This is a genomic window from Domibacillus sp. 8LH (genome assembly GCF_038806185.1).
Classification (GTDB): domain Bacteria; phylum Bacillota; class Bacilli; order Bacillales; family Domibacillaceae; genus Domibacillus; species Domibacillus indicus_A.
Genome location: NZ_JAVJNG010000021.1, coordinates 1,465 through 59,135, shown reverse-complemented (window position 1 = coordinate 59,135; position 57,671 = coordinate 1,465). Strand labels below are relative to the sequence as shown.

The following is a 57,671-nucleotide window of genomic DNA, read 5'->3' as shown; positions in this document are numbered from 1 at the left end:
CGGCGTTCTGTCACGATTCTTGATAAATACAAACGTGTTCCTGTGCCGGATACCCCCTTGTTCCAAGCGGCCAAAAAAGATAAAAACCTGGATGCTTTTCTTCACTTTTCACCTGTTTACCGGTGGGAAATGGCTGAATACGATGACTGCTACGAAGTAAAGTTTATTGACCTCCGCTACCGCAGCAAAGAGTACTATCCATTTGTGGCGGTTGTAAAGCTCGATATGGATTACAACATTATCGGCTCTTATACAGGCTGGATTTTCAGCGAAGAAAAGCTGCGAAAAAAACTTACCTTTGTCCCTGGCGATCAATGAGTCAGATCATTAGAGTCATCTAATAAGTGCTTGTATTTCGGATTGCGAGCAGCAAATTCATGCAGGTTCGCCCCATAGCTGTCAATGAGCTGGGTGACCATTTTCTCTGTCCGCTCTTTTCCCTGATACTCATAGCCTGCTTTGGCGTATGTAGCTTCAAAGTCTTCCCATAAAAGCTCTACCCATGTTCTCGCGCGGGCAACAGACAAGCGGCTGTTTTTTTGAAGCAGCCGCTTTGTTAATGCTTGAAATGTTTCTTCCATGCTGATTACACTCCTTTATTTAATAGTGAGATCGGGATACCTTCTTCTTTCCCATTCCCGTTTAATCGATACCCCCAGGCAAAAACACCATTCATATACTCTACTTTAAAGTATTGACCTGGATCAGTCGTTAATTCATATATCTTGCCCGGCTTAAAATCATCCGGATTCATCAAATAAGCCTGCGCCATCGTCACTTTCCGGTCATATACCGCAAACTCATTTACAATACCGAGCTGCTCGGCTTTTCGTGCTTTTTCCCGAAGCCGGGCAATTTCCTGCTTTAGTTCTATTTCACTCATATCACTGTATCGCTTTTCCTGCTCCATGTTCACTCGTCCCCTCTTTGTTCTTCTAACAGGCGGTCAATCACCCGGTCAATATCTGATAAATCAAACCCTTTTCGATAAAGAGCCGCTTTCATTTTCTGCCGGTATTCCCGTTCCTCGAAGGACCGGTAGCGCCGATGCGCTCTCTCCGCCTGATGCATAAGAGCTTCCAATTCCGCTTCCTCATCCGGTTCAGCGGCAGTGGCTGCTTTTTTTACAATATCAGCAGAATAGCCTTTTGTCATAATGTACTGCTCGGCTTTTTTTTGCTGTAAAAATGCAGAATCACGTTTGAATTTTTTAAGCTGTTTTTCAAATAGCGCGGCTGCTTTTTCAACCTGGTCTTCTTCTGTGAACTGCTCGATCAAGAGAGAAGCCGCATGATCATCAATTCCTTTTTCTTTTAGCTCGCGCAAAATCAGCTTTGGCCCTTTTTCTGTTGTTTGGATTTGTGTTTTTATATATGCATCTGCAAACTGTTCATCATTCAAATAACCCATCGTTTCCAGCCGCTCCATAATTTCATCCCATGCGCCTGGTTCGATTTCCTTCTTTTTTAAATAGTCGAGCACTTCTTTTTTTGAACGCATGCGAAGAGATAAAAACTGAATGGCTGTGTTGACACCGCGATAAACACCGTCCCGCACAGTAATCGCTTCAATGTCCGCTTCAGCCAGCACACGCCCTTTTTTCAATTCAAATTCTATTAAAACCGCTTCGTCGGCACTGAACGCATAGCTGCCATCCACCTCTATATTATAGCGGTCTATCCGCTTTTGCTGTACCGATATTTTCGTAATAACGCCCATCTACACCCCTCCTTGGCACATTCGTCTAGTTTGTTTTTCGAATGAAACAGGTAAAATACTATATAGTAAAAAGCGGGAGGTCTTAATGATGAAAGCAGTGATCGCAGGCGGAACCGGATTTGTCGGCAAAGAATTAACAAATGAGCTGATCCGTCATGGATACGATGTTACTATTTTAACGCGAAATCCCGAAAATAAGAAAGAAGAAGACCGCCTTCATTACGTAAAGTGGCTCGCAGATGGAGCAGAACCGGAAGCAATGTTAGAAGGAACAGACGTTTTTATTAACCTGGCTGGCGAATCCATTAACAGTGGACGATGGACAGAAGAAAGAAAACAAAGAATTTTAAACAGCCGTATCACCGCTACCCGTGAAATGGTCCGCATCGTGAAGGCACTCAAGCAAAAGCCAAAAGTGTTTATTAATGCAAGTGCTGTAGGGATTTACCCCTCTTCTGATATGGATACGTTTACCGAATCATCTAACGCAGCTGGCAGTGGTTTTTTAAGCCAGGTCGTCAATATTTGGGAACGCGAAGCGATTGAAGCGGACAAGGCGGGAATTCGGACCGTTCTTGCCCGGTTTGGCGTTGTGCTGGGTACAGAAGAAGGTGCACTTCCAAGAATGGCTCTTCCCTATAAAATCGGCGCAGGCGGCAAACTCGGCTCTGGCCGGCAGTGGGTATCGTGGATTCATGTATGGGACGTCGCCCGCGCTATTCGGTTTGCGGCTGAACATGAAGCGATAGAAGGACCTATGAACGTTACAGCCCCAAACCCAGTCAGAATGAATGACCTTGGGAAAACACTTGCCAAAGTGCTTGGCCGACCGCACTGGCTGTTTGTTCCCGAGCCGGCGTTAAAATTGACACTTGGTGAAATGAGCACCGTTGTCCTTGACGGCCAGCGCGTACTCCCGGACAAACTCACCCAGGCCGGATTTGTTTTTCAATTTCCTCTTCTCCGTGGAGCGCTGAACGACTTATATTCAAGTTAAAGAAAAAGCACGAAACAATATTGTTTCGTGCTTTTTGCTCTTCTTTAAACTGCCCATTACAATTCATTTTCAGGATAACTCGAAAAATGAATCATTTTACCATCATGATTTCGATTTTACTGTAAGCTTTACGACCGTCTCTACTTGCGCTGTCTGCGGAAACATGTCAACTGGCTGAATGCTGTCGATTTTGTATACAGGGGCCAGTGCCACTAAGTCTTTTGCCAGCGTAGATGGGTTGCAGGATACGTAAACAAATACAGATGGTTGAATCTGCTTAATCGTTTCAATCAGTTTCGGGTCCAGTCCGGTACGCGGCGGGTCGGTCACGAGCACATCCGGTACCCAGCCCTTTTCCTTCCAAATCGGCAGCCACTTTTCGGCAGGGCCGACTTCGTATGTTGCTTTCACACCGTACTTTTCCGCATTGGCACGGGCATCTTTGATGGATGCCGCAATCGTATCCATTCCGCGCACTTCCGCTGCATTCTTTCCAATCCAAAGACCAATGGTTCCGGAACCGCAGTAAGCATCAGTCACTTTATCGGATGGCTGCACGTTTGCGGCTTTTTTAACTTCATCATACAGTTTTTTTGTCTGTACCGGATTTAATTGAAAAAATGCGCGGGCAGACAATTCGTATTCAAACTCGCCCAGCTCTTCGGAAATCGTATCACTGCCAGCGATGGTTTTTGAAACATCACCCATTACAAGGTGTGTTTTGCCTGGATTTATATTATGAACAACTGACTTCACACGCGGCTTTAACTTCATCAACTGCTTGGCAAACTCTTCTGCTTTCGGAAACGTTTTATCTCCGGTTACGACCACAGCTTGTACGTCTCCCGTCTCAAACCCGTACCGGACAACGATCGTTTTAACGCCTTGTTTGTTTTTAGCACTGTACACCGGAATGGACAACTTATTCATTAATTTCTTGGCAAGGCGTATTGTTTCATCAACCGCCTTATGCTGAACAATACATTCCTCTATATTCACAAGCTGGTTTGAATTGGTGCTGTATAAGCCCATGATCATTTTACCTTTGTACACACCTGTTTGGAACTGTGCCTTGTTTCGGTAACGCCAAGGATCATCCATTCCAATGGTGTCGTGGATCGTCAGTTTGTCAATATTAAAAGAAGTATAGCGATCAAGCGCCTGGACAACCAGTTCTTTTTTTTCCCTTAGCTGCCCTTCATAGCTAAGGTGCTGAAGCTGGCAGCCGCCGCATTTTTCGTAAATGTCGCATGGCGGCGTTACCCGTTCTGGCGAAGGTTTGCGCAGCTTTTTCACTACCGCTTCTGTAAACTTCGGCATGACCTTTACCGCTTCTGCGGTAATTTCTTCTCCTGGCAGGGCACCCGGTACAAAAACAGCTTTTCGTTTAAAATAGCCAACGCCTTCCCCATTAATTCCTAATCGTTTTATCGTAAGCGGGAACGTTTGTCCCGGTTTCATATCAATCCCGTTTTTCATTTCTTCACCTCATATTTAACTGTATCACAGAACCACGCCAATCAAAAGAAGCCGGGCATTAAGCGCCGGCAAGATGATCGAGAGATTTAAACGTATAGCCTTTCTTTTTTAAATCACGGATGACATCCGGCAGCGCCTCGGCATTATCTTTTGATACGCTGTGCAGCATGATGACGGCACCCGGATGGATCTGCTTCATGATTTCATCATAGGCATATTGTTTTCCTTTCGGCTGATCAGCATACCAATCCACATAAGCCAATGACCACATCACGTGTGTATAGCCGGCTTTTTGAGCAGTTTTCAACACGTTTTCAGAAAAAATTCCGCGCGGTGGGCGGACATATTTTGTTTTTTTCTGTCCGGTTACTTTAGCTACTTCTTTTTCAACCGATTTAAACTCTTCGATGACTGTGCTGCTTGGTACTGTTGTTAAATCATAATGATGCCAGGAATGGTTGCCGATAATATGTCCGTCTTTTACCATCCGTTTCAGCAAATCAGGTGCACTATCCACATAATGACCCGTTACAAAAAAAGCGGCAGGCACTTTTTCTTTTTTTAGCGTATTTAAAATGCTTTTCGTGTAGCCATTTTCATATCCATTGTCGAAGGTTAAATAAACGACTTTTTTCTTTGTATCCCCTTTATAAAAGGAGTCATATTTCGCCAGCATTTCGTCAAGCTGGGCGCCTGCTTCGGCAGGGCGTCCGTCTGACGCTTTTTTAAATCCCCAATGAACGGCTTCTGACGACACGGCAATAACCGGCAGCATAAAAAGAAAAACGACAAACATAATAAATTGTCTCATCTCAGCACCATCCTTTTATGAATAAGATGTGCTGTATAAGAATTCTTCATCCGTGGAAAGATATTTCAAACAAAAAACCGGCACAAGGCCGGCTTTTCTTAAGCAAAAACAGGTTCTTTAAATTTCGCTAATTTTTCGAGTGATGTTTTATCCACTTCTTCATGCAGGCTGTTTCCATGTGAATCCATCGTTACAACAGCGGTAAATCCTTCTACACGCAAATGCCACATCGCTTCTGGAATACCAAACTGCATAAGGTCAACACCTTCTACTCCTTTGATGCAGTCTGCATAATACTGTGCGGCACCGCCAATTGCATTCAAATATACGCCGCCATGCTCACGCAGCGCCTGCAGCGTTTTTGGACCCATACCGCCTTTTCCGATTACAGCCCGAATGCCGAAACGCTTCATAATATCACCCTGGTACGGCTCTTCACGAATAGATGTTGTCGGACCAGCTGCTTTTACGTGCCACTGTCCATCTTCATCTTTAAGCATTACCGGACCGCAATGATAAATCACCTGTCCGTTCAAATCAACCGGCGCACTATCGGCAGTGCTTAAATGTTTGTGGATTGCATCACGGCCTGTATACATCATGCCGTTAATTTGAACCACATCGCCGACTTTCAGCTCACGAATTTGTTCTTCTGTAATCGGAGCTTCCAGCGTTACAACACGGCTTTCTGATTTTACTTCCTGTTCCTCAGGCCGGGCTGACTCAAATGATACCTCGTCTCCATCCTGGTAAAACCATTCGTTAATTCCGCCTGTTTCTGCATTTACCGCTACTCCTAAACGGCGATACGCCCAGCAGTTGTAAGCAACAGAAACGAAGAAGCTCGCCGGCAGCCGGTTCATCACGCCGATTTTACAGCCAAGCAGTGTCGTTTCGCCGCCAAAGCCCATTGTACCGATGCCAAGCTCGTTTGCATGCTCAAGTACATATTCTTCAAGCTTGCGCAGCTCTTCATTTTCATTTACATCATCTACGCCGCGGAAAAGCTGTGCTTTCGCTAAATCATACCCGGATGAACGGTCGCCGCCAATACCGACACCGATAAAGCCGGCTGAACAGCCCTGACCCTGCGCCTGATAAACAGAATGCATAATGCATTTACGAATGCCGTCCAAGTCGCGGCCGGCTTTTCCAAGCCCTTCAAGCTCGCACGGAAGGCTATACTGAATATTTTTATTTTCACAGCCGCCTCCCTTTAAAATAAGGCGGGCATCGATATAATCTTCTTCCCACTGTTCAAATTTAATCACCGGTGTTCCCGGACCAAGATTGTTTCCGCTGTTTGACCCATCGAGCGAATCAACAGAGTTTGGACGAAGCTTTCCGTCCTTTGTCGCCTGCTCAATAGCAGCATATATCGCTTTTTGAATATGTATTTGGTTGACACCAACAGGCGTTTTGATTTTAAACGTTGGCATTCCCGTATCCTGGCAGATCGGTGAAATATTATCGTCTGCCATTTTAATGTTCGTTGTGATCGTATCCAAGCTCATTGCTGCCCGTGTGCCGGCGTTTTCACGCTCTTTTGCCCGTTTCACAGCACGACGCACATCTTTCGGAAGATTCGTTGATGTTTCGACAATTAACGTATACATGCTTTGCTGAAATGTTTCCAAATTCATTGTGCAGTTCCCCCTCAGGATTTTACTTATGTACAAAACAGCTGCCATCTTCCTTATTATACGCCTGTGGCAAAACGTTTAAAAGAAAAATTCGCAAACGGTTTCAGTATTATGTTTTGTTCGCTTTCGAAAAATAGAATTCTATTATAAATGAAGCACAATGAATGATTTGTTGTTTCGGGTGCAGTTCAACGGATGTTCCTCGCAAAAAAAGACGATCCAATCAGGATCGTCTTTTTTTATCCGCGGCTGCGAAACTGTTCACATTTTAACTCAATATCATCGATCATTTCAATTAAACGATCAATATCCTCTACTTCTGTTTCTTCTGGATCAATGGAATCCAGCACTTCCATAAAGATATTGAGGCGTTCTTTTAAGTAAACGACCTGCTTTTCTTTTTCATGAATTGGTTTCAAGTCTTTTCTTCCTTTCTTCCTTACAGCAAGTAAAAGCCAATGCCCATGATGAAGTATGCGGCCAGAAGTGTCAACCCTTCAAACCAGTTCGTTTCACCATCATTGGAAATACTAATCGCCAAAAATACGGCAGTAATCATTGAAACAAGCTCCGGTACGGTGAATACAAGCGGCATTGGTGTTGGGAAAAGAAGCGATACGAGCACAAGTACCGGTGCCACGAACATGGCAACCTGGAGTGTCGAACCAATAGCAATTTCAACCGCAATGTCCATTTTGTTTTTCATTGCCATTAAAATTGCGGATGCATGCTCAGCGGCATTTCCGACAATCGCTACAATGATAACCCCAATAAAAAGTTCAGACCATCCAAATTGTTCACCGACCGCTTCAAATGTATGAACCAAACTTTCAGCCACATAGGCAACTGCTGCCGTTGCGGCAAGCAAAATAATAATTGCTTTTTTCTTGTCCCATTCCGGTACTTCTTCATGGTGAGCTGCCCCTTCTTCAGTGGCATACACACCACGATGAGTCACAAGCTTAAAAAACAGCCCCGCTAAATAAATGGCGATCATGACAATCGAAATGCCTATACTTAAGTTCAATGTTTTTTCTTCATTCATGTTAAGAGAAAAAATTTCCGGAATCACAAATGCTACTACAACCGCAAAGATAAGCAATGCTGAATTGTGACGCGCATCATGGACGCTAAACGTCTGGCGCTTATATTTTAGTCCACCCATGAAAAAGGAAAGACCCGCTACCAGGAGCAGATTTCCGAGTACCGAACCTGTCAAAGAAGCAAGAACGACACCGATCAGTCCTGCTTTTAAAGCAAAGATCGAAATAATAAGTTCAACGGCGTTTCCAAAAGTCGCATTCAGCAGTCCGCCTATACGCGGCCCGACGACGATCGCCAAGCTCTCAGTAGCCCTTCCCATGTAACTTGACAGGGCAATCACGGTTGCACTGCAAATAACGAACATGACCACACTCGGCCAGTGTAAAAGTGAACCTGCAACCGCCAATGGCAGACCTGCTGCAATGATAATTGCAAACACTTTTCCCATAATCCCACACTCCAATGCGTCAAAGTAAACAGCTTAATACTTAGTCATCATACCCGCTCTTTACCCGATTTAACACCATCGCCTGAATTATTTTTCCTTTTTTCCGATTAAACATTTGCTTTCCTTTTCTCTATCTCCAAATTCTCCTTTCCCTGTTCACAGCCTGTAATATACCCCTTGCATCTTTTTTTAATTATGGTATGATACTTAGTACATTATAATTATTATAAAATAAAAATTAATTTATTCTAATTGAAATCCCTTATCAATAAAGGTTGTGGTAATGATAATCATCATCAATAAGGCGATCTTCATTCTCAATTAGAAAAGGAGGATACATAAATGATTACACATATTGAGAATCAACCAGCATCGAAAAAGTGGTTTGATGAAATCACTTCGCATATCGAATTGATTGCCGCTTTGTTCAGTGGCCTGCTTATTGTGGCTGGCTGGCTGCTGGATCGGAATGGCAGTGATACGGCATCGGTTGTTTTGTATTTATCTGCTTTTTTAATTGGCGGCTACGCAAAAGCCAAAGAAGGCATTGAAGCAACAATTGAAGAAAAAGAACTGAATGTAGAAATGCTGATGATTTTAGCTGCAGCCGGATCAGCAGCGATTGGCTACTGGACAGAAGGAGCCATATTAATTTTTATTTTTGCAGTGAGCGGTGCTCTTGAGACGTATACGATGAATAAAAGCCAGCGGGAAATTTCTGCCCTTATGGAGATTCAGCCTGATACAGCACTTGTGGTTCGTAATGGAACCGAAGAGTCTGTTCATGTTTCCGAATTAAAGCGCGGCGATGTGATTGTCGTAAAGCCTGGTGAGCGTGTACCGGCGGATGGCCGGATTTCAAAAGGCTATACAACGATTGATGAGGCCGCTATTACCGGTGAATCGATCCCTGTTTCCAAAGAAGCCGGAGCGGATGTTTTTGCCGGAACTGTCAATATGACCGGATCGGTTTATATTGATGTTACAAAAAGAGCGGATGAAACTCTGTTTCAAAAAATCATCAATCTCGTACAGTCGGCACAAAGTGAGAAATCACCATCACAACAATTTATTGAACGGTTTGAAGGAATCTATGTAAAAGCGGTACTGGCCGTTGTAGCGCTCATGATGTTTCTGCCGCACTACCTTCTCGGCTGGAGCTGGACTGAAACGTTTTACCGCGCTATGGTCCTGCTTGTTGTTGCATCACCGTGTGCACTGGTTGCTTCTATTATGCCGGCTACACTGTCGGCTATCTCTACGGGCGCCCGTAACGGCATTCTGTTTAAAGGCGGCGCCCACCTGGAAAATTTAAGTCATGTAAAAGCCATTGCTTTTGATAAAACCGGTACGTTAACACGCGGTAAACCAGAAGTAACCGATGTGATCATCCGCGATGATGTGGCTCGTATGGAATTGCTTGGGGCAGCTGCTTCCATTGAAAGCCGGTCCAATCATCCGCTTGCTCATGCCATCGTCCGTTATGTAAATGAACAGGGTATTGCCTTCTCTCCCCCGGAGCACGTTGAAGATGCAGCCGGCTGGGGTGTAATAGGAACCGTCGGCACGAAGATGTGGATAATTGGCAAAGCTGATTTTGTAGGAAACGAGCAAGCAGCCGCTTTTGCAGATGGAGCTGCCCTTCAATTTGCCCAGGCAGGCAAAACAACGGTTTATGTGGCCGATGAAAACGGCATTGCCGCGATTATCGCTCTGCAGGATATCATCCGCGAAGAAACAAAGCAGGCACTTAAAACATTGCAGGATGAAGGCATTTTCACCATTATGCTGACAGGTGACAGTGAAACAACGGCCCGCGCTATTGCTTCTGAAGCATCGCTTGATTCTTATATTGCCGACTGCCTGCCGGAGCATAAGGTAGATCAAGTAAAAAAACTGCTCGAAACATATGGAACAGTCGCGATGGTGGGCGACGGTATTAACGATGCACCTGCCCTTGCTTCTGCTTCTGTCGGCATCGCAATGGGCGAAGGCTCGGATGTAGCGCTTGAAACAGCGGATATCGTTTTAATGAAAAATGATCTTCCGAAAATTGCCGATGCCATTAAGCTGTCCCGCAGAATGCAGAAGATTGTAAAACAAAACATCGTCTTTTCCATTTCCGTGATTGTTCTTTTGATTATTTCTAACTTTTTTCAAATGCTGGATTTGCCGTTTGGCGTTATTGGCCATGAAGGAAGCACAATTCTCGTTATCTTAAATGGCCTTCGGTTATTGAAACACACTTAAAAAAAAGCCCCGCTTGAGAGAATCTCAAGCGGGGCTTTTCCTATGCTGCTCCACGTTTTTGATCATTGCGCAGGGCATTGATTTCGCCGCCAACGAGAATAATCATCGCCGACAGGTAAAGCCAGATCATTAAAATGATCACTCCCCCGATACTTCCGTATGTGGCCGAATAATTGCCGAAATTATTTACATAAAATGAAAAACCGATTGAAGTAATAATCCATCCAATTGTAGCGAAAATGGCGCCGGGTATAACGGTTATATATTTTACTTTTAAGTTTGGTGCCAGGTAGTACAGCCCGGCAAACACTAAAAATAAAACAACCGGCGGCAGCAGGAATCGAATCCATGTCCACAGGGCTAGGAATTCATCACCCATGCCTAAAAATTCAAACGCCAATTCGCCGATTTGCTGGCCAAATACTTGGAGAATCAGCATGACCGCAATTACAAAGATAAAAGCGAAGGTCAGCAAAATCGACAGTCCGCGCGCTATATAAAAAGGTCTTGTTTCTTTTACGTCATACGCATAGTTGAGCCCTTTAATAACTGCGTTCATCGCATTGGATGCCGACCAGATGGTCCCCAAAATCCCGACGGACAACAGGCCGCCATTTTGATTGGATGTAACTTCCTGAAGTGTGTCCTGTACAAGACTTAAGGAATCGGAAGGCGCAAAGTCCTTGATTACATTAAATACTTCATTCGGATCAATCGGCAAATACCCGAGCAGCGTGACCATAAAGATCAGCAGCGGAAACAGCGCTAATAGGAAAAAGTAAGCCATTTGCGCCGCAACACCTGGTACATCGGACGACTTTACGCGCCTGAGCAGGTGCTTAATAAAAATGCGAAGCGCTGATTTTTTATCTGTTTGATCTGCCAATAGAACTCTCCTCCGTTATAACGTCGGGTTAGTTGCACTTGGTGACGAAGCAGCTGGTCCCTGCTCTTGGGGCACAAAGGTAGATTTTGTTTCTTCGACAAGATCCTTCACCTCTGGTGTCAGCTCTTTTAAGTCATCCACCTTGCCTTTAATGAAAGAAACGTCTTCATTAATCTTTTGTGCTGTTTCTGTTGCGCGGTCAATCAGCTCACGTGATGATGTTGTCAGCTGTTCCGGATCTTTTGCGAGTGCAATAACATAACTTGTCCAAGAAGCCATTTCCTGGCGTGTTCTGCTGTCTAATAATGCGATTGCGCCTCCAATTGCAGCTCCTGCTGCTACACTGATGAAAAATTTACCTTTACCCATTGAATGATCATCCTTTCTTTTCTTTGTCTCAGCATTTTAAAGTATTCGGCTTGCCAAGCCAGTTTTCCTTTTCGATGTTCAAGCTTTTCCCTTAATAAAAAAGATTAAAACGCATATTCATAAAAAATAAATCCATTAGCCGGCCAGCTGATTTCCAAATGGGTCTCAAAAAAAAAGAAATGGAGGTCTGAAATGGGACAAGACAGCCTTTTAGAGATACTTAGCCGCATCAGCTCATTTATCTGGGGCCTGCCTCTGTTAATTTTAATCACTCTTACCGGTATTTATCTCACTTTGCGTATCGGCTTTTTGCAAATACGGCTGCTTCCTTATTCCCTTAAGCTGGCATTCAGTAAAAGCCAGGATTCTGACTCAGAGGGAGACATCTCTCATTTCGAGGCTTTAATGACAGCGCTGGCCGCTACAATCGGCACCGGAAATATTGTAGGTGTAGCCAGCGCTATATTAATAGGCGGGCCAGGCGCTCTTTTTTGGATGTGGATCAGCGCTTTTTTCGGAATGGCTACAAAGTATGCAGAAGCCGTTCTCGCGGTTAAATACCGGGTGCAGGACGAAAACGGTGAAATGTCCGGCGGTCCAATGTACTATCTTGAACACGGGCTTGGCCAAAGATGGCTCGGTGTTTTATTTGCTGCTTTTGGCGCCATTGCGGCTTTCGGTATCGGCAACCTTGTTCAGGCCAATTCCGTCTCCGGAGTCGTCCGGTCTGTTTTTCATATACCAAATTGGGGAACCGGTCTCGCACTGATGCTTTTCACAGGCCTGGTCCTCCTTGGCGGCATTCAAAGCATTGGACGGGTTACTTCCTTTTTTATTCCTGTTATGGCTGTTTTTTATGTACTTGCCGGCTTGATTGTTTTGTTTATAAATGCAGAACAAATTCCAGCAGCGCTTTCCTTGATTCTGGCGGATGCTTTTACGGGAGACGCAGCTGCGGGCGGTGCTCTTGGCACCGTGATACGCTATGGTGTGGCCCGGGGTGTTTTCTCCAATGAAGCGGGTCTTGGTTCTGCTTCGATTGCGGCGGCTGCAGCCAAAACCGATTTTCCGGCACGCCAGGCGCTTGTTTCCATGACGCAGGTATTTATTGATACGATTGTTATTTGTTCGATTACTGGACTGACGATTGTGTTAGCGGGCCAGTATAACAGCGGCCTGCATGGAAGTGAATTGACTACCGCTTCCTTTAATACTTTTCTTGGCTCTGCCGGTTCTTATGTGGTCGCCGTCGGCTTGCTGTTTTTCGCTTCCGCCACGATTATCGGCTGGTCTTATTACGGCGAGAAATGCTGCACCTATTTATTCAGCAAAAAAATCATTCCTTATTATCGGACTGCTTTTGTGTTCGCTGCCTTTGTTGGAGCGGTAGCAAGCCTTGATCTTGTTTGGACGTTTTCGGATATTATGAATGGCTTAATGGCATTGCCAAATTTAATCGGTGTTCTGACTCTTTCCGGTGTTGTCGTTTCAGAAACGCGAATTATTTTAAAGAAAATACGCGAAGAGAAGGATATAGTTTAAGCTTTTCTTTTCCTTTATTGACAACCTTCCTAAAACGTGGAATGATGGTTAAAAATGAAAAAGGTGACGATGTTTTGGATTTAAGCAAAAAATCAGCAGAAAATATTCAGTATATGGTTGATCAAATCACAACGAAATTACGAATGGTAAACACAGGTGCGATCAGCCCTGAGCATTTTAGCACTTCTTCCTATGACGATTTAAAGGATCTCTATGAATTAGTGGTCCGCAAGCAGTCTTTTAGCCCGAGTGAGATGCAGGCAATTGCCGAAGAACTTGGAAACTTGCGTAAATAATAAAAACACCCGCTTCCTTAGAGCGGGTGTTTTTATTATTTACTGGTCCCTGTTTTCGTCGGTTTGAAATTGCTTCATTGAATCACCAAGCTCATTAGCGTGTTCATCGAGCTGCACAGCAATAGAAGAAATGGCTTCTACCGACTGGTTTGTCTGCTGAACACTGGCTGCTGCTTCTTCAATGCCGGCTGCTGACTCTTGAGAAACAGCGGCAATACTCGAAATGGATTGATTCACTTTTGCAGTGTGATCCATAATCACATACAGCGAATCTGAGATTGAAGCCACATTGGTACTTAACTGACTGATGCGTTCTTTCATTTCAGTAAATTTATCGCCGGTGCCGGTAATCTGGTTCGTTCCTTCCGCGATAAGCTCGTAGCCGCCTTCAAGCGTTACCACCACTTCGGCAGATTCCTGCTGAACACTGGCAATAATCGAGTTGATACCGGTAATCGATTGGGCTACCTGTTCAGCCAGTTTTCTTACTTCATCCGCTACAATTGCAAACCCACGGCCATGCTCCCCTGCCCGTGCAGCTTCGATCGCTGCATTTAAGGCAAGCAGGTTGGTTTGTTCTGCTACCTGACGGATAATGCTGACAAGCTCTGTAATATCTTTCATCCGGGTATCAAGCCCTTTTACTTTTTGAAGGGCGTCTGTCATGTTTTGGTATATAGTGTTCATATGCTCAACTGACTGCTTCATTTCCTGCTCGCCTTCATCCGTTAAAGAAACCATTTCGGCTGCTCCCTGTCTGACATCCTCACCGCTCATTGCCGCGATAGAAATATCCTCTACAAACTTACCAAACATCTCTGTTAAGGCAGTAGCAGAGCGTGCCTGCTCTTCTGCTCCAGCAGACATTTGCTCCATCATTGCCGCAATCTGGCTTGTTTCCTGCTGGACGCGGCCTGATTGTTCATGCAGCACGGTGCTTTCTTCTTCTACTTTGCCAGACACGTTTTTAATCTGCGAAAAAATCGAGCTGATCTGTTCATTCATTTCATTAATGGCCAGTACAAGCTGGCCGACTTCATCGTCTGCATCAGAGTGAAGCGGCTCACGATGAATACGGCCAGCTGCCATGTCATTCATTCGCTGGGCCGCCTCTTTGAGGGGACGAATAATCGAACGTACACTTCCCCAAGCGAGAACGATGCCAATAAGCAGGGCAGCAGCGCCTAAAATCAAACTGATAGCCATAGAACGCTGTCCAAAATCGATAACGCTTTCACTTTCTTCTGCTATTTGCTTGATACTTTGTGATGAAACATCTCCGCCTTCAAGCAGCGGCGGCAGCGTCTCGGAAAGAAGATTTTCTGTATTCTGATTTAAGCTTGAGATGGCTATAAAGTTTACAGCTGAGATGATTAATGCTAAGGCTATTAATAAACCAAAACTGAAAAAAAGCTTTCCACGTAAGCTTTTCATTTTTCTCACTCCCTCAAAAATAAGCAAAATATAATAGTTCTTAAAACCTATTATACATTTTACTTTTAAAAAAAACGACCATTTTTTCCGAAAAAAAAAAGCCGCTTAAGCGGCTTTTCTTTTTACGAGGACAATAATTTTAAAGATTCACGGTTAAATGCCGGAATGTCGTCTGGCTGGCGGCTTGTGACAAGCTGGTTTTGACAGACCACTACTTCCTTGTCCTGAACCTTTGCCCCGGCGTATTCCATATCAACTTGAATGGATTTGTACCCTGTCGCATCGCGTCCTTCAAGTGATTTCGCTGTGATCAGCAGCTGCGGTCCATGGCAAATCGCAAAAACAGGTTTTTTTGCGTCCATAAACTCTTTTGTAAATTGTACAAAGCGGTCATCTGCACGCAGCTGATCAGGGGAAAAACCGCCTGGCAGCAACAGGGCGTCGAAGTCGGAGGAATTGACTTCATCGATCCCTTTATCGATCGAAACGGATGCTTCGCCCTGTTTTCCTTTAACTGTTTTTCCTGCTCCTTTTTCAATTGTTACCAGTTCATGACCGGCTTCCTGGAATGCTTTAGCAGGTTCTGTGTATTCTACATCCTCAAACATGTCTGTAATAAGTACGGCAATTTTTTTACTCATAACGTGCTCCTTTCCGATTACACTAGTTCAAATGATTTACGTTTTAGATTTACCCTGCCCGATTTTCTTTAAACAAAAAAAACAGAAAGAGCGAGGCTCTTTCTGTTATTCTGCCGAAGAACTTACGGATTGCTCCGTTTCACCCTGCGGCAAAATTAAAATTTCGACGCGGCGGTTTTGAGCCCGTCCTTCAGCCGTATCGTTCGACGCGATCGGCTGGTATTCACCATAGCCTTTCGCACTGAAAAGCCGCGGATCAAGCTGGTTATTTTTTAAGATTTCCTTCATAAAGTTCACAGCCCGCATCGCACTCAGCTCCCAGTTCGAATCAAACTGAGCGGTTTTGATCGGCATATTGTCTGTGTGACCGCTGATAATAATGCTGCGCGGCGTATCCATGACAAGCAATTTTGAAATATCGCGAGCGCTTGCAAGCTGATCTGGCTGGATTTCTGCGTCACCGGAACTAAATAAAACATTATCCCGAATACGAAGCAGAAGCCCTTCGCCGTTAAGTGTTGTTTCTACTTTGTCCTCAAGGTTATTTTCTTTTATATAATCGGTCATTTTTTTCTGCATTTCCTTGAGCTCTTCTTTATCGGCTGCCTTTAAGTTTTCCTCTTGTTCTTCCGTTTCTGTCATCGATGGATCAGAAACGGGGCTTGGAAAATCAAGAACACCGCTGCCTCCTTCAAGCTCATTATTAAAAGCGGAGGCAATGGCTTGAAACTTTTGCACGTCCATGGAGCTGCTTGCAAACAAAACGATAAAAAGAGCGAGGAGGAGCGTCAGCAAGTCCGCATACGGGATGAGCCACGATTCATCTACATGATCTTCATGCTTTTTATGACGTTTACGCTTGGCCATCTCCTAATCCCCCTCCATCGGCATTTAATAGTTTTTTCTTTTCATCCGCAGGCAGGTAGGAAGCAAGCTTTTGTTCCAGAACGCGCGGCGCTTCTCCCTCTAGAATCGAAAGAATGCCTTCAATCATCATTTCTTTTGTTTTCGCTTCAAGTGATGATTTTCGCTTTAGCTTATTTGCAAATGGATGCCATAATACGTACCCTGTAAAAATACCAAGCAGCGTTGCCACGAATGCAGCGGAAATGGCATGACCGAGCGCATCTGTGTCGCTCATGTTGCCAAGCGCGGCAATCAAGCCGACTACTGCCCCCAGCACCCCAAGTGTCGGTGCGTACGTGCCCGCCTGTGTAAAAATAGCGGCACCCGCTGTATGGCGGTCTTCCATCGCGGCGATTTCTTCACTTAATACATCGCGGATATAATCTGCGCTCTGTCCATCTACTGCAAGGTTCATACCATTTTTTAAAAAGTCATCTTCAATATCGTTCATTTTTGTTTCGAGAGATAACAATCCTTCCTTACGGGCAAGCTCCGCCCAGCTTGTGAACAAGCCGATCACTTCCTGCGGAGTCATTCTTTTTTGGTCCTTAAATAAAATACCGAACAGTTTTGGCACTTTTTTCAATTCTGAACCAGGAAAAGCAATTGTCACAGCTGCCACTGTTCCAAGAATAATAATTAAAAACGCGGCCGGGTTAATTAAAACAGCGGGGCTTACTCCTTTGGCGACCATGCCGACTCCAACGGCAATAATAGCTAGAAGAATACCAACAAGAGATGTTTTATCCACAATACATTAGCTCCTTACTTCTATATACTTTTACCTTTATATCGGCAGCTTCAGTCATAGTTTACACGTTTCGACAAAGAAAAAGAATGATAGAACTGTTATACCCGTGTTCTTTTTTAGGCTAAACTTAATAAAACTTTAGCACCAGCTTTACATCCTTTTGCTAAACTAATCTCAATCAACTTATTTATATGAGGTTTTCACTTATGAATCTATCATTCTTTCTTTTCTTTGCGTTTGTCGTTATTTCACTCATTTTGTTTAGATTCCAGCGTAAAAAATATGCTTTTCACCGAAAGCGGACAGACTTATTAACAAACCTTCCAAACCGCCGCAGCCTCGAACAGTTTATCGAAGCTCGGACTACACCGCTCAATCTCCCAATTGCCGTTGTGGTCATTGATCTTGATAATTTCAATTGGATCAATGAAAAATACGGCTATGAAAGCGGCGACAGTGTTTTGGTTGAGTTTTCAGAGCGACTTGCGTTTTCCGCTCCTGCCCATAGTCTCGCTGCCCGTATTGAAGGAAATAAATTCGCGCTCGCTATACCCGGCACATACAGCCGCGAGGAAATTCAGACGATGCTTACTGACCAGTTTCTTTCCCTGCAAAGTCCCTTTTATATTTCCGGCGCTCCGGTTCATCTTACTTTTTCAGCAGGTGTTTCCCTGGCTCCCGAGGATGGAAGGAACGGCCACACGCTTTTGCTTCATGCTGAGCGGGCTCTGCGCCATGTAAAGCACCATGGAAAAAACAATCTTGTGCTGTATAATACCTCTTTTCAACGGCAGGACCTTGAACTTCAGCTGGCTATGAGCTTCCGAAGCGCTCTTCAAAACGGCGAATTTTTCTTGTGTTATCAGCCTAAATTGAGCATTCACAGTGGAAAGGCCGATTCTGTTGAAGCACTTATTCGCTGGAACAGCCCGGTTCACGGTACAGTATCACCCGCTTTATTTATTCCGGTTGCTGAAAAAAACGGATTTATCTTCGATTTAACAAAATGGATCTTACAGGAAGCCTGCCGTCAGATGAAAAAATGGTCGGAAACGAATCATACGTTTCAACGAGTGGCTGTTAATATTTCTGCACCGTTGTTTTTATCAGACCGGCTGCCGGAAATGATTCGTGATATTCTTCATGACTGTAAGCTGGATGCCCGGTTTCTTGAACTGGAAATAACGGAAACAGCAGTGATGGAAGACTTTCAAAATGCCTGCCGTATTATCACTCTGCTGAAAAAAGAAGGTATCACCATTTCACTGGACGATTTTGGAACAGGTGTTTCATCACTGACGCATTTGAAAAACCTTCCGATTGATACACTTAAAATCGACAAGTCTTTTATTAACGAAGTTCATACTTCGTTTGAAGACAAAGCACTTGTTGAAATGATTATTCAACTGGCAAACTTATTCGGGCTGTCCGTTACGGCAGAAGGTGTGGAAAAACAAGAGCAGCTGAACGTGCTGCTCAAGCTGGGCTGCGACTCCATTCAAGGTTATTTGATCAGCCGGCCTGAGCTTCCTGATGTTTTGGATGCTTATTTTACGGAAAAAAAATATGGCTCCTAAAAAAAGCCGCAGCCTCCACGTTGGAAGCTGCGGCTTTTTCATTATGCCCGCAAGGCCATTGCCGGCCCGAAAAATTCATATTTGATATTTTGCTCGTTAAAGCCAAGCTCGGTTAAATGACGAACGACAGCTTGCATAAACGGCACCGGACCGCATACGTAGCAGATGCTTTGCGGATCAAGAACATCTTGTAAAAAGCTTTTACTAATATAGCCGGTTACGTCACATACATCCGACTCATTTTTTTTCTCTTCATAAGCTACGTACATCTTTCCATTGGAAAGACGATTTATTTGTTCCGCCGCTTCTTCTTCAAATGCACGCGCCTCTTTGTTTCGTGCCGCTTGAATCAGAACCGTTTTCCGGTCTGGTTCATTTTGTGCAATCGAGCCAAGCATTGCCATCATCGGTGTGATCCCTACTCCGCCCGCAATAAGCGCCACAGGCTGTGTGCCTTGTTCTAAATAAAAATCACCGGCTGGCGCACTGACTTCCAATGTATCGCCTTCTTGCAGCTGGTCATGAAGGTAAACAGATACTTTTCCTTCCGGACTGTGATCGGCTTCCCGTTTGACAGAAATGCGGAAAGAATGGGACCCAGGTGCTTGTGACAAGCTGTATTGGCGGTTCACTAAAAACTCTTCTCCAGGGATGGAGGTCCGAATCGTAACATACTGTCCTGGCAGATAAGCCGGCACAGGCTCGCCGTCTTTTGCTTTTAAATAGAAGGAAGTAATCAATGAGCTTTCTTTTACTTTTCTTTGAATCACAAACTCTTTAAAATCCTTCCAGCCATGCTGCTCTGCTTGTTCATACATTTCTTTTTCTACATCGATAAATACTTGAGCAATAACCCCGTATGCTTCTGCCCATGCATTGATGATGTCGTCTGTCGCTGCTTCACCGAGCACGCCTTTGATCGCCTTTAGTAAATATTCCCCTACAATCGGATAATGCTCGGCCTTGATGGCAAGACTGCGATGCTTGTGGGCAATTTGTTTAACAGCCGGAAGCAGTACTTCAAGCTGATCAATGTACTTAGCTGCTGCATAAACCGTATTGGCCAAAGCCGTTTGCTGACGTCCTTTTGACTGGTTGGCATGATTAAAAATATTGAGCAGCTCGGGGTGAGCTTCAAACATCGTTCTATAGAAATAAGTTGTGATTTCAACACCATGTGTTTCTAAAATAGGAGCAGTTGATTTAACGATATCGATTGTTTTTTGTGATAGCACAATAATTCCCCCTGGGTCTTTTTAAAAGATACATTTTTAATACATCTTATTTATACGCCAGCTGCCCCTGAAAAACAATATTTAAAAAGTATGTTTAAAAAAACGTTCACAATTGCACAAATTTCTTCTTACATGACATAATAGACCTATAGGACAGGTGAGAACGATGAAACTAACTCTTTATACAGACTACTCGCTTCGCATGCTTGTTTTTCTGGGAGCAAAAGAAGAAGGAGAACTATCTAATATAAAAGAAATTGCCGATGCGTATAATATTTCAAAAAACCATTTAATGAAAGTGACGCATGAATTAGGCAAGCTTGGCTATATCGAAACAATCCGGGGGCGAAATGGCGGTATCCGCCTGGCAAAAAAACCCTCTGATATTAATATTGGTGAAGTTGTCCGGAAAACCGAGGATGATTTTCACATTGTTGAATGCTTTGTTGATCCCGGCCGCTGCTCGATCACTCCAATTTGCGGATTGCGCCACGTATTTGCAGAAGCACTGCAGGCCTTTCTTGCCGTACTGGATCGTTATACGCTAAATGACTTTTTAGCAGACAAAGATATGCTCCGTATCTTTTTGGAATCCGACGCTTCTATTATGTAAATAATCACCTTTTTTGATAAACTGTCTATATTACATAGGCAAAGGAGAATATCGATGAAAACTTTCGAGGAACAGCTCCAAAATTACGCGCAGCTTGCAGTTACAACCGGCGTAAATATTCAGCCAGGACAAACACTCGTTGTGCGTGCGGCTATTGATTCAGCACAGCTTGTCCGCTTAATCGTAGAAAAAGCTTACCAGGCAGGCGCCAAGCACGTATATGTGGACTGGAGCGATGACACGGTATCCAGATTAAAATACACGCTTGCACCGGAAGAGGCTTTTCATGAGTTTCCAGCATGGAACAAACAAATGATGGAATCACTTGCGGAAGAAGGCGCTGCTTTTATGTCGATCGTCTCGTCCGGACCGGACTTGTTAAAAGGCGTCGATGGAAAACGGATTGCGGCTTATCAGAAAGCGGCTGGCACAGCGATGAAAAAGTACCGTGAATACATTCAGTCAGACAAAGTGAGCTGGACGGTCATCGCAGCTCCTTCACAGGATTGGGCCGATAAAGTATTTGAGGATCTTCCACAGGAAGAACGGATTCCAGCCCTATGGGACGCCATTTTCAAAGCGGTACGCGCGGATCATGAGGATGCTGTTCAGTCCTGGAAAGATCATGATGCCCGCCTTGTAGAAAAAGTTACAGAGTTAAACAAGCAGCATTTTAAAACGCTTCATTATACTGCGCCCGGCACGGATTTAACGATTGATCTGCCAGATACGCACCTATGGGTCGGTGCCGGCAGTACAAATGAGCAGGGCCATAGCTTCATGGCGAATATGCCAACCGAAGAAGTTTTTACAGTCCCGGTTAAAACCGGTGTGAACGGATACGTAAAAGCAACAAAGCCGCTCAGCTATGCGGGTAATATTATCGATGGCTTTACAGTTACGTTTAAGGATGGACGAATTGTGGATGTATCGGCCGAGCAGGGTGAAGAAGTATTAAAACAGCTGATCGATACAGATGAAGGTTCGCATTATCTTGGAGAGGTGGCACTTGTCCCTCATGACTCCCCTATTTCCAATGCAGGCATCCTGTTTTTCAACACGCTTTTCGATGAAAATGCATCCAACCACCTGGCTATCGGCAGTGCATATGCATTTTGTATTGAAGGCGGCAAGGAAATGTCGCAGGAGGAGCTCGAGAAAAACGGTTTAAACACAAGCATCACTCACGTTGATTTTATGATCGGTTCTGCTGAAATGAATATTGATGGTATTAAAGCAGACGGCACGCGTGAAGCGGTTTTCCGCAACGGCAACTGGGCATAACGGCTAAAAAAAAGATCCCGAGGTTCTCGGGATCTTTTTTAAAAGCTAAATTCGTTTAACCGGTTGTAGTATTTAATCAAAAATTCATAAAACAGCTTTTCAGACGGCGGCAGCATCCTTGATTTCGTCATGATGACTCCTACAGTCCGGGTCACACGCGGCACGCTGACCGGAATACTGACAGTGCCTACCGGTGTTTGGTCAATCAGCAGTGTTTCCGGCAGGAGACTCACACCAAGCCCTGCTTCCACTAACCCTTTAATCGTGTAAATATCCTCACTTTCAAAAGCCACAGACGGTTCAAAATTTACTTTTCTGCATGCATCAAGCACAAGTGCCCGCATATCATATCCTGTACGAAACAAGACAAATTGATCGTCCATCAAGTCACGAAGATTAATCGATGACTGCTTAGCTAAGCGATGGTGAGTCGGAATAAGGGCTCTCATGTGCTCAGAGAAAAAAACATGTGTGTTGATTTCAGCCGTCGGCTCCGGAACAGGTGATACAAAGGCAAGATCGATTTCCCCCTTTTCCACGCGTTCACGCAGTTCCCGGTTGGAGCCTTGTTTAAAATCAAAGCCAACATCCGAGTATTGATTTCGAAAAGCAGAAATGACACGGGGCAATGTTTTTGTGGCTAAGGAATTCGGAAAACCAAGGCGGATTTTGCCGGCTTCCGGGTTTAAATAATCTTCAATTGCTTTTACTGCTTTATCCATCGCTTCCATCGCTACAAGAGCATGGTCGTAAAAAATACGCCCTGCATGGGTCAGGCGGACGCTGCGTCCTTCGCGCAAAAAAAGCTCAACGCCAAGTTCATCTTCAAGCTTGGCAATTTGGCGGCTGACAGCAGACTGCGCAACATGCAGATGAAAAGCGGCTTCAGTCATATGTTCCTGGCGCGCCACTTCCATGAAGTATTTCACTTGTCTCATTTCCATTTTCATCCACACTCCTGACTCATATCATTTTGAGATCAATAACTTATTAATAATATATTGATTGTATCATTTCTGAACCCTACAATAAACATAACAGAGAAAGATGATTTGAACGCGGAGGTGCACAACATGAATCTATACGGTTACCCAGAAAAACAGGGCTTATATGATCCAAAAAATGAACATGATGCCTGCGGTATCGGTTTTATTGCAAATATAAAAGGTCGTCCATCCCACAAAATTGTGCAGGATGGTATTCATATGCTTTGCCGTTTGGAACACCGCGGTGGAAACTTAAACGGAACAACTGGCGATGGTGCAGGAATTATGCTGCAAATCTGCGATGATTTTTTCCGTAAAGAGTGCGAAAATTTAAATATTACGTTACCTGCTCCATATGATTATGCAGTCGGTATGTTCTTTTTACCACAAAACGAAAAAGAACGTGAGCAAATTCAAGTAGAAACAGAATTAATTCTTCACGAAGAAGGCTTAAAATTGCTTGGCTGGCGTGACGTTCCGGTTAACCCGGAAGCAGCTGGACCAGAAGCGCTTGTGATCGCTCCCTATGTGATGCAGCTATTTGTCGAAAAAAGCAAAAAGCACGAAACAGAAAAAGATTTTGAACGTGCACTTTATGTAATGAGAAAACGTGTCGAAAATGAGATCGGAAATAACCCGGATGTAAAAGGCTCATTCTACATCCCAAGCTTTTCAACACGGACCATTATTTATAAAGGAATGCTGACGCCTGAACAAATCGATCAGTATTATGTTGATCTGGCAAAAGAAGACTATCAATCTGCTTTTTCCCTTGTTCACTCGCGTTTTAGTACAAATACATTCCCAAGCTGGGAACGTGCGCATCCGTACCGCTATTTAATTCACAACGGTGAAATTAATACAAACCGCGGAAATGTAAGCTGGATGCAGTCGCGTGAGAAAGCTGGCTATTCTAAACTGTTTGGTGATCAATACAAAGACCTTCTGCCAATTATCGATACAAACGGCAGTGACTCGGCAATGCTTGATAACGCCATCGAATTTTTAACACTTTCAGGCCGCTCCCTTCCGCATGCAGCTATGATGCTGATTCCGGAACCATGGGACCGCGATCCGCATATGGCAGATCCGAAGCTTGCTTTTTATGAATACCACAGCTGCTTAATGGAGCCATGGGACGGACCAACCTCTATTTCTTTCACAGATGGACGCAAAATCGGTACAATCCTTGACCGTAATGGCTTGCGCCCGGCTCGTTACTACGTAACAGATGACGATCATATCATCTACTCATCTGAAGTAGGTACGATTGAAGTAGATGAAAAACGCATCGTGAAAAAAGAAACAGTCAGCGCTGGTGAAATGCTGCTTGTTGATTTAGAGGAAGGACGCATTGTTTCTGACGAAGAAATCAAGCAGGAAATTACAACAGCAGAGCCTTACCGTGAATGGCTTGATCAAAACCTAGTGCACATTACAGACCTTGAAGATGCGTCTGGTGCAAAGGAAGAAGCTTTTACTGAAAAAGAAATGCTGAACCTTCATAAAGCATTCGGCTACACGTTCGATGAGCTGACAAAACAAATTGCGCCAATGGCGACAGAAAAAACCGATCCAATCGGTTCAATGGGTTATGACGCACCGCTTGCTGTTTTGTCTGAGCGTCCACAGCTTTTATACAACTATTTTAAACAGCTGTTCGCACAAGTAACGAACCCGCCAATCGATGCGATTCGTGAAGATAACGTTGTATCTATGATGACGCTTCTTGGCAATGAAGGAAACATTTTGGCTCCTTCAGCCGAAAACAGCCGTCGTATTCGCTTAGAAACACCGATTCTTGGCGAAAAAGAATGGAATAAAATCGTACACAATCAAAATCCTGCATTCCAAACAGCTACTCTTTCTCTTCTATTTAATACGAAAGAAAAAGTAGATTTGGCCGATACAATGACAGCTTTGTATAAACAGGCAGATGCAGCAATTGAAAGTGGCGCATCTATTCTGATCTTGTCAGACCGAGGCGTAACAAGCAAACAAGCAGCGGTCCCTGCCCTTCTTGCTGTGAGCGGTATTCATCAGCATTTAATCAAAAACGGACGCCGTACAAATGTCAGCCTTGTGCTTGATACAGCAGAAGCACGTGACGTACACCAATTCTGCTGCTTGATTGGCTACGGCGCAGATTCGATTTACCCATACCTTGCGATTGCTTCCCTCCGCTCAATGGTAGCAGACGGAACAATTCCAGGCATGACAACAGAAGAAGCTGAGAAAAACTACAACTACGCAGCAACAAGCGGCATCATTAAAGTAATGGCGAAAATGGGAATTTCCACCGTTCAAAGTTACCGCGGTGCACAAATTTTCGAAGCAGTCGGTATTGGACGCGAAGTAATCGAAACATACTTTACAGGCACGACAACAGCGCTAAGCGGTATTACGCTTGATGTGGTACTTCAAGAAACGCTTGTCCGCCATCACGACGCATTCGGTAAAGGTGAATTCACAGATCCGACTCTTGATTCAAGCGGTGAATTCCAATGGAGACGCACAGGTGAAAAACACGCCTTCAATCCAAAAACGATCCACATGCTCCAGCATGCGGCACGAACAAATAACTACGAGCTTTATAAAGAATACTCAGAGCTTGTAAACGAAGAAAATATTATGTTCCTTCGTGGATTGCTAGATTTAGATTTCACTGCCCGTCCATCGGTTCCGCTCGATGAAGTTGAACCACTTGAAAGTATCTTTAAACGCTTTAAGTCCGGTGCCATGTCTTATGGTTCTATTAGTAAAGAAGCCCATGAATCACTGGCTATTGCCTTGAACCGCCTGGGTGGAAAAAGCAACAGCGGTGAAGGCGGCGAGGATTCAGACCGCTATACACCAGATGCAAACGGAGATATCCGTTCAAGTTCGATTAAGCAGGTTGCTTCCGGCCGTTTCGGTGTGACAAGCGAGTACTTAAATACAGCATCTGAGATTCAAATCAAAATGGCCCAAGGCGCGAAGCCGGGTGAAGGCGGCCATCTGCCTGGTAAAAAGGTATATCCATGGATCGCGGAAACACGTGGTTCTACACCAGGTGTCGGCTTGATTTCTCCTCCTCCTCACCATGATATTTATTCAATTGAGGACTTGGCGCAGCTTATTTATGACTTAAAAAATGCGAACCATAAAGCGCGTATCAACGTGAAGCTGGTAGCCAAAACAGGTGTCGGTACAATTGCAGCCGGGGTTGCAAAAGGCTTGGCAGATGTTATTCTTGTCAGCGGCTACGAAGGCGGTACAGGTGCTTCGCCGAAAACAAGTATTAAGCATACCGGCCTTCCGTGGGAAATCGGCTTGGCTGAAACACACCAGACTCTTCTTATGAACGGTTTGCGTGAAAAAGTAACACTTGAAACAGACGGAAAGCTTATGAACGGCCGTGATGTAGTGATTGCTGCCCTTCTTGGTGCCGAGGAATTCGGTTTTGCAACAGCTCCACTTGTTGTTCTTGGCTGCGTGATGATGCGCGTATGCCATATGGATACATGCCCAGTTGGCGTTGCGACACAAAACCCGGCACTGCGTGAAAAATTCATGGGTGATGCCGACCATGTAGTGAACTACTTGACGTTCGTGGGACGCGAAATCCGTGAATTGATGGCTGAGCTAGGCTTCCGTACAATTGATGAAATGATTGGTCAAAAACAGGTATTAAAGCCGCATGCAAGAAAAGATCAGCATCCGAAAGCGAAATACTTGGATCTGTTCCCTCTTCTTTACATGACGCCGCTTAAGCCGGGCCAAAAACAATATAAAACAACAGATCAAGATTACAAGCTGGACCGTACGATTGACCGCCGTCTTCTATTAGACGCTGTTCGCCCAGCGCTTGAAAATAAAGAAGCCGTTGCGGCTGAATTTGATATTATCAATACCGATCGTGCGGCTGGTACGATTACCGGTTCCGCTGTAACACTCGCACACGGTGCGGAAGGTCTTCCAGACAATACCGTTCAATTTACATTCAACGGCTCGGCTGGACAAAGCTTTGGGGCTTTCCTTCCAAAAGGTTTGACGTTTACAGTGAATGGAGACGCGAACGATTACTTCGGTAAAGGTCTTTCAGGCGGACGCCTTGTTGTTCGTCCACACAGCGATGCAAACCTTGTACCGCATGAACACGCTATTTGCGGAAACGTAAACTTATACGGTGCAACAAGCGGTGAAGCGTTTATTAACGGCCGTGCCGGAACACGTTTTGCTGTTCGTAACAGCGGTGCCGATATTGTCGTTGAAGGCGTAACGGATCATGGCTGTGAGTACATGACAGGCGGACGCGTTGTGATTCTTGGTCCAACTGGCCGCAACTTTGCAGCTGGTATGTCCGGTGGTATTGCTTACCTGTACGCGCCAGAGCGTGATCGTGTTGAAAGCCGCGTCAACCGTGAAATGGTTCTGACAGAATCATTGGACGGCTTACAAGAAGAAAACGAATTAAAAACATTGATTACACGTCACCTGCAATGGACAGGCAGTCCGATTGCCGGTTCTATTCTTGAAAATTGGGAAACGGAGAAACACCACTTTATCCGTGTTATCCCTTACGAATACAAAGAAATGATGAAATCTATTTCTTACTATGAACAGCAAGGAATGAAAACGGCTGATGCGAAGTACGCAGCATTTACAGAGAAAAAAATGCCAGTCGTTGAGAACGCGTAAGAAAGGAGAATGAATTGATGGGGAAAGCTACCGGTTTTATCGAATATGAACGCAAAACAGCTCCAGGGCGCAACCCGGCTGAACGGGTAAAAGACTGGAGAGAATATACGACAAAGCTTCCGGAAAAAGAACTGCAAATTCAAGGAGCCCGCTGCATGGATTGCGGGACTCCTTTCTGCCACACTGGCCAGATGATCGGAGGTACACCGTCCGGATGTCCGCTTTACAATTTGATTCCAGAGTGGAATGACCTTGTATACCGCGGCCGCTGGAAAGAAGCGCTGGATCGTTTGCTGAAAACAAATAACTTCCCAGAGTTCACGGGCCGTGTCTGCCCTGCTCCGTGTGAGGGATCTTGTACAGTCGCGATTACAGATCCTGCCGTTGCCATTAAATCGATTGAAAAAGCGATTATCGACAAAGGATTTGAAGAAGGCTGGATTACACCAAATCCACCTAAACGCCGCACTGGCAAACGTGTAGCTGTTGTTGGTTCTGGTCCTGCCGGCCTTGCCGCAGCAGACCAGCTGAACAAAGCCGGCCATCTTGTAACTGTATTTGAGCGCGACGATCGTATCGGCGGCTTGCTTATGTACGGTATCCCTTCTATGAAACTTGAAAAAGAAACGGTTGAACGCCGCGTTAACCTGCTCAAAAATGAAGGTATTGAATTTGTTGTGAACACAACAATCGGTAAAGATATTACAAAAGAACAGCTGAAAGAAGAATACGATGCAGTGATTCTTTGTGCGGGCGCGCAAACACACCGTGACATTGTGATCGAAGGCCGTGATTCAGAAGGTATTTACCTTGCGATGGATTATTTAACAAGAAGCATTAAAGGCTTGTTGAATGAGTCTGAGGAAGGGGTAATCTCTGCAGAAGGCAAAAACGTCATCGTAATTGGCGGTGGTGATACAGGTGCTGACTGTGTGGCAACAGCGATTCGCCAGGGCGCTAAAAGCGTTGTTCAATTCGGCAAGCACGAAGCTCAGCCTGTGAGACGCACTAAAAACAACCCGTGGCCACAGTATCCAAATGTATTTGAATTGGATTATGCGTATGCAGAAGCAGCTGCTGTTTACGGTGAAGACCCACGTGAATATTTGATTGCGACAACAAAGTTTGTAGCGGATGAACATGGTAAATTAAAAGAACTTCATACGGTTCGTATGGAAAAAACGTATCTTGAAGATGGCAGCTATACAATGGAAGAAATTCCTGGCAGTGAGCAAGTGTGGCCTGTTGAGCTTGTGCTTGTAGCAATTGGCTTCAGCGGAACAGACATGCCGCTTGCTTCCCACTTCGGTGTAGATACAACAGCACGCAATACTGTGCTTGCAAAATACGGCAAATACACAACAAACGAAGAAGGCATTTTTGCGGCCGGCGATATGCGCCGTGGACAAAGCCTTGTTGTTTGGGCGATTCATGAAGGGCGCGAAGCTGCACGTGAAACAGATCGCTTCCTTATGGGTGAAACAAAGCTTCCTTAATCAGCTCTCCAAGCTGCCTCTTACCGAGAGGCAGCTTTTTCATATATTTACAAGAATGGAGGGCCTTCTTTACGCTGTCGCAGCGATCATATGAGCCGTACATGTGCATAAAAAAAGAACCAGCTCCCGCTAGTCCCGTCTTAAATAGTGTAAAAAGGTTTCTGCTGTTTTCGTCATAAAAGGGGCGTCTGGAATAATCGCATAAAAATTCCGCTCATAATACAAATTCCCGCCGCCTACAATCTTCAGCTTCTCAAGCTCCAGCTCATTTCGAATCGTCCATTCCGACAAAAGAGCCACTCCCAGTCCTGCTTCAACTGCTTCTTTAATAATCTGCGTGCTGCCAAATTCCAGAATCTTAGCCGGCCGAATGCCGTTTTTCGCGGCGAACCAGTCAAATGCTTCTCTTGTGCCAGACCCCTGCTCCCTGACAATCCATGTTTCTTCATTTAAATGAACACGTTTTTCACTGTTTTCTTTTTTTCCCTTGATCACGTACATTTTATCGGAGGCAATTTTTTCAGCAATCAGCTTGTCTGAAGCCACTGTTCCTTCCACAACGCCAAGGTCAATTTCATTATGAATGACCTTTTCAGCAATTTCCTGCGTGTTCCCAATCGTAATATAGGGATCAACAGAAGGAAACTTATTGAGGAAATCCGCTACAATGTGCGGCAAAATATATTCCCCGAACGAATAGCTTGCGCCAACGGCGAGCTTTCCCTTTACTTCACCGGCTAAATCCTCCACTGCCTGCTTCATCTTATCATTTAGCGTAGAGATTTCACCGCCGTAATAAGCAACAAGGCTGCCTGCTTTCGTCAAACGGATTTTTTTGTTCGTTCGGTCAATTAGTTTAATGCCAAGCTCTTCTTCAAATGACTTAATATACTGGCTTACAGCCGGCTGGGTGATAAACAGCTCTTCTGCTGCTCTTGAAAAGTTCATATGCTTTACTACAGTTAAAAAAACCTTTAATTTTTGTTCCATATCCGCCCACCATCATACGTGATTGCTTTTCACTTTTTATTAGCTGTTTCTATTTTAGCATGATTGGGAAGGAAAAAGGGAATTGAAGGCAAACAAAAAGCATCCAGGTGTCCTCCAATGACATCTGAATGCTTTGTTTTGTTTTAAAGGGATCAGCTATTCTCCAATAACAGCTGAAAGTAAGTATCTCGTTGCGTCCAGCCGTTCTCCGATAACCGCTGAACAAGAGATGTGTTTATTTTTTCATTAAGCTGTACAAAACTGCTTTTTGAGCATGCATGCGGTTTTCAGCTTGCTGGAACACGACAGACGCTTCTCCGTCCATCACGCCGGCAGACACTTCTTCCCCGCGATGCGCTGGCAGGCAATGCATAAACTTGCATTCTGGGTTCGCTTGGGCAAGAAGTGCTTCGTTCACCTGATACGGCGCAAAAGCTTCCAATCGAAGAGCAGACTCTTCTTCCTGGCCCATACTGGTCCAGACATCTGTGTAAATAAAATCGGCTCCCTGCACAGCTTCAGCCGGATCTTCTGTAAAGGTAACGACTGCGCCTGTTTGAGCGGCAATTTCCTTTGTTTTTTGAATGACTGTACTGTCTGCTTCGTACCCTTTCGGTGCTGCTAAAGCAAAGTCCATGCCCATCATTACAGCGCCAATCATTAGAGAGTGAGCAACGTTATTGCCGTCGCCGATATACACCATTTTGCCGCCTTTAAAGCTTCCTTTAAGCTCATATACCGTCAATAAATCAGCCAGTGCCTGGCATGGGTGGTATAAATCAGTCAGCCCGTTAATAACCGGAACCGATGCTGCTTCTGCCAGCTTTTCGATTCGGTCATGGCCGTGCGTACGGATCATAATCCCATCCAGGTATCCTGATAACACTTTACCCGTGTCTTCAATGGTTTCACCGCGGCCAATTTGCAGCTGGTCTGAGCTTAAAAACATGCCGTTGCCGCCAAGCTGAAGAATGGCTGCTTCAAATGAAACACGCGTTCTAGTGGAATTTTTCTCGAAAATCATACCGAGAATCTGTCCTTTTAAAGCATCAAAATAAGCTTCTTTTCGTTTTTTCATATCGTCAGCCAGAACGATCAATGCTTCTACTTCTTCTGCGCTGAAATCGAGAAGTTTTAAGAAATCTTTTCCTTTTAAATCGAGTTCTTTTACTTTTTCTATCGTGATCATAAAAGTCACCCCGACGTGCCGTCACCGTTGTTATATTTATATTTATACACCATATAGAATTAAAATACAACCTCTTTGCCGAATTTTTTTGCTTTTCTTTCTAAAAACTTTCTCTTCATGTATACTCTTTACTGAAGGAAAAGGTGATAAAGGATGAGAAAAAGAACACGAATGCAAGATACGATTACAGTAAAATCCGCTCAAGTATTTCCGCCGGATACGAACTATTACGGTACACTATTCGGTGGAAAATTAATGGCTCATATTGATGACGTAGCTTCTATTTCCGCAACACGCTTTGCACGCAATCCGACTGTCACTGCTTCTACAGACTCTGTTGACTTTATACGGCCAATAAAAGTAGGCGATACGGTTACACTGATGGCCATGGTTACGTATACAGGCCGTTCGAGTATGGAAGTTTTCGTCCGGGTAACCTCTGAAAATCTCATTACAGGTGACAAAGAAGTGGCGGCTCTTTCTTTTTTGACATTTGTCGCGATTGATCAAAACGGCAAGCCCGTGGAAGTCGGCGAGGTCATGCCGGAGACAGAAGAAGAAAAATGGCTGTTTGAAACAGCACCTGCCCGGGCCGCTCATCGGAAATCCAGAAAAGATCATAGTAAAGAACTAGCTGCCTTTTTTAAAAAGGTATGACCTTTGTCCCCTCTTTTTCGTAACAAAATTTAAGTTTTCGTAACAAGACCGCTCTTTCTCCCTTTAAGAGCGGCTTTTTTTGTTGTCATGACTGTAATATACAAAGATTCATCTTTTTGTCCCATGTACGGGTGTTTCCCTTCTTTCTTATAATGGGCGCAGGCGAAAAAATGCCGTTTGGAGGAATGGATACTATGTTGGGACAAGCTGAAATCGGTATTGATTTGGGCACAGCAAATTTGCTCGTTTACAGCAAAGACAAAGGCATCATTTTAAATGAACCTTCTGTTGTAGCCCTTGATATGGATACGAAAAAAGTACTTGCGGTTGGCGCGGACGCCAAAGAAATGATCGGAAAAACTCCCGGGCGGATTGCCGCAGTGCGCCCGATGAAAGATGGAGTAATTGCTGACTTTGATGTAACCTCTGAAATGTTAAAAGAATTGATGAAAAAAGCAGGAAAAGCGGCTGGATTCACGATCCGCAAGCCAACGGTTGTGGTGTGCACACCATCCGGCGCAACAGGTGTAGAACGCCGGGCGATTCAAGATGCCATTAAATCAAGCGGTGCCAAAACGGTGCACTTGATTGAAGAACCGGTCGCAGCCGCAATTGGTGCGGACCTTCCGGTAGAAGAACCAATTGCGAATTTGATTGTTGATATCGGCGGCGGGACAACAGAAGTAGCGATTATTTCGTACGGCGGTGTCGTTTCATGCAATTCAATCCGCCTTGCTGGTGATAAACTGGACGAAGACATCATTCAATATATTCGCAAGGAATATAATTTGTTAATTGGTGAACGAACAGCGGAAAAAGTAAAAATAGAAATTGGCTATGCGCCGGTTGAGCACAATGAACTTCATATGGAGGTGCGCGGCCGTGATCTTGTAACCGGCCTGCCAAAAACAGTACGTGTCAGCTCTTATGAGATTCAAAAAGCACTGCGTGAATCGCTTCTGGCTATCCTGGAAACGATCCGCGTTACGCTGGAATCTTCCCCTCCAGAGCTGAGCGGTGACATTGTCGACCGCGGCGTTGTGATCAGCGGCGGCGGCTCGCTTTTAAATGGCCTTCAAGAATGGCTGGCAGAAGAAATTATCGTGCCGGTTCATTTAGCGCCAAATCCGCTTGAATCTGTAGCGATTGGAACAGGACGCTCGCTTCATGTCCTCAAAAAATTACAAAAAGTAACGTCATAATCAAACAAAACAGGCTGCCGTTTTCGGCAGCCTGTTTTGTTTAAACATGTTGTTTCGGGTTCGGCCTATTCCGTACGAGCTGTCTATCCTTTATTGATAAGGAGCAGCCTGATAAAAAAAGTTTGGTGACAGACTCGTATTATCATAGGTCCGATGGAAGATATGGGTGGCAGCAGGAGATACGGGCGGAATGAGCCATGTCCAGTCTCCCGTTGCCCTTCTGCCGGCTGCTTCTTCGTTTTGTTCGAATATAAGGTGCTGTCTCGCTGCTGTATGGTGATCGACAATAGTGACCCCGGCTTGTTTAAACGAGTAAAGAACGGCAACATTCAGCTCTACAAGAGCCCGGTCTTTCCATAAAGAAGAAGCATACTGTGTGTCCAGGCCGATCATGTCTGCCACAGCTGACAGCCGGTTGTACCGGTTTTCATCGGCCAAATTACGCGCACCAATTTCAGTACCCATATACCAGCCGTTAAACGGCGCAGCTTGGTAGTCGATACCGCCAATCTCAAGCCGCATATCTGAAATGACCGGAACCGCGTACCATTTAAGCTTCAATTCTTTAAAAGCCGGAATGTCCGGATGGACAAGGTCCACTTCCACCCGGCATTTTTTCGGAACATCCTGCCAGACGGGAGGATTGCTGCCGATTTGGACGACCCAGGGCAGCAAATCAAAGTCACTTCCTTCTCCCCGCCAGCCGAGCGACTCACACTTTTCGGTCAGCGTGCGGGAATGTGGATCCCCAGCATGTTCATACCCCGCATAGCGAAGCAGCTGATGATTCCAAATTCGAATTTTTTGTTTCTGTTGATCCGGCCGGAAAATCGTAATAGCCGGCCGGATTTTACCGTCATTGTGAGCAAAAACAACATGCCACTCAAGTGCACTAAACACATCCAGCGCTGTTTCGGCAGTTCGTTCATCAAACACATGGAGCGTCTGCCAAAACAGCCGACCGATACAGCGGTTGCTGTTCCGCCATGCGAGTTTCGCTCCATATTCCAGTTCTTCAAAGGTATGTGTATATGTACCCGACTCTTCTATTTCACGGTAAACCTGCTCGAGCCTCGCTCTCGCTTCCTCACCCGGCCGGATTGTTTCCTGATAAAAATCGATAATAAATTTCTTTGCTTTCTGCCATTGTGTTTTGTTCATGCTCGATCCCTCTCTTTATCAAAATTATACCAGTATGCGGGCTTTATGACCTTGAACATTTCGTGTCATCCGGTTATAATTTAGATAATTAGACAATATTCTAAATAAGGAGGCTGTTCATGTCTGCCACTCTTGTATTTAAGGCTCTCTCTGACCCCACCCGGCGCTCTATTATCGAGCTGCTGAAAAAACAGGATATGACAGCCGGTGACATTGCAGAGCATTTTCAAATGACCAAACCGAGTATTTCCCACCACCTTCACACGCTGCAAAATGCCGGACTTGTTTTGTCTGAACGGAAGGGCCAGCACATTATTTATTCACTCAATACAACCGTTTTTCAGGATGTTGTTGCCTGGATGCTGACGGTATCTGGAAAGGAGAAAGAAAAATGAAAAATCGCTTCTTTTGGATGATCGTGTTACTTGCTTCTTTTGCCAGTATTGCTGCACTTCCCTACCTGCCAGATCAAATCGCAACACATTGGGGTCCCTCCGGAGAAGCCGATGGCTATTCTTCAAAATGGTTTGGCGCCCTTTTCGGTCCCGCGATGATTCTTTTGATTGGCGGCCTTTTTAAGTTTCTTCCCAAAATGGATCCGCGCCGGCAAAATTATGATAAGTTTCAAAGCAGCTATTCGATTATCGCCAATGCCTCACTGACGCTTATTTTCGTCATTCATCTCCTGTTGCTCACAAATGGGCTTGGCTATGAAGTGCATATGGATACCGCTGTTTCTCTTTTGATCGGCTCTCTTTTTATGATTATTGGAAATTACATGCCCCGTATGCGCCCCAGCTATTTTGTCGGCATCCGGACACCCTGGACGCTCGCAGACGACCGTATTTGGACTAAAACACACCGCACCGGCGGATGGCTGTTTGTCGCAGGCGGGCTTGTGCTGATAGCATCGGCTCTTTTGCCGGCTGCTGTGAAAATACCGACATTGATTGGTGTGGTCATTTTAATTATCTCTATCCCCTATCTACAATCATATCTTTTATTTAAGAAAAGCCATGATTAACCAATCCCTTTTAGCGAAAATTGCTCTTGACTGGATCGTATAGAGACGATATGATATTTTTAATTATTCTTGCAATTTTATAAACTCATTCTTATCAAGAGAAGCCGAGGGTACTGGCCCGATGACGCTTCAGCAACCAGCCGGTACGGTCAGGTGCTAAGTCCAGCAGACTGAAACGGTCTGGAAGATGAGAAGGAACGGACAACACATACATGTTGAAAAGCCTTCTTGCCATTTAGAAGGCTTTTTTTATTTTATTATTCAGTATAAGAGAGGATGCTGCGCCATGACACTGCTCGACAAGTTAAAAACAAGCGTGCTGACTGCCGATGGAGCGATGGGTACATTATTGTATTCTTATGGAATCGATTTTTGCTATGAAGAACTGAACACGGAAAAGCCGGAAGTCATTGAAAAAATCCACAGCGACTACATTCAAGCCGGAGCGGATGTTATTCAAACGAATACGTATGGCGCGAATGCTTTAAAGCTTTCCCGGTATGGAATGGAGAGCCGTGCACGTGAATTAAACGAAGCGGCGCTGCGTATCGCGAAACGGGCGGCGGCTCCGGGCGGTCAGTTTGTACTTGGCACAATCGGCGGCATTCGCGGCATCCGTAAAAGTACAGCGACCAACGATGAAATTCTCGCTTCTGTACGCGAGCAGGCTGAAAGCTTATTAGCCGGAGATCCAGACGGACTGCTGCTTGAAACATATTATGATTTTGAAGAATTGACCGCTACTGTAAAGCTTCTTCGTCAAATGAGCAATGTGCCGATCATTGCCCAAGTATCCATGCATGAGCCAGGTGTTCTGCAAAATGGACTGACTTTAAATAATGCTCTTTCTCAGCTTGAAGGCATCGGAGCGGACGTGGTCGGTGTCAACTGCCGTCTCGGTCCTTATCATACGATTCAGGCGTTTGAAGAAGTCACACTGCCAAGCAAAGCATTTCTTTCCGCTTATCCGAATGCGAGCCTGCTGGATGTAGAAGATGGCCGGATTGTTTATGAATCAGAAGCTGACTATTTCGGACGGGCGGCCGTTCTTCTTCGCAATGAAGGTGTCCGCTTAATTGGCGGCTGCTGCGGCACAACACCGAAGCATATTGAAGCGGCGAAAAAACGCCTTGCCGGCCTTCCTCCTTTGACGGAGAAAAAAGTACAAACGAAAAAACCCATTATTATTCAAGAAGCGGCACCGGCCACAGATGTCTCCATTTGTGAAAAAGCGAAAACAGAGCGCACCATTATCGTTGAGCTTGATACACCCAAAACACTTGTAGCGGACAAGTTCATCGAAGGTGCCAACGCACTTTATAAAACAGGCATTGATGCCGTGACGATGGCGGATAACTCTCTTGCTTCCCCACGCGTCAGCAACATGGCGATGGGTGCTACGCTAAAAATGAAGCATGATGTTCGTTCTCTCGTTCACATTACGTGCCGCGACCGCAATTTAATCGGCCTGCAGTCCCACTTGATGGGTCTCGATGCGCTCGGCCTTCATGATGTTCTCGCGATTACAGGCGATCCGACAAAGGTCGGCGACTTCCCTGGCGCGACCAGTGTGTATGATGTTTCAAGCCTAGAGCTTATTCAGCTCATTAAACAATTAAACGAAGGGATTTCTTTTTCTGGTAAACCGCTGAAAAAGAAAGCCAACTTCTCCGTTGCTGCGGCGTTTAACCCGAATGTCCGCGTACTGGACCGTGCTGTTAAGCGGATGGAGAAAAAAATCGAATGTGGTGCAGACTACTTTATTACACAGCCGGTGTTTACAAAAGAAAAAATTGTTGAAGTATATGAGGCAACGAAGCATTTATCAACACCGGTGTTTATCGGTATTATGCCGCTGACCAATATGCGGAACGCTGAATTTTTACATCACGAAGTACCGGGAATCAAGCTGTCGGATGAAACGCTTGAGCGTATGCGTGCCTGCGGCGAAGACCGCGAAGCGTCTGCAAAAGAAGGCGTTCAAATTGCCAAGGAATTGATTGAGACAGCAGCCGGCTTGTTTAACGGCTTGTACTTGATTACGCCATTTTTACGCTATGACATGTCGATTGAACTGATTCACTTTATAAAAGAACTTGATGCACAGAAAGAAAGCGGGGCTGTTTATGACCACACATCTTATTGAACAAGAACTAAAAAAACGCATCCTCCTCATTGATGGCGCAATGGGGACGATGCTTCAAAATGCGGATTTAACACCAGAGGACTTCGGCGGCGAAGAGTATGACGGCTGCAACGAAAATCTTGTCCTCACAAGACCGGACGTGATTGAGCGGATTCACCGTGAATATTTAGAAGCGGGCGCTGACATTATTGCGACGAATACGTTCGGAGGCACTCCGGTTGTATTAGATGAGTACGACCTCGGTGATCAAGCATATGAAATCAACCTGCGCGCCGTACAAATTGCCCGAAAAGCCGTAGACGAATTTTCTACACCGGACTGGCCCCGCTTTGTCGCCGGCGCAATAGGACCGACAACGAAAACATTGTCTGTCACCGGTGGTATTACCTTTGATGCGCTCGTTGATAACTTTGAGTTGCAGGCAAAAGCGCTGATTGAAGGCGGCGCGGATTTGATCTTAATGGAAACGAGCCAGGACATGCTGAATGTAAAAGCCGGTACACTTGGCATCCGCCGCGCTTTTGATGCAGCGGGCGTGGAGCTTCCGGTGATGATTTCGGGCACCATTGAGCCAATGGGCACGACGCTTGCCGGGCAGAATATTGAAGCCTTTTACATTTCAATCGAGCATATTAAGCCGCTCTCTGTCGGCTTAAACTGCGCCACTGGCCCTGAGTTTATGACCGATCATATTCGTTCTCTTTCGGACCTTGCGACAAGCTATGTAAGCTGTTACCCGAATGCCGGTCTTCCCGATGAGGAAGGTCGCTATCATGAATCACCAGACTCACTGGCGCAAAAATTGTCGGCTTTCGCCGATAAAGGCTGGCTGAATATCGTCGGCGGCTGCTGCGGTACAACGCCTGAACATATCCGGGTTATGCGGGAGGCGGTTAAGGATAAAGAGCCGCGCGTATCGCCTGAACATCCACACGGACATGCCGTTTCGGGTATTGAGCCGCTTTTATATGACGATTCTATGCGTCCCCTTTTCATTGGAGAGCGGACAAATGTAATCGGCTCACGTAAGTTCAAGCGGCTCATCGTCGAAGGAAAATTCGAGGAAGCTTCTGAAATTGCCCGGGCACAGGTGAAAGGCGGCGCCCATGTCATTGACATCTGTCTGGCTAACCCAGACCGTGAAGAGCTGGATGATATGAAAGCTTTTATGCAGGAAGTCGTCAAAAAAGTAAAAGTACCGCTTGTGATCGACTCAACCGATGAAAAAGTCATTGAAGAAGCGCTGAAATTTTCGCAGGGAAAAGCGATTATCAACTCGATTAATTTAGAGGATGGCGAAGAACGCTTTGACGCCGTTATGCCGCTTGTGAAGGCGTACGGGGCTGCTGTTGTCGTTGGAACGATTGACGAAGAAGGCATGGCTGTTACACGCGAACGCAAGCTGGAAATCGCCATTCGCTCTCATGATCTGCTTGTCGAGAAATGGGGGCTTGCGCCGGAAGACATTATTTTTGATCCGCTAGTATTCCCTGTCGGTACAGGTGATGAACAGTATATCGGCTCTGCTGTTGAAACCATTGAGGGGATCCGCCTGATTAAAGAACGGCTTCCGAAATGCCTAACCGTTCTTGGCGTAAGTAACGTGTCATTCGGCCTTCCTCCTGTCGGCCGTGAAGTGCTGAACGCCGTGTACCTGTACCACTGTACGCAGGCAGGCCTTGATTACGCGATTGTCAACACAGAAAAGCTCGAACGGTACGCCTCGATTCCAAAAGAAGAAATCAAGCTTGCCGATGATTTGCTGTTTACAACAACGGATGAAACGCTCGCCGTATTCACCGACTTTTACCGTGACAAGAAAAAAGAGAAAAAAGAAGAGGATATTCCCAAAACCGTGCCGGAGCGGTTAAGCTACTACGTAGTTGAAGGCACAAAAGAGGGTCTTCTGCCTGATCTTGAAGCAGCACGCGGCATGTACGATGATCCGCTTGATATTATTAACGGCCCGCTCATGGAAGGCATGGCTGAAGTCGGCCGGCTGTTTAACGACAATCAGCTGATTGTCGCCGAGGTCCTGCAAAGTGCGGAAGTCATGAAAGCATCCGTTGCTTACCTGGAACAGTTTATGGAGAAAAAAGAAGATGACAATGGAAAAGGCAAAGTCATTTTGGCTACCGTCAAAGGTGATGTGCATGACATCGGCAAAAACCTTGTCGATATTATTTTAAGCAACAACGGGTTTAAAGTGGTTGATGTCGGCATTAAAGTAACACCACAGGCATTGATTGACGTGATTCGTAAAGAAAAGCCGGATATGGTCGGCCTGTCAGGACTACTTGTTAAGTCCGCCCAGCAGATGGTGATTACTGCCCAGGATTTTAAATCAGCGGATATTGATGTCCCTATTTTAGTTGGCGGCGCCGCTCTGTCACGCCGGTTTACCGAAACAAAAATTTCCCCGGAATACAGCGGGCCGGTTTTGTATGCCAAAGATGCGATGGATGGGCTTGATATTGCCAACCGCCTGCAAAATGCTGAACAAAAAGTGACGCTTTTGCAGGAGCTTGAAGAGAAAAAAGAAAAACGAAAAGCGGTTGAAGCGTACCGCGACGAACGAAAAGAGCAGGCTGTTGCCGTCGCGCCGAAACCGGTAAAAACAGTCCGTGAAGACGTTCCTGTTTTTGTTCCTCGTGATACACGCCGCCGCGTGCTGAAGGATTATGCAATTTCACACTTAAAACCGTATGTGAACATGCAGACATTAATCGGCCATCACCTCGGCATGAAAGGCAATGTGAAAAAGCTGCTCGAAGAAAAAAATGAAAAAGCGATTCAACTTCATGAAACCGTGACAGGCTTTTTGAACGAGGGCACCTTAAAAACAGCAGCTGTGTATCAATTTTTCCCGGCCCAGTCTCAAGGTGATGATGTAATTGTTTATGACCCGGCGGATGCGAAAACAGAAATCGAACGATTCACTTTCCCGCGCCAGGAAAAAGAGCCGTTCCTCTGCCTGGCTGACTACGTAAAATCAGTCGAAAGCGGCGAAATGGATTACGTTGGCTTTTTCGTGGTAACAGCCGGCTTCGGTGTCCGGAATGCGGCCGTTAAGCTGCGCGAGGAAGGCAAGTTTTTAGACAGCCACGCCCTTCAGTCCACCGCGCTTGAGCTCGCAGAAGGCTTTGCCGAGCGTATTCACCAGGAAATGCGCGACCAATGGGGCTTCCCGGACCCTGTTGACTTTACGATGCGTGAACGATTCGCAGCCAAATACCAGGGCCAGCGTTTTTCATTCGGGTATCCAGCTTGTCCGAACCTTGAAGACCAAGAAAAACTGTTTGGCCTGATCCAGCCTGAAGAAATCGGTGTTCATTTAACGGAAGGCTTTATGATGGAGCCGGAAGCATCCGTTTCCGCCATTGTCTTTGCTCATCCGGATGCCCGTTATTTTAACGTTCATTAAAAGAACCTTTTACTTTAACCCGTAATAAGCTGACAGTCGATATACGTTATTGACCGTTAACCTTTTCTATTCAACGGCTTTAGATTGTAGACAAATAAAACCCTTTGCTCCTGATGCAAGGAGCGCGGGCTGTTGGGATGAGAGCCGATAAGGCGGCGGGTGAAAAAACTGTATAACCTAATTGGTACACTAGCCTCCATCACTAAAGTGGTAAAAGCATATGTAGACATACCCTATTTGCTGCTTTTTCGAAACAAATGGGGAAGCCGGCCAGACGAAGACTCCAACGGGATGCACAGTGAGTCGGGAGACCCCGCAGGTGCGTGCGCCGAGGAGGCTCCCGCACTGCCCGTGGAAAGCGTAGTCTGGCCGATTTCCCCTATCGGCTCTTTTTAAGAAACACTATTTCCTGAACAGACACCTGCCGTTTTGAGCCGTGAAAGCTTTCACAAAAAAAGACTGACGACCTTGTCGTCAGTCTCAAGCCGTCCATTATGGACGGCTTTTTTCTTTTTCAAAAAATAAAATCAATGCCGGCAGCAAAAGCCCCCTTACAAAAAAGGTATCAATGAGAATGCCGACTGCAACGATGGATCCAAATACAAACAGCACTTCAATGGGCTGTGTCATCAATACAGCAAAAGTAGCAGCCAATATAATACCGGCGGATGAAATTACTCCTCCTGTTTTGGCTACAGCCCTTTCAACTGCTGCTTTGAGCGAATGCTTTTTTCGTTCTTCCATGTAGCGTGAAACGAGAATAATATTATAATCGATGCCGAGCGCAACGAGGAACACGAACGAATACAGCGGCACTCTTGTACTGATGGCGTCGATGCCAAACAGCGCATTGGTTAAAAACAGCCCCAGGCCAAGCGCAGATAAAAACGACAGGACGATCGTCCCGACCATGTAAAGCGGCATTTTCCACGAGCGCGTAAGGATGATGAGCAGGACAAAAAGCAGGATAATTTCAAACGCTACAATAAGCAGTAAATCCCGATCGTTCAACTCCCGGTCATCCAGCTTCTCGGCTGTTTCCCCGGCAAAAAACAGCTTGCCTTCTATTCCTGCATCGTCAAAGAGCTCCTCCTCCCGCTCTCTTAAACCGGACAGCGTATTAAGCGCTTCTTCACTATAAGGGCCCGCTTCGAAAGCAAGGGTCAGCTCATGTGCATTTCCTGATGCTTCAGATGTCTGCGGGACGGCAGATAAAATACCTTCCTGTTTGTTAAGCTCCGCGGCTAAAGCAGCCGGATCCCCGTTTCCTTCATAAATCACGGTTGTCGGCGATACATCTCCCGCCGAAAATTTGTCCTCAATGATACGATATCCGACAAGAGACGGCATATCGTCCGGGAAGGATTTTAATGTATCAAATTCATATCTAATATTGACTACGTTAAAAGCTGAGACAAGAAGAAATACAAGTACAATACCGCCAGAGAGTACAGGTTTAGTTGTCACAAAACGCGCCACGCGTCCCCAAAGGCCGCTCTCTTTTTTCTCCCCTTCTCCCGCCTTAGGGACCTTCGGCCAAAATGACCGCCGTCCAAACAACTGAAACAAAGCCGGCACGAGTGTAACAGAAGCAAGCATAATCACTGCCATGACGGTGGCAAAAAGCGGCGCAAAGTTTTGATAGTCGCGAATATGTGCAAAAAACAACACAAGCATCGCTGCCAGCACGGTACCGCCGGAGAAAAAAACTGGCTCTCCTGTTTCCCTCATAGCCCATTTCATTGCATCAAATTTGCTGTCATGGCGGCGCAGCTCTTCACGAAAACGCGCCAGCACAAACAGCGAGTAGTCAGTGACTGCGGCAAACAACAAAATCGTCATAATAGACAGAGCCTGACTGCTCATCTCAAGCCCCGCGGCTCCATAAAGACCTAATATCCGATCCGTTACTGCATACACGAGACCGGATGCCAAAAGTGGGATAAACGCAAGCAACGGTGAACGATAAATCACAATAAGTAAAACTAAAATAAGAACAACCGTTGATAACAGCAGTACAATATCTGCTCGTGAAAAAAGGGCAGTCGTATCGGCCGCAATACCGGCTGGCCCGGTTACATACACTTTACTGCTGGATTGTTCTCCAGCAATTTTTGTGATCTGGTTAATACGCGGCTCAAACTCTTTGCTGGTGAAGCCTTCCTGAAACACAACAGGGATAGCTGCGGCAGAGGCATCCGCCGATAAAAACTCGGATCGCGCCTGAGGCGGCAGCTGAGCAAACGGTGCTATACCTGTGATCCCGTCTACTTCTTCCTCAATAGAGGCGAGCGTCCGGGCAATCTCCGTTTCTTCTACTTTTCCATTTTCCTCGTTAAAAACGAGAATAGCCGGCGTGCCGCCTTCGTCCGGGAAATACTCTTCCACTTTTTTTGCCGCCTCAATCGATACTGCATCCTCCGGCAGCGATTCAAAAGCATCCGCAGTATAATCACGTGCTGCCGGTGCCCATACGCTTAACATCACAATCCCCAGCAGCCAGGCTGCCAGCACGGTCCACATTCCTTTTTTCGTCGTCACCCAATCCGTCAGCGGCTGGAGTGCTTTTTTCATATCTGTTCCTCCTTAAGCAGCTAGAATGTCTTTATTAAATTCTATTTCTGACACAACTGTCAAATTTAAAATGTAAAAAACGGAGCGTCAATGCGCTCCGCTTCCTTCATACCATAATGCAAACAAGTAATCCGCCCATTCATGCGGCGGCAGCTGCAGGGAATTTGGTGTATTAATCAGCTGAAAAAACAAACCGGCCAGAACCTTAATAGGGATGTCTGAACGAACCGTGCCCTGTTTTTGCGCGGTGTCAAAAATCCGATCCAGCTGTCCGCGCAAATGCTTAAGCATAACCAGTACGTCTTTCACCTGCTGTGCCGCTTTTTCAGATTGGGTGACATCCACTTTGCGGGCGTCTCCTAAAAAATAATGAAGATCCGCTTCTTCCATATATACACGCAAAAGCTGCTGCAGCGCTTGAATCGGGTCCGTTTCATCGACTCTTCCGGCTTTTACAAGAGCCCGTACCATTGCCCGCTTCATGACAGCTGCTGCTACCTCTTCTTTGTTTGCATAATATTGATAAATCGTGCTGCGCGCTCCTGGCAGATGGCTGGCCAGCAGCTTTAAATGAAAGCTGCTGTAACCGTGCTGCACAATAAGCGCCTCCGCCGTATCCAAAAGCTCATCTTCTGTAAATGCCCGTTTTCGCCCCACGGCGACCGCCCCTTTAATCCAGTTCTTTCCCTCAGTTTATCATGGGGCACCGGTTTGTTCCACACAAGGCTGTTTCCATATCAAAAGAGCCTGCTTGTCTCAAGCAGGCTCTTTTGATTTTACATTGCTTCCGATACAGAGTCCATGCTCTCCGTCATCCAGAGAAGGCTCTTATCTGCCAATGCCGCTTTTTCGATTTGTTGATGCGGTTCTCCGTCTGTTCCTACCGTGATTTTTGAATGGATAAAATAGGTTTGCTCGTCTGTTTCGGCGTATACGCCGGCAAGCACATCTTCGTCGAACAAAATTCCTTTGACGGAAACGCCTTTGAGCAGCTTTAAATTCGAAAAGGATTCAGCCTGCCGATACAGCGCGAGCAGCACCATTCGGTTCATATGTCCATTATGCTTATATAAAGGCTTCATGAGCAGCTGCTGTACTTTCTCTTCTTCCAGAAAAACGTAGAGCTCCTGCATCGCCGGTTTAATATGCCGGTCAACGCTATCAAGCAGCTGAAGCTCATACATAAGCTGTGTAAACGACGTTTCATTTTGCTGTTGTGGCTGATGGAAATCCGGGTTCCTCTCCAGCACGATCACATTCATGCCCTGCTTTGCTAAAAAAAGCCCCATAATCATCCCGGCCGGCCCGTCTCCTGCAATACAGATATCCGTTTCCAATGTCACAGCACCGGCTTGTTGGCTTGTGATTGCAGTGGTGTCCATTTCCATCTTCCTTTCTTGAAAGTGTTCATTCTGTCTTGCTAATTTCACTATATAAAGAATCAAGATGGTTGTCTCGAAGTTTGTCAGAAAGATTGACAAACTTTTTTGATGATTCATTCTTTTTCACGAAAGAAATTTGCTTTATTTCCGTTTTCCTGTTATTATGAAAAAGAATTATTTTTGTTCGGAAAAAGCTGTTAAGTGATAAACTTTCCATCTGAACGTAGTGAGCAAGGATAGTAACACAATGTGTGCAGAGCACACGAGGAGGAAACACACATGGAACAAGGTAAAGTAAAATGGTTTAACGCAGAAAAAGGTTTTGGTTTCATCGAACGCGAATCTGGAGATGACGTATTCGTTCATTTCTCAGCTATTCAAGGTGACGGCTACAAATCTTTAGACGAAGGCCAAGCTGTAACATTTGATGTTGAAGCAGGTCAACGCGGACCACAAGCAACAAACGTACAAAAAGCGTAATTTCACTTCGTTATACGCAGCAGACTTTCTTTTGAAAGTCTGCTTTTTTTTATTTGAAAACGGAAAGCCCTCTGTTTGAAATAAACAGAGGGCTGCATCAACATCAACATGGATTGTTAAATGGTATATTGAGTATACCACAAGATCTTTTTCCTGATACTTTTATTTTCAAGATGTATATTACACACCCATTTTCCGGCGAGAGTTGCTTACTTTTTTCGTTTGCTGGCTTTGCATTTTTTTCGTTGATGTATTAAAGCTTCCTTTTGCATTGCCGCCAGCATTTTGTGCTTTCTTTTCTTCCAGCTTTTTCATCATTGCTTCTTGCAGCGTCATTTTCTTTTCAGCCATCCTTATTCCTCCATGCTTGTTTTTTTTCAGTGTATCATGTTTTTGCTTCATTTGCTTTTTATTTATAGAAACTTGCAGCCGGCTTTTTTGCCTTTTACGCAAAAAAGCTGTTTTAAACATCCAGTAAGCGCGATGCTTAAAACAGCTTTTTATCCATACTCAAAGTAGTGTTAGTGAGTAGTGTGACGTGCATTGTCCCGGTTGATAAGTGACAGAAATTTTAGTGAATATAATGCAGATAATCCAACAAGAATGTAAACGATTCTTGCCAGAAGAGCATCTTGTCCACCGAAAATGGAAGCCACTAAGTCAAATTGCAGCAAACCGACAAGAAGCCAGTTAATACCACCGACAATCAACAAAATGAGTGCAACAGAATCAAGACCCTTCATGTTTCTGCACCTCCTTTCACTTCGTTACAATTAGTATTACCGTTATCCTCCATTTTGAAACACACAGCCAAAATAAGTTTTAAAAAAGCAGGATTGGGTTATAAATAAAACGTTTTACAACCGCAATGAAGTTCGTGATTATGGCTATACTAAAAAAAACGTGAGGAGTGAAAAAATGCTCAAAACAGAACAGTACGTGGACCGCATTAAACAGCACGCTGTCCGTTTTTCGCATGCTGAAGATTTGTCTCCTGTTGTTCAAGCGGCCAAAAATGCAAAATATGTCCTGCTTGGCGAGGCATCACATGGAACATCTGAATTTTACACTACACGTGCTGCCATTACGAAACGACTGGTTGCAGAGCATGGCTTTTCCTTTATTGCAGTGGAAGGAGACTGGCCAGCCTGCTTTGAAGTGAACCGCTATATAAAAGGACAGGCGCCGGAGTATGCCAATGCGGAAGAAGTGCTTCGTTCTTTTCGCCGCTGGCCATCCTGGATGTGGGCAAACGATGAAATAGAAGACCTGGTAAATTGGCTATACGATTTTAATCAAACAAATGAAAAACAGGTTGGGTTTTATGGGATGGATGTGTACAGCCTGTGGGAATCCATGGAAGCCATTGTTGATTACTTGGAAGAGATTGGATCGCCTGATGTGGAGAAAGCGAAGCGGGCATTTGAATGCTTTGAACCCTTTCACCGCCAGGCCGAGCAATATGGCATTTCTGCTGCTTTTTACGGTGAAAGCTGCATGGAAGAAGTCATGGATTTACTCAAGACCATCCAGCAAAACCGAAAAACGTATACGCTTGATCCGGAAGCAGCCCTTAATATGCAGGTAAATGCCCTTGCAGCGAAAAACGCAGAATCGTATTATCACGCAATGGTAACCAACGGAAATGAATCATGGAATATCCGTGACCGTCATATGGTAGAGGCTCTTGGATTTATTACGGCTCATTACGGAGCCGGCTCAAAAGGAGTCATATGGGAGCATAATACACATATTGGTGATGCGCGTGCCACAGATATGGCAGAGGAAAATATGGTAAACGTCGGGCAGCTGACCCGGGAAATATACGGGCACGATCAAGTATTTGCAATCGGATTTGGCACTCACCGTGGTACTGTGATCGCTGCTGACAGATGGGGAGAAGAAATGGAAGTGATGCCGGTGCCGGAAGCAATGCCTGGAAGCTGGGAAGATATGCTTCATAAGGCTGGCGCCTTTAATCAATACATTTTATTTGGCCCTGAAAACCAAGAGCTGTTTCGGGAAACAGTCGGACATCGGGCTATCGGTGTTGTTTATCACCCTGGAAGAGAACGATTTGGCAATTATGTTCCGTCGCGCTTATCCGAACGCTATAACGCTTTTATCCATATCGACAAAACGCACGCTTTGTCGCCGCACTTTTTTCATGGACTGCTTTAACAAAATAAAATTTTCCTACCCGGCAAGCAGCTTGCCGGGTAAATAAATGCCGAAATACAAAGCCTGAATCAAAAAAAGCAGTCCCCAAACGCGGCTTGAAATCCCGGTAGAGCGCTTTAAAGCAGAAGCATCCCCTGCTTTTTGAGGAGAAATAAGGCTTAAGTAAAAAATGACCCAGCTGCTGCGGACAGATTCCACCAGCAAAACCGCTGTAATCACATACATATATGCCTGCTGAACAGCCCCAGATGCGTACATATAAATGGCCGCGGTTCCTGCAAAAAACGCTACAAGCCAAAGAAAGCCGAACCAGTTGCGCACCCATAACACTAAACTGACCGCTAAAATCATAAACAGGCCGTAATACAGCCAGCCGATATAACCATTCAGCGATGCCCAGGCAACAAAAAACGCAGAAGCAGATGCGAACGGATAGCCGGCAAGCGATGTAACAATCGCAGCGAGCCTGTTGGCATGCGTTGTATAGGCCACGCCGCTCGTATCCCAAAACAGCTGGACGTGGTGGATGCCGCCGCCCGACAAGAGACTTGCGAGTACGTGGCCAATCTCATGCAAAAGCGTATTTAACACACGAAAGTATTTCCCCGCTATCGGAATACACGTTAAAAGGATTGCTGCTCCAACGAACAACATCGCCTGGCTGATTGTCATCGCATCCCCTTCTTTATCCGCTTATTTCATACGTATAAGAACTGATTACATGCTTCAATTTATTTATTTTATCATGCACGAATAAAGTCCACCAACTTTCGGATGACTAGTAAAAAAGCGATGCAGAGCATCGCTTTTTATTCGAGCCCGGCTCTCTTACATGAGTGGACTGTACGATCATTTATCTCCATGCTGCCACTTTTCTAGTCCTTATTAAAAGAACAGCATGTTTAATACGATCGTTAAAACAATCGATAAAACAATGGAAATGAGAATGCTTCCCATACAGGACATACGCATAGTTTATAACCCGCCTTTTGTAGTAGTGCCTTTCTTTTACCCCCTTCTGTCAACGCTTTAAACAAGCTTTATCCGTCCAGCCAGAAAAGCCTCTGCCTCCACTCTTTACTATGGGCATTTTTCGAAAAAAACCCCCAATAAAATCCTCTCCTCTGTCGTAATGAAGTTCCATGAGAAAGAAGAAACCATTTTTATTTTCTTCATTTATCCTTTTTACAGAGCGGCTCGCAGCAGTCCAAACAAAAGAAGGTGTCTTCATAAGACACCTTCTTTTGTTTGGACTTTATATTCATCTGGCTATATACGCAGCAGGTATACCACAGCCCTGAATGAACCTTTCCTACCATCCGCGGTGCTGGTTATTTGTTTGGATATGGTCTGTTTCAGAATCAATCGTGCGTGCCATTTCTTTTATTTTAGCTAAACCATCATCAATCTGGCGCTTACTTGTACCGATACGGCTCGCTAACTGGGATAGTTGTGACGATTGTGGCGGGTACGGTGCATTCGCCAATGCATTCAACTCTTGCTGGGCGGACTCTAAACTGATGGCAGCGTTATTTACCATATCTACTGCAAATTGAATTTTATCGGCAATATGGTCCACTTTATTCGCCACATCATTTGTATGCTGGTTTCCCCAGCCGTTTGAGTTGGAGTTAATATAGCTCATGACAGTACTCCCTTCTTTTAGCCTTGAACTTTATCTGTAATATCGTCAATTTCTTTAACCTTATTGTTGATCCGGTCTGTTAATGTATCAATTTCATCTGTAAGCTTATCGACGTCTTTCACATTTTTTTGTACTTCAGCTAAGTTGTTTAATGTGTTTCTCACTTTGCCGGTAATCCCGTCTGAAATGGTTCCGACCAATACCTTGATATGATCTGGTGCATCCTTGCCAACTTGAGCCACAAGTGAATCGATAAGCGGCTGAATTTCACCTAACGTTGTTTGCGCGTTGATCAGCTCACGCGAGCAAGAATTTAACTCGTTGTCAATTTTATCAGAAGAACGGTCAATATCCGATTGAATATCTTTAATCTCTAACAAAACCTTATCAATATTGTTTCCAATTTCCCTTACTGAACTTTTGCTTTTAAACATGGTCAGTTCCTCCCTTAACAAAAATAAATATATAATTATGAAGGCATAATTATAGACAATCACAAACACTATAATGCCTGCCCTTTGAGTGGGCGGAGGCCTCTTTTTGTGTGCATTACAAAAGGATCCAATTTCCTTATTTACCAGTATGCGTGATACGTACTAGGTAGATAAAGTGAAAAATGACCTATCTCAGTAAAAACGACATTTTTATGAAATGCGATAAAAAGGTTCCTTTTTTTCTATTTCAAAACAAGCCTTCCATTTTTCTCTCATATATACCGATAAATATATAAATGGTTTCGTTCCTTTTTCTCATTCAGATATTTATTTAGACTCCAGCGTCTTCCGTGAAAAATCAGCGGCTGAAAACAAAAAGAGATGCCTTATTAAGGCATCTCTTTTTTGTACATGTTATGATGGCGAATCGCTTATTTCCATTTTAAACGAATACCCTGCGCCTCTTACCGGTTATCTACCGTTTCTGGATACAGGTCATGGTTCATCATGCGGTACTCGGCCATTTTCTCATATTTCGTGCCAGGCTTCCCGTAGTTCGTGTACGGGTCAATGGAAATCCCGCCACGAGGCGTGAATTTGCCCCATACTTCAATGTAGCGTGGGTCCATCAGTTCAATAAGGTCATTCATGATAATGTTCATGCAGTCCTCATGAAAATCACCGTCTGTAAACCCAGTTATATCAAGGGCTGAGAAGCTTAATTCAATTATTGGTCACCACTATGGTCACTAGACTTAAACAATTCATCAAACGTGCCAGCCGCTTCAAGCTGCATCGATGGTAAAACGTGACTGTATGTGTTCAATGTCACCGTTACATTCTTGTGACCAAGCCGCTCTTGAATGATTTTTGGATTCACTTTATTTTCCATCAAGAACGTAGCATGCGTATGTCTTAGATCATGAAGACGAATTTCGGGAATGCCTAGCTGCTGAACTGTCACTTTAAACGCCCGTCTAAAGTTATTTGGATGTACCCAGTTTCCGTTCTTCGTGCATACGACCAAATCATATGGAAGGTACTCATCTGCCATCACTGCTCGCTCCCGAATGATATGCTCACGATGTACTCTCAGGCTACTCAGCAAAGCGTCAGGGACATAGACAACTCTCAGAGCGGCATTAGTCTTCCCTTCATCCACGAAGCCATACAGACTGTCCTCGCCGATCTTACTGAGTGTTTGTCGAATGAAGATTCGTTTACCTTCAAAGTCAATGTCACTCCACCGTAAGCCAAGAACCTCACCCATCCGCATGCCTGTCTGAGCAGAAATACTGAAGCCGATAAAGTGTCTTGTTAAGTTCAACACTCGCCGAGGAGCATCTAGGAACAATAGCATTTCATCCGCTGTCCATACCCGAAGCTTTTTCGGCATTCTTGGCAACGAAATATCGTCTAACATTGACTTGTTTAAGATGCCTTTCTGAGAAGCCTTGTATAGCACTTCTGCCACAATGCCATAAGCAGCTCGGATTGTCGCCGGAGACAGTTTACGCCCTTTGTGAAGCTTCTGAATGTAGGTCTGTATGATCGACTCACTGAACTCATCCATCCGCACATCTCCGATATACGGAACAATGTTGTAGCGGATTTGCTCTTCATAATTTTGAATTGTACTCGGCTTTAATTTGATTTTCTTTGCTTCGAACCATTGAGAAAGGTACTTTTGAAAAGGCAGCTTGAATAAGCTCAATTCCTTCTCTTTACTAACCTCTAACTGAAGCTTAGCGAGAGCCAACTTTGCCTCACGTTTCGAATTGAAACCTCTCCGCTTCAGCTGCTTTCTCTTTCCAGTCATAGGATCTCTTCCAATATCCAGTACAAAGAAATACTTACCTGTTTTCATATCTTTTCTTATTACCGTCATCATTATCACCTGTCTTCTACAGGGATGTGATGGGGAATCTGCATAACTTTAATTTTAGCATTCTCACACTTTTATTGTAAATTTCAACCTATATTAATTTATTATGAGAACAATACAGAGATATTGTAAGAATAAAAAAAGGATGCTACCACAGTATTCTAACCTGTGTTAGCATCAATTATCTTTTTAAAATCCTTCGATAACAAGGCTTGGACTTTAAAAAGTTAGCGTTCCAGATAGGAATCGAACCTACGACCTGCAGCTAGGAGGCCGTGGCTCTATCCTGCTGAGAACCCTTATATACCGCTGTTTGTCGCTCGTTCAGTCCAACGGTCATTTTGCGAACTTAGACCGTTATTGTCTTTCTTGTATTATAATGGCTTAAATTACTATTTTCAACCGAGGAAATTCCTCATTGACCGCTACCCTGTCAAGGTAGCGGTGTGGATGTTTAACTAAGGCAGATAAAGGGGTTGGAAAGTGATTTTATCTAGATACCCCATAATTAGTCACACTCTTGTGACCAATATGTGACCAGAATTAAACTCTTGAGACTGTAGATAAAGATTTCCTTTAATAGTCGAAGTCGAATAATTCAATTTCTAACTAAACAAAAAATAGATGATTTTTTTAATCCTTGCCTTTTTCCTTAGAGATTAAATGTTCTCTTAAGACATACAACCTTGAAATTATCAATTTCCTACACACGATAAAAATTTTTGATAGAGCAAGATTTCCTTAAAATTTAATGTATTCAATCGTGTTACATATGAGAGGACAATTACTATAGGTATTTGGACATAAATCAACATTTGCGTGTTGTATCCTATTCTATTAGTTTCCCAGCATAGTCATTTAAAAGTTCAATACGCTTTTGAATAAACTCTTCATAGTTTATATCTAATGTTTCCTTAGGACAAATATGAGATTCTAAAATATCTTCTAGTCTATCCTCTGGTAACAACGCTTTGTATACAGTGGGTGCTTTATCCTTAATTTTTTGATTATCCGCATTATTTAAGAAACAAAGATTAGCCAATAAATTGATTTCTTTATCCTTTTTCCCCAGACCTTTCAAATGATTTTTCGGGAAAATATGGTGGAATTCATTTTTACTTGCATTTTTCAAGACATCTCTTAAATTGACCTTTGCTCCAGATATGAATGACGAGGGTAATTTGCTAGCGAGCATAATAACATAAGTTTTAGTATTAACAGAAGTTAGATTAAACTGGTTTTCAACAAAAAATTTATCAGTAACTTCACATTCAAAATCTGAAATCACCTGAGTTTCTTCTGCTTTTAATCTATCCATTGCTGATAAATCCTGTTTATGTTTTAGAGTTACACCACTGCTATATCTTCGGGAGAAACATGCCCTCCAAAACCATCTTAATAATTCACGCCGTTGTTTATCAGTATACAAGCTTCCATTTCTTCTATCTGAAGCAAAAAATCTTGTTAAGCTAACAATCATTGATGTATAAGGCATAATACCTAGTGATTCTACATTTAATTCCCTTTGAAGAAAATCAATACTACCTTTTATTCCATTTTTTATCTTTTCAAAGTTATTCCTAACTTCTTCCCCTTTTAAGGTCATGATAGCTTGTGGAGAGGCTTCTCCTAGGATAACTCCACTACAACATTTTAATAATAAATCCTTATCTTCTGAGATATTTCCAAAACCAAATTCCTCTAATTCATCTGCCAATTTTTCAATTTCATCTTGCAAGTCAAATTCTGAACTCCAAGTCCAAGCAGATAATAGTTGGAAAGTATCTAATTCAGTCCCTGCTCTGTTAATTCGTTCAAAGACTATAGCTACCTTGCCTTTATCTTCAGTTTCAATTTCTTGCACTGGAATCATTACTTCCTTAAATCTTTCTTGAACTCTATCAATAATTTCAATGTATTCTCCAGCAACTTCAGAAGTAGCTTTTCTATATTTTACTGAATCAAACATTGCATTCATAGGAAAGTGACGAGTTAAGTCTACTTCGCTTTCTGTTAAGGGGATAAAAAGGCTATCTTGCATGTTTTCATCAGCCTTATAATCATAATAAATATCTACCCAATTATGGTTTGTACTTGTAGGTTCTATCACACTTTGAAACACTGTAAATAATGAAGTTAGACGCTGCTGCCCATCTAGAACATACTTAATCGGATAATCTTTTTCAGGGTCTGGCAAACTAAAGTTACCAAAGTCCTTTTCAATTCTTAATTGTTCACTCGTTTTCCATAAAAAAACACTTCCAATTGGAAACTCTTTATACAAACTATCTAGTAAAAAAGCTACCTGTTCTGGAGTCCATACATAACTCCTTTGAAAAGAAGGTATTCTAACTTCTCCCGATACAACTTTATTTATTATGTTTCTAATTGTTAACGTGTCAGACATATTAACCCTCCCATAAGTTAATAAACATACTATTGCTTTTGAATTTTTTAAACTTCACTTACTAGGTCATGGAACTTTTTAGTCATTGCTATTTTTTATTCTCTCATTAATATAGGTTTTAAATTCTTCTGGTAAAGACTCATCATTTTCTTTAGTCGCCTTAATAGCATTAATCATTTGTTTTAATGCTTCATTTTCATGAACTTTTAATAGCAATCCATTAGAAATGAGAGTAGTTTTTCCAACAGCCTCATTTCCTTTCTTAAAACCTGTTTTTGGATAGATTCGATTATTCGGGTTTAACATAGAGGGTATATTTGATAGTTTATATTTTGTGAATAACTCGGGTACTAGTTTTTCAAACTCAGTGTAATACACTATTAGTGCTATTTTATTAAAAACCCCCGCGGCTAAAACATTTGAATTTTCTGGTATTACATCGATTCCCATAGGAGATTGGTTAAACTTTTCAACCCATTCATTTTCTATTAAAGAGACAGCAAGACTAATTCTATCCCTCGGCATTTCAATGTTTTTCAAGCAACGTTCTTTAATATTAATAAATCCGTAATCACCTTTATCTTTTGCTCTTTCAAGCCAATAAAACATCCCCGTGATTTTCCACATCCAACGAATTAAAAGTTCTGCTTCATAATCACTAAAACCTTTTCCAGCCTCAATGTTTTCAAGTATTCTAGATACAGGATTCTCTAAGATGTTTCCAAGTGCCGTATTACATTCTATGCATATAGGTATTACAGAATGTTTCCCTGGAATTTTCTTAGTTCCTGCTGTTCCTTTAATTGGATTAGAAAATGTATTTGTTTTTTTTAATATCCATTGAGGAAAAACATGTTCTTTGTTTGAACTTTTCCCTTCCTCTTTGCAACAAATACACAATTGCTTCACTAATGCCTTTCCTTTAGTTTTCAATACTATTCCTCCCTATAGTAATCTACATCCAACTATTAGTTTTTAAAAACATACCTTTCATGCCAATTTATGTAATGTTTTTGACCCTCATTTAGATTAATATTCGTAGTTTTATTGATATTAAGAAAGACCTTTGTTGCTTCATCCAAACTATCTGATATTAAAATTGTTCCATCATCCACAAAACTTATGTAGCCCTTGTCAAATAAAGCATCGTGATTTGGACAAAGCAACAATCCATTATTAACATCTAACCGCTCTTGATGATTAGATTGACTCCATGGCTTAATATGACTTGCTACCAGAAAACGTTCATCTGAAACTCCGCACAATCTGCATTTCTTTTTAATTGCTAAAAGAGCCTTTTTAAAGGATGATTGACCTATTCTAGATTTTATAATCTGCTCTTTCTCAGTTTTTGTTATTTCATCATCAATAAGATTTTCTAAATCATTTGAATCTAGTTCATTTTGCATGTTGTTATTGCTAGAGTTCCATAACTTATGAAGTTCAGTTGCATGCTCTAATGACAACAAATAATTTGTTTGCTGCCTAAGCCTTAGAATTAGTAAGTCTTTCAAGACAGGATACTCAAGTAAAGAAAGCCTACTTATGAATCCTTCTTTAAGTTTTACATCTAGAACTTCCAACTTCACGGCTAGATATGAATTCGTCCATGCATCTGTCTTCCAATAATCTTTAGCATTTTCATCATCAGTTCTTTCCTTTGGTGAGGTTACTACTCTGGCTTTCGCTAATATCCCACCACTGCCTCGCTGACCTCCATCTGACCTCCATAAAAATACATCATCACCTAGTTGAATCTTATCAATGAAGTGTTCTTGCCTTAAGGACCACCAGATGTATTTATGGTTCTGAACATAGTTGTCAATATCAAAAATACTAGGATTGCCTTGGAATATCCATGTATTGCTCGCCTCTTCGTTTGTTTTCAATTCACTTTCTACTATGTTAAAACCTAAGCCTTTTAAAAACTTGTTAGTCTCATCTCCACCACTAAACATGGAAGGTGAGTATTCTTCACCATTTGCGAATATGTTTGCAATTGAGATAACGTATTTAGGCGGATAATACTTTCCTCCATAGGTGAGACTAAATCTTGTCGATTCTCTTCGTTCTGGTACTCCTTCTCTATCAATCTTTTGAATAGCCTCAATTATATGTTCTTGATTAATGCTTTTAGGTATCGTCATTCGGCATACACCTCTTCGTTCTTACTGGTTACATTACTTTGTGTTTTCCTTATAAAATTGCAGTTGTTTACCTATCCCCTTTCCTTGAAGCGGCACATTACACACAATTCCTTTTTGCTCTAAAGCAGGGATTAAATGTTCTCTATACTTAGCACCTGCATAGAAGTCCATTTGGGTTATATTTAATTGTAAATTTTCAACCTGTTTAAAAACTAATTTAGACCATTCTTTTCGTTCAGCTACCGCCAAATTATTTAGGGTTAAGTCGTATGGTTCAATTATATCCTTTTGTCTTAAAAGTCCATATTTTGCAGATAACACGTACCAATCCTCATAGCCTTGCTGCTCGATAAACGTTATTGCTTTTTTAAACAAAGTTGATTCCTGATACATCTCTCTTGCATTACATGAATAACTAGCTTTCAATTTTGTACAGCTTACTAGTGCTGTTTTCATTAAAGTCTACTCCTTAAAATTTACACATAGGAAAATCATACCATAACAACACACAGAAGTAGCACTTCTTTAAACATTACGCTTGTAAAAACTTTGCATCTTCGCTCCCCCATTCAATCATCGGCTCCAAAATAAAAAAGAGTCTCAATTAAAAGACTCCTTCAAAACATTGTTCGCTACTATATTTCAAGTAATAGAGATCGAATAATTGCCCCTACGCTCTATATACAGGTTTTTAACGTGTAACTGCGTATAGTCCAGGTCATACCCTGCAATGATATCCTTAAGTTCTTGCTGTGTAAGAAGCTACTTTACTAAATTTCCTGTAAAGACCCAACCTGTAACCTCTTCTTGATGCTGATTTACATAGATAATAAAACACCAATTCCTTTTCTTATTAAGAATGATGACTGGTCTATTAACTTGAATGGAATCTATTTGCCCACTTTTTCTTTTATTAGACCGAAACACCGGAGTTTTCCTGTTAGTGACACGTATCTCATTAATTAGGCTAGCTGAACCGTCTAGTTCCTTTGATAATGACCCCTTTATTTCTTTTGCATTCTTTGCAGGATCTTCTTTAGTGAGATTTATTTCATGCAAAACTTTCTCCTTTATAATGTCCTGTACAGCTGGTGTAACAACAAATGTCGCAATTAGAAGCATTATCTGTAATACTAAAAAGACAAATGGCTGTTTCTCTCTAAAAGTTGTAGCGACTTCGAGTATGTCAGTAGCCCATGCATTTAATTTATTCCAAATTCCTGCAGGGTTCTTATTTAATTCTTCCTCTAGTTCTGTAAAATCTTGCTCAATTTGACGTTCTAATAAAGCAACTTTGTCTTCTAAAAGTTCACTGTAGTCAGCTACTTCAAAGCTTGAAATGCGATTAAGATTCTCTAAAAATTCTTTCGGAATACCTAAATGTACAGTTTGAGCCAGTTTTGATTGAAATCCTGCCAAGGATACTCCAAGATTAGCCGAGTTTTGTAAACTATCTTGTAATCTTGTAATTGCACCAGCGTCTACTAAAGCATTAATTTTCTGACCAAGGTCTATTGAAGCAATCGTTGCACTCCCTATAAATCCTGCTAATGCGCTTTGACTCGTTCTCAGGCTTCTGAATGCATCATTATTAAACGCTGATGCTAATGCGCTTTGACTCGCTCTCAGGCTGCTGAATGCATCATTATTAAACGC

52 protein-coding genes, 2 pseudogenes and 1 riboswitch (1 of these 55 running past the window's edge) are annotated in these 57,671 nt (G+C 43.8%); of the genes and pseudogenes, 19 read left to right on the top strand and 35 right to left on the bottom strand.

Features of this window, described 5'->3' with window-relative positions:
- Positions 1 to 318: the final stretch of a metal-dependent hydrolase gene (locus RG959_RS18700; protein WP_342798417.1), read on the top strand. Its footprint begins 672 nt before the window's first position; 318 of the gene's 990 nt are visible here — the last part of the coding sequence; its start codon lies off the left edge, out of view; it ends in the stop codon at positions 316 to 318.
- Here the strand turns inward: RG959_RS18700 and RG959_RS18695 are convergent.
- The 3 genes from RG959_RS18695 to recX are packed head-to-tail and all read right to left on the bottom strand — an operon-like array spanning position 312 to position 1,719.
- Positions 312 to 581: a YfhJ family protein gene (locus RG959_RS18695; RefSeq protein WP_315692980.1), complete on the bottom strand. Its 270-nt coding sequence runs from the start codon at positions 579 to 581 to the stop codon at positions 312 to 314. The two genes, RG959_RS18700 and RG959_RS18695, sit on opposite strands and share 7 nt — an antisense overlap.
- A gap of 5 nt (positions 582 to 586) precedes the next feature.
- Positions 587 to 910 (bottom strand): YfhH family protein, encoded by a 324-nt coding sequence (locus RG959_RS18690; protein ID WP_342798428.1) that lies wholly within the window; start codon positions 908 to 910, stop codon positions 587 to 589.
- A gap of 2 nt (positions 911 to 912) precedes the next feature.
- Positions 913 to 1,719, bottom strand: coding sequence for a recombination regulator RecX (gene recX, locus RG959_RS18685; RefSeq protein ID WP_309091653.1), 807 nt, complete (start codon positions 1,717 to 1,719; stop codon positions 913 to 915).
- Positions 1,720 to 1,807: 88 nt separating this feature from the next.
- Here recX and RG959_RS18680 point away from each other — a divergent pair, with 88 nt between their 5' ends.
- Complete coding sequence (locus RG959_RS18680; protein WP_342798416.1) at positions 1,808 to 2,716, top strand: TIGR01777 family oxidoreductase; 909 nt, start codon at positions 1,808 to 1,810, stop codon at positions 2,714 to 2,716.
- Between the two features lie 102 nt (positions 2,717 to 2,818).
- Here RG959_RS18680 and rlmD read toward each other — a convergent pair whose 3' ends face one another.
- From rlmD to cax, 5 genes are all read right to left on the bottom strand, one after another.
- A complete protein-coding gene (gene rlmD / locus RG959_RS18675) occupies positions 2,819 to 4,195 on the bottom strand; it encodes a 23S rRNA (uracil(1939)-C(5))-methyltransferase RlmD (protein WP_342798415.1) in 1,377 nt (458 codons plus the stop codon).
- Positions 4,196 to 4,253: 58 nt separating this feature from the next.
- A complete protein-coding gene (gene pdaA, locus RG959_RS18670; RefSeq protein ID WP_315692985.1) occupies positions 4,254 to 5,006 on the bottom strand; it encodes a delta-lactam-biosynthetic de-N-acetylase in 753 nt (250 codons plus the stop codon).
- Positions 5,007 to 5,104: 98 nt separating this feature from the next.
- Positions 5,105 to 6,649: a fumarate hydratase gene (locus tag RG959_RS18665; RefSeq protein ID WP_342798414.1), complete on the bottom strand. Its 1,545-nt coding sequence runs from the start codon at positions 6,647 to 6,649 to the stop codon at positions 5,105 to 5,107.
- Positions 6,650 to 6,888: 239 nt separating this feature from the next.
- The gene (locus tag RG959_RS18660; RefSeq protein ID WP_242233784.1) at positions 6,889 to 7,068 is read right to left on the bottom strand and encodes an SE1561 family protein; all 180 of its coding nucleotides are present in this window, start codon (positions 7,066 to 7,068) and stop codon (positions 6,889 to 6,891) included.
- 20 nt (positions 7,069 to 7,088) lie between these two features.
- Positions 7,089 to 8,141: a calcium/proton exchanger gene (gene cax / locus RG959_RS18655; protein WP_342798413.1), complete on the bottom strand. Its 1,053-nt coding sequence runs from the start codon at positions 8,139 to 8,141 to the stop codon at positions 7,089 to 7,091.
- Positions 8,142 to 8,483: 342 nt separating this feature from the next.
- Between cax and RG959_RS18650 the strand changes: the two genes are divergently transcribed.
- Positions 8,484 to 10,391, top strand: a complete 1,908-nt coding sequence (locus RG959_RS18650) for a heavy metal translocating P-type ATPase (RefSeq protein WP_342798412.1) — start codon at positions 8,484 to 8,486, stop codon at positions 10,389 to 10,391.
- 40 nt (positions 10,392 to 10,431) lie between these two features.
- Here RG959_RS18650 and RG959_RS18645 read toward each other — a convergent pair whose 3' ends face one another.
- Positions 10,432 to 11,277 (bottom strand): YihY/virulence factor BrkB family protein, encoded by an 846-nt coding sequence (locus RG959_RS18645; protein WP_342798411.1) that lies wholly within the window; start codon positions 11,275 to 11,277, stop codon positions 10,432 to 10,434.
- Between the two features lie 15 nt (positions 11,278 to 11,292).
- A complete protein-coding gene (locus RG959_RS18640; protein WP_242233788.1) occupies positions 11,293 to 11,646 on the bottom strand; it encodes a hypothetical protein in 354 nt (117 codons plus the stop codon).
- A gap of 192 nt (positions 11,647 to 11,838) precedes the next feature.
- Between RG959_RS18640 and RG959_RS18635 the strand changes: the two genes are divergently transcribed.
- Together RG959_RS18635 and RG959_RS18630 are read left to right on the top strand one after the other, a co-directional pair.
- Positions 11,839 to 13,188 (top strand): alanine/glycine:cation symporter family protein, encoded by a 1,350-nt coding sequence (locus RG959_RS18635; RefSeq protein ID WP_342798410.1) that lies wholly within the window; start codon positions 11,839 to 11,841, stop codon positions 13,186 to 13,188.
- Positions 13,189 to 13,262: 74 nt separating this feature from the next.
- Positions 13,263 to 13,484 (top strand): DUF1128 domain-containing protein, encoded by a 222-nt coding sequence (locus RG959_RS18630; RefSeq protein WP_342798409.1) that lies wholly within the window; start codon positions 13,263 to 13,265, stop codon positions 13,482 to 13,484.
- A gap of 39 nt (positions 13,485 to 13,523) precedes the next feature.
- Here the strand turns inward: RG959_RS18630 and RG959_RS18625 are convergent, their stop codons facing one another.
- From RG959_RS18625 to motA, 4 genes are all read right to left on the bottom strand, one after another.
- Positions 13,524 to 14,918 (bottom strand): methyl-accepting chemotaxis protein, encoded by a 1,395-nt coding sequence (locus RG959_RS18625; RefSeq protein ID WP_342798408.1) that lies wholly within the window; start codon positions 14,916 to 14,918, stop codon positions 13,524 to 13,526.
- A gap of 122 nt (positions 14,919 to 15,040) precedes the next feature.
- Positions 15,041 to 15,559, bottom strand: a complete 519-nt coding sequence (locus RG959_RS18620) for a type 1 glutamine amidotransferase domain-containing protein (protein WP_342798407.1) — start codon at positions 15,557 to 15,559, stop codon at positions 15,041 to 15,043.
- A 105-nt stretch (positions 15,560 to 15,664) separates the two neighbouring features.
- Positions 15,665 to 16,426 carry a flagellar motor protein MotB gene (motB, locus tag RG959_RS18615; protein WP_342798406.1) on the bottom strand — a complete coding sequence of 254 codons (762 nt, stop codon included), beginning with the start codon at positions 16,424 to 16,426 and terminating at the stop codon, positions 15,665 to 15,667.
- A complete protein-coding gene (gene motA / locus RG959_RS18610; protein ID WP_342798405.1) occupies positions 16,413 to 17,216 on the bottom strand; it encodes a flagellar motor stator protein MotA in 804 nt (267 codons plus the stop codon). Before motA ends, motB begins: the two co-directional genes overlap by 14 nt.
- Positions 17,217 to 17,422: 206 nt before the next feature.
- On the opposite strand from motA, the gene RG959_RS18605 reads away from it, so the two are divergent.
- The gene (locus tag RG959_RS18605) at positions 17,423 to 18,793 is read left to right on the top strand and encodes a putative bifunctional diguanylate cyclase/phosphodiesterase (RefSeq protein WP_342798404.1); all 1,371 of its coding nucleotides are present in this window, start codon (positions 17,423 to 17,425) and stop codon (positions 18,791 to 18,793) included.
- 41 nt (positions 18,794 to 18,834) lie between these two features.
- On the opposite strand, the gene hmpA is transcribed toward RG959_RS18605, so the two are convergent.
- Positions 18,835 to 20,028, bottom strand: coding sequence for an NO-inducible flavohemoprotein (gene hmpA, locus RG959_RS18600; RefSeq protein ID WP_342798403.1), 1,194 nt, complete (start codon positions 20,026 to 20,028; stop codon positions 18,835 to 18,837).
- A 166-nt stretch (positions 20,029 to 20,194) separates the two neighbouring features.
- Between hmpA and RG959_RS18595 the strand changes: the two genes are divergently transcribed.
- Together RG959_RS18595 and RG959_RS18590 are read left to right on the top strand one after the other, a co-directional pair.
- Positions 20,195 to 20,641, top strand: a complete 447-nt coding sequence (locus RG959_RS18595; RefSeq protein ID WP_242233797.1) for an RrF2 family transcriptional regulator — start codon at positions 20,195 to 20,197, stop codon at positions 20,639 to 20,641.
- A 54-nt stretch (positions 20,642 to 20,695) separates the two neighbouring features.
- Complete coding sequence (locus RG959_RS18590) at positions 20,696 to 21,925, top strand: aminopeptidase (RefSeq protein ID WP_342798402.1); 1,230 nt, start codon at positions 20,696 to 20,698, stop codon at positions 21,923 to 21,925.
- A 38-nt stretch (positions 21,926 to 21,963) separates the two neighbouring features.
- Here the strand turns inward: RG959_RS18590 and gltC are convergent, their stop codons facing one another.
- On the bottom strand, positions 21,964 to 22,869 hold the full coding sequence (gene gltC / locus RG959_RS18585; RefSeq protein WP_251271975.1) for a glutamate biosynthesis transcriptional regulator GltC: 906 nt from the start codon (positions 22,867 to 22,869) through the stop codon (positions 21,964 to 21,966).
- Positions 22,870 to 22,998: 129 nt separating this feature from the next.
- Here gltC and gltB point away from each other — a divergent pair, with 129 nt between their 5' ends.
- Positions 22,999 to 27,591, top strand: a complete 4,593-nt coding sequence (gltB, locus tag RG959_RS18580) for a glutamate synthase large subunit (RefSeq protein ID WP_342798401.1) — start codon at positions 22,999 to 23,001, stop codon at positions 27,589 to 27,591.
- A gap of 17 nt (positions 27,592 to 27,608) precedes the next feature.
- A complete protein-coding gene (locus tag RG959_RS18575; RefSeq protein ID WP_342798400.1) occupies positions 27,609 to 29,087 on the top strand; it encodes a glutamate synthase subunit beta in 1,479 nt (492 codons plus the stop codon).
- Between the two features lie 129 nt (positions 29,088 to 29,216).
- Here the strand turns inward: RG959_RS18575 and RG959_RS18570 are convergent, their stop codons facing one another.
- Positions 29,217 to 30,077, bottom strand: coding sequence for a LysR family transcriptional regulator (locus RG959_RS18570; RefSeq protein WP_242233802.1), 861 nt, complete (start codon positions 30,075 to 30,077; stop codon positions 29,217 to 29,219).
- A gap of 235 nt (positions 30,078 to 30,312) precedes the next feature.
- Positions 30,313 to 31,266, bottom strand: coding sequence for an ornithine carbamoyltransferase (gene argF, locus RG959_RS18565; protein ID WP_342798399.1), 954 nt, complete (start codon positions 31,264 to 31,266; stop codon positions 30,313 to 30,315).
- A 153-nt stretch (positions 31,267 to 31,419) separates the two neighbouring features.
- Between argF and RG959_RS18560 the strand changes: the two genes are divergently transcribed.
- Together RG959_RS18560 and mreBH are read left to right on the top strand one after the other, a co-directional pair.
- The gene (locus RG959_RS18560) at positions 31,420 to 31,923 is read left to right on the top strand and encodes an acyl-CoA thioesterase (protein WP_342798398.1); all 504 of its coding nucleotides are present in this window, start codon (positions 31,420 to 31,422) and stop codon (positions 31,921 to 31,923) included.
- Positions 31,924 to 32,117: 194 nt separating this feature from the next.
- Positions 32,118 to 33,125, top strand: coding sequence for a rod-share determining protein MreBH (gene mreBH, locus RG959_RS18555; protein WP_342798427.1), 1,008 nt, complete (start codon positions 32,118 to 32,120; stop codon positions 33,123 to 33,125).
- Positions 33,126 to 33,215: 90 nt separating this feature from the next.
- Here mreBH and RG959_RS18550 read toward each other — a convergent pair whose 3' ends face one another.
- Positions 33,216 to 34,286, bottom strand: coding sequence for a nitric oxide synthase oxygenase (locus RG959_RS18550; protein WP_342798397.1), 1,071 nt, complete (start codon positions 34,284 to 34,286; stop codon positions 33,216 to 33,218).
- Between the two features lie 119 nt (positions 34,287 to 34,405).
- Here RG959_RS18550 and RG959_RS18545 point away from each other — a divergent pair, with 119 nt between their 5' ends.
- The 5 genes from RG959_RS18545 to RG959_RS18525 all read left to right on the top strand — a co-directional run bounded on the left by RG959_RS18545 (position 34,406) and on the right by RG959_RS18525 (position 41,276).
- Positions 34,406 to 34,681 carry an autorepressor SdpR family transcription factor gene (locus RG959_RS18545; protein WP_342798396.1) on the top strand — a complete coding sequence of 92 codons (276 nt, stop codon included), beginning with the start codon at positions 34,406 to 34,408 and terminating at the stop codon, positions 34,679 to 34,681.
- The gene (locus RG959_RS18540; protein WP_342798395.1) at positions 34,678 to 35,310 is read left to right on the top strand and encodes an SdpI family protein; all 633 of its coding nucleotides are present in this window, start codon (positions 34,678 to 34,680) and stop codon (positions 35,308 to 35,310) included. The genes RG959_RS18545 and RG959_RS18540 overlap by 4 nt, the downstream gene beginning before the upstream one ends.
- Before the next feature lie 88 nt (positions 35,311 to 35,398).
- Positions 35,399 to 35,504, top strand: a riboswitch (SAM riboswitch).
- Positions 35,505 to 35,596: 92 nt separating this feature from the next.
- Entirely contained in the window at positions 35,597 to 37,456 is a 1,860-nt protein-coding gene (locus RG959_RS18535) for a bifunctional homocysteine S-methyltransferase/methylenetetrahydrofolate reductase (RefSeq protein ID WP_342798394.1), read from the top strand.
- A complete protein-coding gene (metH, locus tag RG959_RS18530; protein ID WP_342798393.1) occupies positions 37,437 to 40,880 on the top strand; it encodes a methionine synthase in 3,444 nt (1,147 codons plus the stop codon). Before RG959_RS18535 ends, metH begins: the two co-directional genes overlap by 20 nt.
- A 159-nt stretch (positions 40,881 to 41,039) precedes the next feature.
- Positions 41,040 to 41,276, top strand: coding sequence for a hypothetical protein (locus tag RG959_RS18525; RefSeq protein WP_342798392.1), 237 nt, complete (start codon positions 41,040 to 41,042; stop codon positions 41,274 to 41,276).
- A 96-nt stretch (positions 41,277 to 41,372) separates the two neighbouring features.
- On the opposite strand, the gene RG959_RS18520 is transcribed toward RG959_RS18525, so the two are convergent.
- The 3 genes from RG959_RS18520 to RG959_RS18510 form a co-directional block, all read right to left on the bottom strand.
- Positions 41,373 to 43,454, bottom strand: a complete 2,082-nt coding sequence (locus RG959_RS18520) for an MMPL family transporter (protein ID WP_342798391.1) — start codon at positions 43,452 to 43,454, stop codon at positions 41,373 to 41,375.
- Positions 43,455 to 43,541: 87 nt separating this feature from the next.
- Positions 43,542 to 44,111 (bottom strand): TetR/AcrR family transcriptional regulator, encoded by a 570-nt coding sequence (locus RG959_RS18515; RefSeq protein ID WP_342798390.1) that lies wholly within the window; start codon positions 44,109 to 44,111, stop codon positions 43,542 to 43,544.
- A 119-nt stretch (positions 44,112 to 44,230) separates the two neighbouring features.
- Entirely contained in the window at positions 44,231 to 44,836 is a 606-nt protein-coding gene (locus RG959_RS18510; RefSeq protein ID WP_342798389.1) for an FAD-dependent monooxygenase, read from the bottom strand.
- A gap of 279 nt (positions 44,837 to 45,115) precedes the next feature.
- On the opposite strand from RG959_RS18510, the gene RG959_RS18505 reads away from it, so the two are divergent.
- Positions 45,116 to 45,316, top strand: coding sequence for a cold-shock protein (locus tag RG959_RS18505; protein ID WP_050181749.1), 201 nt, complete (start codon positions 45,116 to 45,118; stop codon positions 45,314 to 45,316).
- Positions 45,317 to 45,496: 180 nt separating this feature from the next.
- On the opposite strand, the gene RG959_RS18500 is transcribed toward RG959_RS18505, so the two are convergent.
- Positions 45,497 to 45,667 (bottom strand): hypothetical protein, encoded by a 171-nt coding sequence (locus RG959_RS18500; protein WP_242233814.1) that lies wholly within the window; start codon positions 45,665 to 45,667, stop codon positions 45,497 to 45,499.
- A 170-nt stretch (positions 45,668 to 45,837) separates the two neighbouring features.
- Positions 45,838 to 46,059, bottom strand: a complete 222-nt coding sequence (locus RG959_RS18495) for a DUF378 domain-containing protein (RefSeq protein WP_342798388.1) — start codon at positions 46,057 to 46,059, stop codon at positions 45,838 to 45,840.
- A gap of 175 nt (positions 46,060 to 46,234) precedes the next feature.
- On the opposite strand from RG959_RS18495, the gene RG959_RS18490 reads away from it, so the two are divergent.
- Positions 46,235 to 47,497, top strand: coding sequence for an erythromycin esterase family protein (locus RG959_RS18490; protein ID WP_342798387.1), 1,263 nt, complete (start codon positions 46,235 to 46,237; stop codon positions 47,495 to 47,497).
- Between the two features lie 15 nt (positions 47,498 to 47,512).
- Here the strand turns inward: RG959_RS18490 and RG959_RS18485 are convergent, their stop codons facing one another.
- The 11 genes and pseudogenes from RG959_RS18485 to RG959_RS18435 all read right to left on the bottom strand — a co-directional run.
- The gene (locus tag RG959_RS18485) at positions 47,513 to 48,169 is read right to left on the bottom strand and encodes a M50 family metallopeptidase (protein ID WP_342798386.1); all 657 of its coding nucleotides are present in this window, start codon (positions 48,167 to 48,169) and stop codon (positions 47,513 to 47,515) included.
- Between the two features lie 349 nt (positions 48,170 to 48,518).
- Positions 48,519 to 48,728 carry a hypothetical protein gene (locus RG959_RS18480; RefSeq protein ID WP_342798385.1) on the bottom strand — a complete coding sequence of 70 codons (210 nt, stop codon included), beginning with the start codon at positions 48,726 to 48,728 and terminating at the stop codon, positions 48,519 to 48,521.
- A gap of 81 nt (positions 48,729 to 48,809) precedes the next feature.
- Entirely contained in the window at positions 48,810 to 49,142 is a 333-nt protein-coding gene (locus RG959_RS18475; protein ID WP_251271990.1) for a hypothetical protein, read from the bottom strand.
- 17 nt (positions 49,143 to 49,159) lie between these two features.
- Positions 49,160 to 49,576 carry a hypothetical protein gene (locus RG959_RS18470; protein ID WP_251271991.1) on the bottom strand — a complete coding sequence of 139 codons (417 nt, stop codon included), beginning with the start codon at positions 49,574 to 49,576 and terminating at the stop codon, positions 49,160 to 49,162.
- A gap of 464 nt (positions 49,577 to 50,040) precedes the next feature.
- Positions 50,041 to 50,259, bottom strand: a pseudogene (locus RG959_RS18465) (tunnelling fold family protein); the annotation flags it as partial.
- Between the two features lie 44 nt (positions 50,260 to 50,303).
- Positions 50,304 to 51,467, bottom strand: a complete 1,164-nt coding sequence (locus RG959_RS18460) for a site-specific integrase (RefSeq protein ID WP_342798384.1) — start codon at positions 51,465 to 51,467, stop codon at positions 50,304 to 50,306.
- Between the two features lie 823 nt (positions 51,468 to 52,290).
- Complete coding sequence (locus RG959_RS18455) at positions 52,291 to 53,868, bottom strand: GmrSD restriction endonuclease domain-containing protein (protein ID WP_342798383.1); 1,578 nt, start codon at positions 53,866 to 53,868, stop codon at positions 52,291 to 52,293.
- 78 nt (positions 53,869 to 53,946) lie between these two features.
- A complete protein-coding gene (locus RG959_RS18450) occupies positions 53,947 to 54,801 on the bottom strand; it encodes a hypothetical protein (protein ID WP_342798382.1) in 855 nt (284 codons plus the stop codon).
- A gap of 35 nt (positions 54,802 to 54,836) precedes the next feature.
- Positions 54,837 to 56,015, bottom strand: coding sequence for an HNH endonuclease (locus RG959_RS18445; protein ID WP_342798381.1), 1,179 nt, complete (start codon positions 56,013 to 56,015; stop codon positions 54,837 to 54,839).
- A 33-nt stretch (positions 56,016 to 56,048) separates the two neighbouring features.
- Entirely contained in the window at positions 56,049 to 56,471 is a 423-nt protein-coding gene (locus tag RG959_RS18440) for a DUF6884 domain-containing protein (RefSeq protein ID WP_342798380.1), read from the bottom strand.
- A gap of 306 nt (positions 56,472 to 56,777) precedes the next feature.
- A pseudogene (locus tag RG959_RS18435) lies at positions 56,778 to 57,671 on the bottom strand (hypothetical protein); the annotation flags it as partial.

Excerpts from the sequence above, each read along its gene's own strand:
- RG959_RS18695 (WP_315692980.1), bottom strand. The coding sequence starts at position 581 with ATGGAAGAAACATTTCAAGCATTAACAAAGCGGCTGCTTCAAAAAAAC.
- RG959_RS18690 (WP_342798428.1), bottom strand. The coding sequence starts at position 910 with ATGGAGCAGGAAAAGCGATACAGTGATATGAGTGAAATAGAACTAAAG.
- recX (WP_309091653.1), bottom strand. The coding sequence starts at position 1,719 with ATGGGCGTTATTACGAAAATATCGGTACAGCAAAAGCGGATAGACCGC.
- RG959_RS18680 (WP_342798416.1), top strand. The coding sequence starts at position 1,808 with ATGAAAGCAGTGATCGCAGGCGGAACCGGATTTGTCGGCAAAGAATTA.
- rlmD (WP_342798415.1), bottom strand. The coding sequence starts at position 4,195 with ATGAAAAACGGGATTGATATGAAACCGGGACAAACGTTCCCGCTTACG.
- pdaA (WP_315692985.1), bottom strand. The coding sequence starts at position 5,006 with ATGAGACAATTTATTATGTTTGTCGTTTTTCTTTTTATGCTGCCGGTT.
- RG959_RS18665 (WP_342798414.1), bottom strand. The coding sequence starts at position 6,649 with ATGAATTTGGAAACATTTCAGCAAAGCATGTATACGTTAATTGTCGAA.
- cax (WP_342798413.1), bottom strand. The coding sequence starts at position 8,141 with ATGGGAAAAGTGTTTGCAATTATCATTGCAGCAGGTCTGCCATTGGCG.
- RG959_RS18650 (WP_342798412.1), top strand. The coding sequence starts at position 8,484 with ATGATTACACATATTGAGAATCAACCAGCATCGAAAAAGTGGTTTGAT.
- RG959_RS18640 (WP_242233788.1), bottom strand. The coding sequence starts at position 11,646 with ATGGGTAAAGGTAAATTTTTCATCAGTGTAGCAGCAGGAGCTGCAATT.
- RG959_RS18635 (WP_342798410.1), top strand. The coding sequence starts at position 11,839 with ATGGGACAAGACAGCCTTTTAGAGATACTTAGCCGCATCAGCTCATTT.
- RG959_RS18625 (WP_342798408.1), bottom strand. The coding sequence starts at position 14,918 with ATGAAAAGCTTACGTGGAAAGCTTTTTTTCAGTTTTGGTTTATTAATA.
- RG959_RS18620 (WP_342798407.1), bottom strand. The coding sequence starts at position 15,559 with ATGAGTAAAAAAATTGCCGTACTTATTACAGACATGTTTGAGGATGTA.
- motB (WP_342798406.1), bottom strand. The coding sequence starts at position 16,426 with ATGGCCAAGCGTAAACGTCATAAAAAGCATGAAGATCATGTAGATGAA.
- RG959_RS18605 (WP_342798404.1), top strand. The coding sequence starts at position 17,423 with ATGAATCTATCATTCTTTCTTTTCTTTGCGTTTGTCGTTATTTCACTC.
- RG959_RS18595 (WP_242233797.1), top strand. The coding sequence starts at position 20,195 with ATGAAACTAACTCTTTATACAGACTACTCGCTTCGCATGCTTGTTTTT.
- RG959_RS18590 (WP_342798402.1), top strand. The coding sequence starts at position 20,696 with ATGAAAACTTTCGAGGAACAGCTCCAAAATTACGCGCAGCTTGCAGTT.
- gltC (WP_251271975.1), bottom strand. The coding sequence starts at position 22,869 with ATGGAAATGAGACAAGTGAAATACTTCATGGAAGTGGCGCGCCAGGAA.
- gltB (WP_342798401.1), top strand. The coding sequence starts at position 22,999 with ATGAATCTATACGGTTACCCAGAAAAACAGGGCTTATATGATCCAAAA.
- RG959_RS18575 (WP_342798400.1), top strand. The coding sequence starts at position 27,609 with ATGGGGAAAGCTACCGGTTTTATCGAATATGAACGCAAAACAGCTCCA.
- RG959_RS18570 (WP_242233802.1), bottom strand. The coding sequence starts at position 30,077 with ATGGAACAAAAATTAAAGGTTTTTTTAACTGTAGTAAAGCATATGAAC.
- argF (WP_342798399.1), bottom strand. The coding sequence starts at position 31,266 with ATGATCACGATAGAAAAAGTAAAAGAACTCGATTTAAAAGGAAAAGAT.
- RG959_RS18560 (WP_342798398.1), top strand. The coding sequence starts at position 31,420 with ATGAGAAAAAGAACACGAATGCAAGATACGATTACAGTAAAATCCGCT.
- mreBH (WP_342798427.1), top strand. The coding sequence starts at position 32,118 with ATGTTGGGACAAGCTGAAATCGGTATTGATTTGGGCACAGCAAATTTG.
- RG959_RS18550 (WP_342798397.1), bottom strand. The coding sequence starts at position 34,286 with ATGAACAAAACACAATGGCAGAAAGCAAAGAAATTTATTATCGATTTT.
- RG959_RS18545 (WP_342798396.1), top strand. The coding sequence starts at position 34,406 with ATGTCTGCCACTCTTGTATTTAAGGCTCTCTCTGACCCCACCCGGCGC.
- RG959_RS18540 (WP_342798395.1), top strand. The coding sequence starts at position 34,678 with ATGAAAAATCGCTTCTTTTGGATGATCGTGTTACTTGCTTCTTTTGCC.
- RG959_RS18535 (WP_342798394.1), top strand. The coding sequence starts at position 35,597 with ATGACACTGCTCGACAAGTTAAAAACAAGCGTGCTGACTGCCGATGGA.
- metH (WP_342798393.1), top strand. The coding sequence starts at position 37,437 with ATGACCACACATCTTATTGAACAAGAACTAAAAAAACGCATCCTCCTC.
- RG959_RS18520 (WP_342798391.1), bottom strand. The coding sequence starts at position 43,454 with ATGAAAAAAGCACTCCAGCCGCTGACGGATTGGGTGACGACGAAAAAA.
- RG959_RS18510 (WP_342798389.1), bottom strand. The coding sequence starts at position 44,836 with ATGGACACCACTGCAATCACAAGCCAACAAGCCGGTGCTGTGACATTG.
- RG959_RS18505 (WP_050181749.1), top strand. The coding sequence starts at position 45,116 with ATGGAACAAGGTAAAGTAAAATGGTTTAACGCAGAAAAAGGTTTTGGT.
- RG959_RS18500 (WP_242233814.1), bottom strand. The coding sequence starts at position 45,667 with ATGGCTGAAAAGAAAATGACGCTGCAAGAAGCAATGATGAAAAAGCTG.
- RG959_RS18495 (WP_342798388.1), bottom strand. The coding sequence starts at position 46,059 with ATGAAGGGTCTTGATTCTGTTGCACTCATTTTGTTGATTGTCGGTGGT.
- RG959_RS18490 (WP_342798387.1), top strand. The coding sequence starts at position 46,235 with ATGCTCAAAACAGAACAGTACGTGGACCGCATTAAACAGCACGCTGTC.
- RG959_RS18485 (WP_342798386.1), bottom strand. The coding sequence starts at position 48,169 with ATGACAATCAGCCAGGCGATGTTGTTCGTTGGAGCAGCAATCCTTTTA.
- RG959_RS18480 (WP_342798385.1), bottom strand. The coding sequence starts at position 48,728 with ATGAAGACACCTTCTTTTGTTTGGACTGCTGCGAGCCGCTCTGTAAAA.
- RG959_RS18475 (WP_251271990.1), bottom strand. The coding sequence starts at position 49,142 with ATGAGCTATATTAACTCCAACTCAAACGGCTGGGGAAACCAGCATACA.
- RG959_RS18470 (WP_251271991.1), bottom strand. The coding sequence starts at position 49,576 with ATGTTTAAAAGCAAAAGTTCAGTAAGGGAAATTGGAAACAATATTGAT.
- RG959_RS18460 (WP_342798384.1), bottom strand. The coding sequence starts at position 51,467 with ATGATGACGGTAATAAGAAAAGATATGAAAACAGGTAAGTATTTCTTT.
- RG959_RS18455 (WP_342798383.1), bottom strand. The coding sequence starts at position 53,868 with ATGTCTGACACGTTAACAATTAGAAACATAATAAATAAAGTTGTATCG.
- RG959_RS18445 (WP_342798381.1), bottom strand. The coding sequence starts at position 56,015 with ATGACGATACCTAAAAGCATTAATCAAGAACATATAATTGAGGCTATT.
- RG959_RS18440 (WP_342798380.1), bottom strand. The coding sequence starts at position 56,471 with ATGAAAACAGCACTAGTAAGCTGTACAAAATTGAAAGCTAGTTATTCA.